The sequence below is a fragment of the Nucisporomicrobium flavum genome (assembly GCF_016464385.1).
GTDB classification, from domain to species: domain Bacteria; phylum Actinomycetota; class Actinomycetes; order Mycobacteriales; family Micromonosporaceae; genus Actinoplanes; species Actinoplanes flavus_A.
Genome location: NZ_JADMLH010000016.1, coordinates 1 through 57409 on the forward strand (window position 1 = coordinate 1; position 57409 = coordinate 57409).

Here is a 57409-nt window from a genome sequence, read left to right on the forward strand (position 1 = left end):
CCAGGCCATCGGCAACGGCAGGGCGGCCACTCCTCGGAAACCACCCAACGACAAGAAACCATCAGCCACACCCCACCGTCCCCGGGCATCCAGGGCATCACCCCAGACGATCAACAACCTTATGGAGACACCATGGCAGCACCGTCACTCAGCAGCCGGTTGAACGCCGTTTCGTACGTAGCGCCGCGGCTGGCCGGGCGTGCGGCGTTCAAGCTGTTCATCGAGCCGGTGCGGCGCGCCGAGGTCCGGCCCGCGCAGCAGCAGGTGATGGACGCTGCCGAGGTGTCCGATCTGGACCATGACGGCGTCACGGTGAAGACGTACCGGTGGGGCGACGGTCCCCGCCCGGTGCTGATGGTGCACGGGTTCCAGTCGCGGGCCGCTTCGTGGGCGGGTTTCGTCCCGGCGCTGCACGAGGCGGGGCTGCCGGTGCTGGCGTACGACGCCCCGGGGCACGGCGACTCCGGCGGGGTGTCCGCCACGATCGTCGACCAGGCCGCCCTGATCGCGCGCCTGCAGGAGAAGCACGGTCCCTTCCGGGCGATCGTGGCGCACTCGTTCGGGGTGCTGTGCGCGTACCACGCGATGCGGTCGGGCGTGCAGGCCGGCCGGATGGTGGCGATCAGCGCGATCAGCGACTTCGCGTACCTGGCGGACGCGTTCTGCACCCAGTTGTCGCTGCGTCCCTCGATCAGCCGCGAGCTGCGCCGGCGTACCGAGATCTACTTCCGGCCGGAGACCGACATCTGGGAGCGGTTCTCGCCCACGTACCGGCCCGAGCAGGTCACGGTGCCGACGCTGGTCATCCACGACGAGGACGACAAGGAGGTGCCGGTGCGGCACGGGCGGCGGCTCGCCGAGACGTACGCGACCTCCGCCGACCTGGTCCTCACGCAGGGGCTGGGACACCGGCGCATCCTCGGCGACCGCGCGGTGATCGAGACGGCCACCCGGTTCCTGACGAAGACGGACGAACAGTAGCGGAGATCATGAGCGATTCTGGGACGAGCACGCCCGTTGCGGTGATCGGCGTGGCCGCCCGGCTACCGGGTGCGCCGACGCCGGGCGACTTCTGGGAGCTGCTGATCGGCGGGGGCGCCGGCCTCGGCCCGGCCCCCGCCGGCCGGTTCGGTCCCGCCGACTTCTCCGCGCTGGGCCCGCAGCAGCGGCAGGCCGTCCGCACCGGCGGGTTCCTGCCGGACGCCGACCGCTTCGACGCCGCCCATTTCGGGATGTCCGCGCGGGAGGCGGCGGCGACGGATCCGCAGCAGCGCCTCGCGGTGGAGCTGGGCTGGGCAGCGCTGGAGGACGCGCGGCTGGCGCCCGGCCGGCTCGGCGACACCCGTACGGCGGTCTTCCTGGGCGCCATGTCCGACGACTACGCCGACCTCGTCCGGGCCGCCGGGCTGCTGGACGGCTACAGCTTCACCGGCCTCAACCGGGCGTTGCTCGCCAACCGCGTCTCGTACCTGCTCGGGCTGCGTGGCCCCAGTCTCGTGGTGGACTCCGGCCAGTCCGCCTCGCTGGTCTCGGTCCACCTGGCCTGCGTCGCGCTGCGGGGCGGCGAGTGCGACCTCGCCGTGGCCGGTGGTGTGCAGCTCAACCTGGCCCCGAACAGCTGGATCGCCGCGGCCCGGGCCGGTGTCCTGTCGCCCACCGGCGCCTGCCGCCCGTTCGGGGCCGGAGCCGACGGCTTCGTCCGCGGCGAGGGCGGCGCGATGCTCGTGCTCAAGCCGCTGGACCGTGCGGAGGCCGACGGGGACCGGATCTACTGCGTCATCCGCGGCAGCGCGGTCAACAACAACGGCCACACCGGGACGGTCACCGCGCCCGACGTCCGCGCCCAGGTCGACGTGATCCGCGAGGCGCAGCGCCGGGCCGGGGTGACCTCCGCCGACGTCGACTACGTCGAGCTGCACGGCACCGGCACGAGGCTGGGCGACCGGGTCGAGGCCGAGGCGCTGGGGCTGGCGTTCGGCGACCGGGAGCGCCCGCTGCTCGTCGGCTCGGCGAAAGCCGCCGTGGGCCACCTGGAAGCGGCGGCGGGCATCACCGGGCTCGTCAAGACGGCGCTCAGCCTGCGGCACGGGGTCATCCCGGCCCAGCACGGCGCCGGCCCGGTGGCGGAGCACGTGCCGGACTCGCTGCACGTCGTCGCCGAGAACGCCGGGTGGCCGTCGGCGGACCGGCCCGGCACGGCGGGCGTCAGCGCGTTCGGCATCGGCGGGACGAACTGCCACGTCGTGGTGTCGGCACACCGGGCCGAAGAACCACCGGCCCGCCTCGTGCCGGAGCGGGCGTGGCCGTTCCTGGTCAGCGCGCGTACGCCGGCGGCGCTGCGGGCGTACGCCGGGCGCCTCGCCGGCTGGATCGCCGCCCATCCGGAGGCCGAGCCGCTGGATGTGGCGTACTCCCTGGCGACGACGCGGGCCGTTCCCGGACACGAGCTCGTGGTGCGTGCCGCCCGCCTCGCCGACCTCGGGACCGTCCTGCGCGCCGTCGAGCGGGGCGGGACGGTGGAGACCGTCGACGCCCCGGCCGACTGGGACGCCGTTTTCGCCGGCCACGAGCCTCGCAGGTGCACCCTTCCCGGCTACCCCTTCGAACGGAAGCGGCACTGGTTCGGCGAGACCGCTCAGGCCCGGCCGGTGGCGGAGCCGGGTGCCGCTCCCGACGAGGCGCTGCTCGATCTCGTGCTGCGTACCGTTGCCGCGGTGCTCGGTGTCCCCGGCATCGAGCAGCTCGATCCGGCCGCCACCTTCAACGACCTCGGGCTCACCTCGCTCACGGCGGTGGAGCTGCGGGACCGCCTCCAGGAGGCCACCGGGCGGCACCTGCCCCCGGGGCTGATCTACGACCGGCCCACGCCCGTCGAGCTCGCCCGCCATCTCAGGGTCGCCGGCACTCCGGGACCCGTCGCGTCGGCCGCGCGCAGGACGGGTGACCCGATCGCCGTCGTCGCGATGGCATGCCGGTTCCCGGGCGACGCCGACTCCCCGGAGAAGCTGTGGCAGCTGCTCGCCGAGGGGCGCGACGTCATCTCGGCGTTCCCGGAGAACCGCGGCTGGGACGTCGGCGCGCTGTACGACCCGCACCCGGGACGGCCCGGACGCACGTACGTGCGCACCGGCGGCTTCCTGCACGACGCCGACCGGTTCGACCCGGCGTTCTTCGGGATCAGCCCGCGGGAGGCGCTCGCGATGGATCCCCAGCAGCGGCTCGTGCTGGAGGTGGCCTGGGAGGCGATCCAGAACGCCGGGATCGAGCCGTCGGCGCTGCGCGGCACCGACACCGGCGTCTTCGTCGGCGCGATGTCGAGCGGCTACGGCGCGCGCCTGCTCAACGCCCCGCCGGAGATCGAGGGGTACGCGCTGACCGGCTCCGCCGCGAGCGTGGTGTCCGGGCGGGTGGCGTACACCTTCGGGCTGACCGGCCCGGCCGTCACCGTGGACACGGCGTGCTCGTCGTCGCTGGTGGCGCTGCACCAGGCCGCCCGCGCGCTGCGGGACGGCGAGTGCTCGATGGCCGTCGCCGGCGGCGTCACGGTGATGTCCGAGCCCGGCATCTTCGTCGAGTTCAGCCGCCAGCGCGGCCTGTCTGCGGACGGCCGGTGCCGGGCGTTCAGCGCCGACGCCGACGGTACGGGCTGGGGCGAGGGCGTCGGCCTGCTGGTCCTCGAGCCGCTGTCCCGCGCCGTCGCCGCCGGCCGGCCGGTGCTCGGCCTGCTCGCCGGCACCGCGGTCAACCAGGACGGTGCGAGCAACGGGCTCACCGCCCCGCACGGCCCGTCCCAGGAGCTCGTCGTGCGGGCCGCGCTGGCGGACGCGGGCCTGCAGCCGTCGGACGTCGACGCGGTCGAGGCGCACGGCACCGGCACCCGGCTCGGCGATCCCATCGAGGCGCAGGCGCTGCTGAACGCGTACGGCAGCGAGCGGCCCGCGGAGCGCCCGCTGTGGCTCGGGTCGCTCAAGTCCAACATCGGGCACGCGCAGGCGGCGGCCGGCGTCGGCGGGGTGATCAAGGTCCTGCTGGCGATGCGGCACGGGCTCCTGCCCCGGACGCTGTACGCCGACAAGCCAACGCCGCTGGTCGACTGGTCGAGCGGCGCGATGCGGCTGCTGACCGAACCGGTTCCGTGGCACCGGGGTGAACGCGTCCGCCGAGCCGGCGTGTCGTCCTTCGGCATCAGCGGCACGAACGCGCACGTGATCATCGAGGAGGCCCCCGAGCTCACCGGTTCCGGCGAGGCCGGGTCCGCGCCCGCGCTGATGCCGTTCTCGGCGCACAGTGCCGAAGCCTTGCGCGCCCAGGCGGAGGATCTGCTGTCCCGTACGGCCGCACTGTCCGCCGAGGAGTTGACCGGCCTGCGGGCCTCGCTCGCGGCGGGACGGTCCGCGCTGCCGTTCCGTGCGGTGGTTCTCGGTGATCCCGAGCGCGGGCTCGAGGCGCTCGCCCGGGGTGCGGCGGACGACAGCCTCGTGACGGATCGCGCGCGCCCCGGCGGCACGGCGTTCCTCTTCAGCGGGCAGGGCAGCCAGACGCCCGGGGCCGGGCACGACCTGTACGTCGCGTACCCCGCCTTCGCCGCCGCGCTCGACGAGGTGTGCGCGCACTTCGACGCCGTCCTGGACCGCCCGCTGCAGGCGGTGATGTTCGCGCCGGCCGGCCACCCCGACGCCGCCCTGCTCGACGACACCGCGTACACCCAGGCGGCGCTGTTCGCCCTGGAGGTCGCCCAGCACCGGCTCGCCGAGAGCCTCGGGCTCGTGCCGGACGCGGTGCTCGGGCATTCGATCGGCGAGCTGGCCGCAGCGTACGTCGCCGGGGTGTGGTCGCTGGCGGACGCCTGCCGGCTCGTCGCCGCCCGGGGCGCGCTGATGCAGGCGTTGCCACGCGGCGGCGCGATGGTGGCGGTGACCGCCTCCGAGGCCGAGGTGTCGCCGGTGCCGGAGGGTGTGTCGATCGCCGCGGTCAACGGCCCGGACGCGGTGGTCCTGTCCGGCGCCGAGGAGCCGGTGCTCGCCCTCGCGCACCAGTGGCGCGAGCGCGGCCGCCGGGTGGACCGCCTGCGCGTCAGCCATGCCTTCCACTCGGCCCACCTGGATCCGATGCTGGAGGCCTTCGCCGAGGTGGCCGCCACGCTGGAGTACCACCCGCCGCGCCTGACCGTGGTGTCGAACCTGACCGGCCGGGCCGCGTCCGCGGAGGAGCTCTGCACGCCGGCCTACTGGGTCCGGCACGTGCGGGAGGCCGTACGGTTCGGCGACGGCGTCCGCCACCTCGCCGGTGCGGGCGTACGACGCTTCCTCGAGCTGGGCCCCCGCGGGGTGCTGACCGCGCTGGCCGCCCGCAACCTGGCCGACGTGGACGCCGTGCTCGTGCCGATCAGCCGGGGCGTGGAGCCGGCCCTGATGCGGCTGTACTGTGCCGGCGCGCGCCTCGACTGGTCTCGCACGCTGGCCGGCCCGGCCGTGCGACGCGGTGAGATGCCGCCGTATCCGTTCCAGCGCCGGCGGTACTGGCTGGACCCGGCCACCGCGGCCCCGAGCGCCTTCCTGCCCCCGGCGAGCCACCCGCTGCTGGGCGCCGTCCTGCAGGTGCCGGGCTCCGAGACGCTGCTCGGCGCCGTCCGGCTCTCCCTCGACGCCGAGCCCTGGCTGGCGGATCACGCCGTACGGGGCAGCGTGGTCGTGCCCGGCGCGCTCTTCGTCGAGTGGGCCGCCCACCTCGCCGCCCGGTTCGAGCGGGACGTCGCCGAGCTGGTGGTGCAGGCGCCGCTGCTGCTGACCGCGGGCACGCCGGTGGACGTACGCCTGGTCGCCGGACCCGACGAGATCACGATCTTCAGCGGGGACGACTCGGCCGGCTGGACCCAGCACGCCCGGGCCACGCTCGAGCGACGGGAGGTCCCGCCCGCCGAAGGGCCGGGGCGGAGCATCACCGTCCCGGCGTCCGCGGTGGACGTGGACGAGCACTACCGCCGGCTCGCCGGCCGAGGCTTCGAATACGGCCCCGCGTTCCGCGCGCTCACCGGCGCCTGGCGCGACGGCGGCGAGGTGTACGCCGAGGTCGAGCTCCCCGCCCCGGTCTCCGCCGAGGGCTTCGCGCTGCACCCGGTGCTGCTGGACGCCGCCCTGCACGCCGCGCTGCTGGTCGTCCCGGCGGGCGATGACGGGGTGCCGCTGCCGTTCGTGTGGTCCGGAGTCCGGCTGCGGCCGACCAGCGCCACCCGGCTCCTCGTGCGGGTCAGCGCGCGTGGCCCGTACGCCTTCTCCCTGGCGGTGACCGACGGCGACGGGACGCCGGTGCTGTCGGTGGATCGCCTGCTGCTCCGGGCGATCGACCCGGCCCGCCTGGAGCCCGGCGCGTCCGAGCGGGACGTGCTGCTCACCGTCGCCTGGCCGCGGGCCGAGGACGATGGTGAGCCGGGGGACCCGCTGCCCCGGTGCGGGATTCTGGGCACCGACCACCTGGGCCTCAGCGACGCGGTGAAGGGTGCTGACGCGTACCCCTCGCTGCGGGAAGTCGAGAGCGAGCTGCGGCGTGGCGCCACCGTGCCCGGCCTGATGCTGGTCTGCGGCGGTGAGGGGGCGGCCGAGGCGGACAGTGCCCTGCCGGGCGCGGTTCGCGCGGGCGTGGAACGGGCCCTCGCGCTGATCCAGCACTGGCTCGACGACGACACGTTCGACGATTCCACGGTGGTGTTCGTGACGCGCGGCGCGGTGGCCACCGAGCCCGGCGCCGATGTGCCGGACCCGGTCGCGTCCGCCGTGTGGGCCGTGGTGCGCAGCGCGCAGGCGGAGCATCCGGGACGGTTCCGCCTGATCGACGTCGACGGGCAGCCGGCCTCCGCCGACGGGCTGCGCCGCGCCCTGTACTCCGCGGAGCCGCAGCTCGCCGTACGCGACGGCCACCTGCACCGGCCCCGGTTCACCCCGGCGGCCGAGCCCGGACCGCAGCGGCCGTTCGACCGGGAGGGCACCGTCCTGATCACCGGGGGAACCGGCGCGCTCGGCGGGCTGATCGCCCGGCACCTGGTGCACCGGCTCGGGGTCCGCCACGTGCTGTTGCTGAGCCGGCAGGGCCCGGTGGCGCCCGGGGCGGCGGAGCTCGCGGCCGAGCTGGGCGCCGCGGCGACCGTCGTCGCGTGTGACGTGTCGGACCGGGCGGACCTGGAACGGGCGCTGCGGGCCGTGCCGGCGGACCGGCCGCTGACCGGGGTGGTGCACGCCGCGGGCGTCGTCCGGGACAGCACCGTCGGCCTGCTGACCCCGGCGCGCGTCGACGCGGTGCTGCGGCCCAAGGTGGACGCCGCCCTGCACCTGCACGAGCTCACCGCCGGTCGCGACCTGTCCGCGTTCGTGCTGTTCACCTCGGTGATCGGGGTGCTGGGCGGGGCGGGGCAGGCCAACTACGCCGCCGCGAACGCCGTCCTGGACGCGCTGGCGTACCGCCGCCGGGCGGCGGGGTCGCCCGCCCTGGCCGTCGCGTGGGGCCCGTGGGCCGGCGGCGGGATGGCCGGCGAGCTGACCGGCGCCGATCTGCGCCGGATGGAACGCACCGGGTTCGCGGCGCTGCCGCCGGAGCGTGGGCTGGCGCTGTTCGACGCCGCGCTGCGGCAGCCGGATCCCGCCGTGACGGCGTTGCGGCTGGCGGGGGAGGCCGGCCCGGCGACCTCGGCCATGCTGCGCCACCTCACGCCGGACCGTCCCGCGGCCGCGCCGGCGTCCCGGGCCGACTGGGCGTCGCTCGGCGGCACCGAGGTCCGCGAGCTGGTACGGGGGATAGCGGCGGGCGTTCTCGGGCACCGGACGGCCGAGGACGTGGACCCGGACCGCGAGCTGTGGGACAGCGGTCTCGACTCGCTGACGGCGCTCGAGTTCACCCAGCGGCTGGCGGAGGCCTCCGGCGTCCGGTTGCCGTCGTCCTTGGTGTTCGACTGTCCGACGCCGACGATGATCGCGGAGCGCCTGGTGGAGCTGGTGGCGGCCGCATGACGAGGGCCGGGCGCCCCGGCGCCCGGCCCGTCATCGTTCGTTCCGGCGTGGTCAGGGGCAGCGCACGACCTGGCCCGCGTACGCCAGCCCGCCGCCGAAGCCGAACAGCAGCACCGGCGCCCCGGACGGGATCTCGCGGCGCTGGACCAGCTTGGACAGGGCGAGCGGGATGCTGGCCGCCGACGTGTTGCCGGACTCGATCACGTCACGGGCGATGATCGCGTCGGTGGCACCGATGCGCCGGGCCAGGGGTTCGATGATCCGCAGGTTGGCCTGGTGCGGCACGATCGCGGCGAGGTCCTCGGGCCGGACGCCGGCCTTCTCGCACACCTGACGCGCGATGGCCGGCAGCGAGTGGGTGGCCCAGCGGAAGACGCTCTGCCCCTCCTGCTGGAAGGTGGCGTCGCGGCCCTCGATGCGGACGGCGTGCGACATCTGCGGGACGGAGCCCCACACGACCGGGCCGACGTGCTCCTCCTCGTCGGCGACCAGGACGGCCGCGCCGGCCCCGTCACCGATGAGCACGCAGGTGCTGCGGTCGGTCCAGTCGGTGAAGTCGGAGAGCCGCTCCACGCCGATGACGATCGCCTTGGTGGCGGAGCCGGTCTTGAGCGCCTGGTCGGCGGTGGCGAGGGCGTGGGTGAAGCCGGCGCAGGCGACGTTGAGGTCGAGGGCGGCCGGGGCCGGCAGGTCGAGCCGGCGCGCCACCCGGGCGGCGATGTTCGGCGAGCGGTCGAAGGCCGTGCAGGTGGCCACGATCACGTAGTCGATGTCGGCGGCCGCGACACCGCTCTCCGCGAGCGCCTTGCGGGCCGCGTGCGCCGCCATCTCGTCGAGGCTCTCGTCGGGGGCGGCGATGTGCCGGGTCTCGATGCCGACGCGGCTGCGGATCCACTCGTCGGTGGTGTCGACCATCGTGGTGAGCTCGTCGTTGGTCAGCACCCGTGCCGGTTGGTAATGGCCCAGCGAGACGATCCGTGATCCGGCCATGAACTACCCCTCGTGATATTCGGCAAACGGCACACTATTTCCTTTTTGGTGAACCTAGTGGGGCGTTCTCGCCGGTGCAACCGCCGTCCAGCTATGCGGACAGCTGTTCGGGGAGATCCTCGCCACGCCCGCCGGCCGGGCGGTATCACGTGACCATGAGGCGGCAACCGATATGGCCACACTCATTGATAAGCGTCTTTTTCTGACTACCGTTTTGGGCAGTCCCCCAACCGCTCTTCGGAGGTTCCGATGCTTCTCAAGAGGTTGTCCGCCGCGGTGCTCGCGGTGCTGGCCATGGCCGGTCTGCAGATCGCCACCGCCGGCCCCGCGGCCGCCGCGCCGCGGGTGCTGTACTACGACGCGAGCCAGGCCCAGGAATTCGTCGCGGCGGTCGACCAGGGCGCCCAGATCTGGAACAGCCGGGTCACCACCGTGCGCCTCGAACGGGTGCCGGCGGGCCGCACCCCCAACATCCGGGTGTACGCCGACAACGGCTGGCCGCGCACGTACACGACGTCGCTGGGCAACGGCCGGTGGTACATGGGCCGGGAAGCGGTGAACGACGGCTACTACGTCCCGCGGATCGCCGCCCACGAGTTCGGACACATCCTCGGACTGCCGGACCGGCGTACGGGCCTGTGCGCGGACCTGATGTCGGGCAGCAGCGCGCCGGTGTCGTGCACCAACGCGTACCCCAACGCGACGGAGGCGGCAACGGTGAACAGCAACTTCCGCACCTCGGCGGCGGTGCCCGCGCGTGAGTACGCCTGGGTCGGCTGACGCCGGCCCTCACAGCTCCAGGTCGACGACCTCCAGCACGCCGCTGAGCACCAGGATCTGGTGCACCCCGCGGGTCGGCCGGGCCAGCGAGAACGCGATCCCCTCGTCGCGGGCCCGCTGGAAGCCGAAGATGATCGCGCCCAGCCCCGTGGAGTCGATGAAGGACAGCTTCGACAGCTCCACCACCAACGCCCGGGGCCGGGTCTCGATCGCCTCCACCAGCGCCACCCGTACCTGGTCCACGTTGAGCACGTCGACCTCGCCGTGCAGGGCGACGGTCGCTACGTCGGCGTCGCGGTCGAGACTCGTGACGGGTTCGTCGGTCACCGGTGGCCCTTCCGAAGCAATCTTCCGCAGTGGCGATGATTCCACGTACGGTAATCGGCAGCATGACAGTAGAGTGCCGAGTCACCAGTGGGGAGGGGCGGCGTGCCGATCCGGGGTGGTCTGCCGCCGCGTAATCCACGCTTCGCGGGGCGCGAGGATCTTCTCGCCCGGATGCGTGGACTGCTCGGCAACGGACCGGTGGTGCTGTTGCCCGCCGCTGATCACCAGCTGGGTGGCACGGGACGTACCCAGTTGGCGGTGGAATACGCCTACCGGTACGCGGACACGTACGACCTGGTGTGGTGGATCCCCGCCGAGCAGACCGCCGGCATGCGCGCCGCGCTGGTCGGGCTCGCGCAGGAGCTGAAGCTGCCCGAGGCCCGCGACATCAACCGGACGCTGGGCGCCGTGCGCGACGCGCTGAGCCGCGGCGAGCCGTACCGGAACTGGCTGGTCGTCTTCGAGAACGCCAACCGGCCCGAGGACATCAAGCCGTACCTGCCCAGCGGCGCCGGGCACGTGCTCGTCACCTCGCGCAACCCGCGGTGGACCACGGAGGTCGCGCAGGCGGTGCCGGTCGCCGTCTTCGACCGTACGGACAGCGTGGACTTCCTGCGGCACCGCACCCCGGAGCTGTCCGCGGAGGACGCCGAGCGCCTGGCCGCGCACCTCGGTGACGTGCCGATGGCGCTCGACCAGGCGTCCGCACTGCGCTCGGCGACCGGCTGGAGCGTCGACGAGTACCTGAGCCGCTACGACGCCCGCGCCGCCGAGCTGGCGTTCCCCACCCCCATCCGGGTCGCGTGGGGGCTGGCCGCCGACGAACTCGCCGAGGCCTCGCCGGCCGCGTTCGAGCTGCTCGAGCTGAGCGCGTTCCTGGCCAGCGCGCCGATCTCCTGGGAGCTGTTCTGGGCGGCCCGCGGCCTGATGAGCGGCGAGCTTGCCCGGACCCTGCGGATCGAGCGCCGGCTCAAGGCCGCGGTCCGCCTGATCGGCCGGTACGGGCTGGCCGACCTCGACCCGCCCGGCGAGAGCCTGATCGTGCACCCGCTGGTCCGCGGCATGCTGGGTCAGCAGCTCACGTCGGAGCGGCACGCGGCCCTGCTGCGCTCGGTGCGGGCGATGCTCGCCGCGGCCGACCCCGGCGATCCCGACAACCCGACGCACTGGCCCCGGTACGCCGAGATCATCCCGCACCTCATCCACTCCGACGTGCTGGGCGGCGACTCCGAGGAGGTCCGTCAGCTGGCGGTCGGCTGCGTGCGCTACCTGTACGCCCGCGGCGACTACGACTCCAGCCGTGACCTGGCCGCGCAGGCGGTGGCCCGGTGGCGGGACAGCCTGGGCGAGACCGACGACCAGACGCTGCTCGCCTCGTTCCACCTGGCGAACGCGCTGCGCGCGGTGGGGCGTACGGCCGATGCCCGCGTCCTCAACGCGCAGACCCTGCGCTCGCAGCGCGAGGTCCTCGGCGGCGACGACGAGACCACCCTCGCGACGGCCAACAGCGTCGGCGCCGACCTGCGCATGCAGGGCCACTTCGAGCAGGCCCGGCAGCTGGACGCCGACAACCTGGTCCGCTACCGCCGGCTGTTCGGCGAGAGCTTCCCGACCGCGCTGCGCTGCGCCAACAACCTGGCCGTCGACCTGCGGCTGCTCGGCGACTTCCGGGGCGCCCGGGCGCTGGACGAGCAGGTGCTGCGGCACCGGCAGGTGATCTTCGTCGAGGGCCACCCGGAGACGCTGTCGTCGCGGGCCGGCCTGGCGTTCGACCTGTTCGGGCTCGGCGACTACGCGGGGGCGGCCGCCCTGCTCGCCGCCGCCGGGCACTTCGAGGCGCTCGGCGAGGACCACCCGATGGCGCTGTGGGCCGGGCGGTTCGCCGCGATGGCGGCCCGGCGCGGCGGCCGGCCGGACGCGCGGAAGCTGGCGGCCGCCAACGTCGAGCTCTTCCGGCACAAGTTCGGCGACCTCAACGTGGAGACGCTGGGTGCGATCGTGTCGCTGGCCAACTGCGCCCGCGAGGCCGGCGACCTCGACGAGGCGCATCACCTGCTCGAACGGGCGGTGGTGCGCTACCACGCCGTCCTCGGCGACGAGCACCCGTTCACGCTGGCCGCCGGCGCCGACCTGGCCGGCGTGGTCCGTGCCACCGGCCGGTACGCCGAGGCCCGCACGATCGACGAGGAGGCGCTCGGCGGCCTGCGGCGCAGCGTAGGCGCCGACCACCCGTTCACGCTCGCGTGCGCCAACGGGCTCGCGGCTGACCTGCTCGCCATCGGGGAGGCGCAGCAGGCGCGGGAGATCGCCCTGGACACGCTCACCCGGTCCCGTACGGTCCGCGGCGCCGACCACCCCGACACGCTGGCGTGCGCGTTCAACGTGGCCCTGGACGCGGGCGACGAGCAGTCGGCCGAGGTCGCGGTGCAGCGGCTGCAGAAGGCGTACGGCGACAGCCACCCGGTGCTGGCCCGGGCGCAGGCGGGCGTACGCCTGGAGACCGAGATCGAGCCGCCGCCGCTGTGACCGGGCCCGGGGGTCACGGGGTGTAGACGATGGCCATCCGGGTGAGCGTGCCGTCCGTGGTGGCGATTGCGACCATGCCGCCCTCGTTGAGCTTGAACCACCCGGCGAACTCCTTCGCCGTCATGGGGCAGGTGCCGCCCTTCTCGGGGGCGTCGAGGCACACGTTGCCGTCGGCGCCCTCCCAGGTGAAGTACTTCGCCGTCGCGGCGATGGGCACGGTGACCTTGGTGTGGCTCGCCTCGGTGACGTACTCGTGGTTGACGCACCGGCTGTCCGAGCGCTTGATCTTGAACGTCCGGCAGTACGCGTCGCCCGTCATGAAGATGATCGGCTCGACGACGGCGGACGCGTTCTTCCCGTCGTACGCGTGCAGCTTCACCACCGACGTGGTGCTGCCCTGGGTGAGATCCGCGAAGCGCGGCTGAGGCGCCGCCTTGGTGATGGACGGAAGACTCGACGTCGACGGCGACGGTGACGTCGACGTCGACGTCGATGAAGGGGACGCCGGGACGGGAGAGGCTTCCGGCTTGTCGGTGCCGCACCCGCCGGCCACGAGGACCAGCAGCACCACGGCGGGAAGGGCGCGCTTCACAGTTCCATGACCTCCGCACGGGCGAACGCCGCTCGGGCGTCGCCGCTGATGACATCGTCGATGACCCCGAAGGTCACCCGCCCGGCCGGCCGGGACGGCTCGCCGAGCCGGGTTCTCAGCGCGGCCGTACCGTCCACGGTGACGGTCGCCTCGTCCTGTTCCACGACGACGTCGACCCGGCGGGCCCGGCCCAGTTCGCCGCCGGTGACCGTGGCCCTCGTCTCGCCCGTGACGCCGTCGGCGGTGTCCGTACCGAGCCGGACCTCGGTTTCGCAGAGCGACACCAGGTAGCCGCCGCCGGCGCCGGCCGCGCGGAACCAGATCGCCGCGCACGTACCCGGGGTGAGGATCGTCGCGTCCACGCTGACGGCCTGGTCGCCGGCGATGGGCTCGGACGGACCCTGGCAGCGGTAGACGGGCGACATCCCGGTCCTGGCCTCGAGCCGGCCGTCCGCGAACACGCAGCGGCCCTCGGCGTCGCCCCGGGTGGCCTGCCACTGGCCGGGCCGGTCCAGGCGGTCGATGATCGCCGTGCCTCCGGCGGCCCGGCTGCGGGAGGGCGTCGGCGCGGTCGTGCCCTCGCCGCGCGACGCCGACGCTCCCGGTCCCGGTCCCGACAGCGCTTGAGTGGCCACGACACCGGCCGTCCCCAGCACCAGCACACCCATGCCGGCCAGGGCCAGTCTTCGGGTCCGGCCGGGCCGCATGCCTCCGGCGGTGAGCCGGCGCGCGGCCGTCGCGGCGCGGAGCAGCTCGGGGCGTACCGGCTCGGCCCGGTCCTGGGTGTCGAGCTCCAGCAGCAGCTCCAGCAACTCGTGTGCGGTGGGCCGGTCCGCCGGGTCCTTCGCGAGCGTGCGGGCGACCACCTGGCGCAGCGGGTCCGGCAGCCCGGACAGGTCCGGCGGCTGGGTCAGGATGCGCGCCGCGGTCGCCGCGGGGGAGTCCGCCTGGAAGGGGGTACGCCTGGTGCCGGCGTACGCGACGACCGCGCCCCACGCGAACACGTCGGCCGCCGGGCCGACCCTGCCGTGCCGGTCGGTCTCGAAGCGTTCCGGCGCCATGTACGCGACCGTGCCCACCATCTGATCGGTCTGCGTGTGCCGGCTCGTCGCCTCGAACGCGCGGGCGATGCCGAAGTCGATGACCTTCGGCGTGCCCAGCGCGAGGAGCACGTTGCCGGGCTTGAGGTCGCGGTGGATCACCCCGGCGCCGTGGATCGCGGCCAGCGCCGTCGCCACCCCCACGGCGACGCTGTGCAGGTTGCCGCCGCTCAGCGGGCCGTTACCGGCGATCACCTCGGACAGGGTGGGCCCGTCGACGTACTCGACCACCAGGTACGGCGTGGGATGCTCCGGGTCGGCGTCGAGCACCTCGGCCGTGCAGAACGGCGGCACCTGGCGGGCCCGGTTCACCTCGCTGCGGAACCGGCCGCGGAACTCGGGGTCGTACGCGTACTCCGGCCGGATCATCTTGACCGCGACCAGCCGGCCGCCGGCGTCCCGGCCGAGGTAGACGGCGCCCATGCCGCCCTGGCCCAGCCGCCCGAGCAGCTGATAGCCGCCCAGCTCGGTCGGATCCCCCGGCAGGAGCGGATCGGTCACCCGCAGGACGATACATCGATCTATCGAGCCAGCCGTTCGACGGCGTCCGCGGCCGCCCCAGCCCCGCCGGCGGCCCGGAACGACCCGGCCATCCCGGCGAGGTTCTTGCGGATCGTGTCGTCGCCGTCCACGTCGCGGACGGCCTCGCGCAGAGCCTCGGCTGTCTGGTCGGTCAGCGTCGTGCCCAGTCCCAGCTCACGGAGCCGGCGAGCGTTGGCGTGCTGTTCGGGCATCTGCGGGACGGCCACGGTGGGCACCCGGTGGAGCACCGCCTCCATGGTGGAGTTCATGCCGGCGTGGGTGACGAACACGCGCGCGTGCCGGAGGACCTCGAGCTGCGGGAAGGACGGGCGTACGTCGACGTTCGCGGGGACGGCGCCGAGCCGGGCCGGATCGATCCGGTCGCCGACGGCCATCGCCACCTGCCAGTCGGTGCCCGCGAACGCCTCGATGCAGAGGCGGAAGAACGCCGGATCCTCGTTCATCAGCGTGCCGAGCGAGACGAACAGCAGGCGGGTGCCGGGCGCCGGCGGTTCCCAGCTGCCCGTGTCCGTACGCGCGTGCTCCGAGGGCCCGACGAAGGCGTACCGGTCGCCGAAGGTGTCGCCGTCGTACTGGAATTCCCGTGGCACGAAGACCACGTCGAGGTCACCGGGGACCCGGCTGAGCACCGTGCCGAGCGTGCGCGTGATGCCGAACGGTGCCGTGTACGCCCGTACGCGCGACTCCGCGGCCGCCATCGACGCGGCGAGCCGTTCGGGATCGGGGACGAACTCCTGCAGCGGCGTGTAGTGCTTGTTCGCCGCGAATGTGGGTCGCAACTGGATGCCGGGCACCCCGAGGATGTCCGCCAGCATGGCCCCGGCGAGGGAGTTGGCGTCGTAGCAGACCACGTCCGGCGGGTCGGCGGCGAAGCCCTCGCGCAGCACCGGCAGCTCGTATTCGGTGGCCGCGAGCACCAGGTCGGCGATCATGGCGACCACGTCGGTGCTCGCGTCGCGCAGGGCGCTCTGGCCCGACCGGCCGCGGTGCCGGAACTCGCCGGCCGGCAGGTCGAGGAACGTGGCCCCGGCACGCCGGACGGCCGGGGCGAACGATGCCTCGAGGGCGTACGTGACCCGGTGCCCGCGCCGGACCAGCTCGGCCACGAGGGGCAGTGTCGGGTTGATGTGCCCGGCGCCGTTCCGGCCGACGAAGGCGAAGTGCCGTCGCATCTGACAGCTCCGATCGAGAGGAGATATGGAACTCAGTCCCACTTATGGAACCAAGTGTCAGATGAGCACCGTAGCGGGGCCGCGCCACCCGGTACCGTGACGCGGTGGCATCAGACCAGGTCCCGGGCGGTGCACGGGCGCGTGCCCGCCGGGCGATGCGCGACCAGGTGGCCGCGACGGCCGTGGCGCTCTTCCTCGAGCGGGGCTTCGACGGGACCACGGTGGACGACATCTGCGCCCGCGCCGACATCTCCCGCAGCACGTTCTTCCGCTACTTCCCGACGAAGGAGGAGGCGCTGTTCGGCCGGGCGACGGAGACCGGGCGCGCCTGGCTGGAGGCGCTGATCGCACGGCCGGCCGGCGAACCGCCGTGGGTCGCCCTGCGGCGCTCGCTCGACCCGCGGCTGCGGGAGCTCGCCGACGCCGGCGAGGCCATCAAGCCCCTCATGCGGCTGATCCTCGCGACGCCCGCGCTGGCCGCGCACCATCGCGAGAAGAACGCGTACTGGCAGGACCTGCTTCGGCCGGAGGTCGCCCGCCGGCTGGGCGCCGACCCGGACGACGCGGCGGATCCCCGGGCCGAGGCCATGGTCGCGGCGGCCCTCGGATGTCTGGACGCGGCGCTGCGAGCGTGGATGGCGGGCGGTCAAGAATTGCCCGAGCTCCTGGACCGAGCCATGGCCGTGATCGGTTAGGCGGAGAGCGCCGCCTGCCGGGTCAGCAGCTCGGTGAGCTGGCCGGCCGGCATGGGCCGGGCGAAGTGGTAGCCCTGCGCCTGCGCGCACTCCAGCTCCCGCAGCCGGGAGGCCTGGCCGGCGTCCTCGACGCCCTCGGCGACCGGCGCGAGGCCGAACGTACGGGCGATCTGCAGCACCGCCTCGGCGACCGACGCGCCGGTGGTCTCCTGCATCGCCTGCACGAACGACTTGTCGATCTTGACGACGTCGACCGGCAGCGTGCCGAGGTGGCTCAGCGACGAGAAGCCGGTGCCGAAGTCGTCGAGCGCGATGCGCACGCCGAGGGTCTTCAACGCGCCCAGTACCCGGGCGGACTCGACCAGGTCGACCAGCGCGACGGACTCGGTCAGCTCGAGCACCAGCAGCGACGGCGGCAGGCCGGTCCGCTCGAGGACGCCACGGACCTCGTCGACCAGGGCCGGGTTGCTCAGCTGGCTCGCCGACAGGTTGACGTTGAGCTCGAAGCCGGGCTGCTGCTCCTGCCAGGCGGCGGCCTGCCGGCACGCCTCCTCGAGGACCCAGCCGCCGAGGCGCGGCAGCAGGCCCAGCGACTCGGCCATGTCGAGGAAGGCGATCGGGGGTACGAGGCCGCGCTCGGGGTGGTTCCAGCGGACCAGCGCCTCCACGCCGACGGTGTGCTCGCCGGCCAGGTCGACGATCGGCTGGTAGTGCACCTCGAACTCGCCGTCGTCGAGGGCGCGGCGCAGGTCCGCCTCCTCGCGCCGGCGGGCCTCCACCGCGGCGAACTGCGCCGGGTCGAAGCGCCGGGCGACGCCCTTGCCCTCGCCCTTGGCCTGGTACAGGGCCAGGTCGGCCTCGCGCAGCACCTCGTCGACGAGCACGTCGCTGCCGCGGGTGATGGCGATGCCGGCGCTGGCGCGGATGCTCAGTACCGCCTCGCCGACGGTCAGCGGCTGGGCGAGGTCGCGCAGGATGCGGTTGGCCACGGTGTCGGCGATCTGGTCGTCGACCAGGCGCGGCAGCAGCACCACGAACTCGTCGCCGCCCAGGCGGGACACGGTGTCGTTGGTCCGTACGTTGGCGGTGAGCCGGTCCGCGGCGGTGCGCAGCAGCTCGTCGCCGACAGTGTGGCCGTACGTGTCGTTGACCTCCTTGAACCCGTCCAGGTCGAACAGGATCACGGCGGTCATCGTGTCGTCGGCGTCGGCCAGCGCGTCCCGCGCATGGTCCATGAACAGCTTGCGGTTGCCGAGCTCGGTCAGCGGATCCCGGAACGCCTGGCGGACCAGCTGGGCGCGCTGCCGGGTGAGGTCCCGGACGAGGCCCTCGTTCGCCCGCGCGCCGAGGAACTGCCGGACCAGGATGATCGCGGCCACGGTGAGCGTGAGCCAGGTCAGGCCGGGGCTGAGCTGCCCGTCGCGGCCGAACCGGACGCCGGCGAGCACCACGGCGGCGGCGACCGGGACGTACTGCACGAGGGGTCGGCGCCGGGCGAGCAGCAGAACTGCCGTGGCGGCCGCCCCGACGACGGCGGCGGCGGCGATCAGCCGGCCGGCACCCGCCGTACCGCGGACGACGTCCTCGACCGGCGCAGACCACGCCAGCAGAAGAAGCGACGTCAGGATCATGGCGTGGTCGACACAGCGACGCACCCGATCCATGGCACCCGTCCGGCTCATGCTCACCTCCAACAGGGGCCATGATCGGCTCGGTGGCGGGGAACTTTAGGAAAGCCAGTTCACGATGGCGAGCGGGTCCGGCCGGTCGGCTCCCAGCGCGGCGCCGGCCGCCGCGGCCACCTCCGGCGCCACCGGCACGCCACTGACCAGCAGCAACCCGGCCCAGTCGGTCCGGTCACCGCGGTTTTCCCGGTACGCCCTCAGCGCCGCCCCGTGGTCGCCGCGGACGTACGCGAGGTCGCCCGCCGAGCCCTCGAGCGGCAGCCCGCGCAGCAGCCGGTGCGCCAGATCCAGCCGGGCGCTCGCCTCCAGGGCCCGCCGCGGCGCCCGGTGCAGCCGCGCGGTCACCGGCGGCGGCCGCTCACCCCGTCGCCAGGCCCGCGCCAGCGCCGCCGCGTCGGCCGGGTCCACGCGCAGGTTGCGCAGCCGCCAGCGCAGGTGATGATCGCGGTTGGCGCCCTCGGCGAGGCGCAGCACGTCCCGGCCTACCGGTTCGGCGAGCCACGGCCGGACCTCGTCGAGCAGGGCGCCGACGAAGCGCTCGCCGGCCGGCGTCAGACCGGTGAGCCCTTCCGCGGCGGCGGCCACGGCGGCGCGCCACCGGGCGAACTCGAACCGGGCCAGCGGGTCCTCCGGCCGGGTGCGCCAGAAGCGGGTGACCGTCAGGTACGCGTACGCGCCGTGCAGGATGCCGGAGGCCGGCCGCGGATCGTCGCGCCACGGCGAGTAGCCCGGCGTGTCCGGCGCTTCCAGCAGGTCGAACAGGTACAGCACCGCGTTGAGGATGCTGTGGTTCGCCTCGTGCAGCAGCCCGACGGCGAGCGCGGCCGGATCCGCCGGCTCCGAGATGGCGACGGCACCGTACGCGTGCACCGAGGTGGCGCTGATGCCCCGGGCCGCCGGGTCGGTCTCGACGGGCACCACGCAGTCCAGGACGCGGGACAGAACCTCGGCGTCGGGGCGTACGCGGTCGACGAGCAGCCGCCACGCCTCGGTGAACGCGGCCTGCCAACGGGCGGCCCCAGCCTCGGAGAGCGGCGGGGTGGGGGTCAGCCCGAGCCGGGCGCGCAGCGGGTCGCTGTCCTCCAGGCGTACGGATATCGACAGCCCGTCATGTGCGGCCGTGAGCAGCCGCTCCGCCTGGCGTGGCCGGGGGATCCGGGCACGCGCCGCGAGCTCGGTCAGATGGCCGACGCCGGCCGCCTCCGGTGATGCGCCGTCCCGCAGGGCTGTGAGGCAGCCGGCGGCCCACACGCCGAAGAGCGGGCGGTCCAGCAGAGCGCGCGTGCGGGCCGGATGGGTCGTCTCGGCGGCCGACAGCTCACGGAGGCAGGCGGTGCCGGCGAGGGCCGCGATCTGGCGGAGCAGCAGCAGGTGGCGGCTCATCCGCACGCGGCGCAGCTCGTCCAGCACGCCGGGACCGGGCCGGCCCGCCCCGAGCGCGGCCAGCGCCGCGTCGCTGAGCCGATGCGGCCGGGCCGCGCCGATCCCGGTGACCGTCATGCGCCCGGCCCCTCCCGGCTGCTCCTCACCGGCCTGGCGCCTCACAGGGCCGAGTTGAACCCGGCGATCGGCTCGCCGGGGTGGGCCAGGTCGTCCGCCAGCCGGCGCAGGCAGTGCGCCAGCGGGCTGTCGTCGGCCCGGTCGGTCTCGGCGTCGGCCGCCAGCTCGGCCAGCGACAGGGCGGAGACGTCGATCATGGCGGACCGCCAGTCCGGCGTCGCACTCGTGGTGCTCGTGCCCCCGTCCACCTACGCCTACCTTCGTCGGAGGATGTCGGTTGTCGTCCTGCAACGATCAACCCGTTGCCGAGAAGATTACGGCGGTCGTCGGGTCGGGTGATGTCCGGGCGTGTCGGCGGGCGGGGTCGCCCGGCGCGCCGGGCCGTGATCTCATAGGCCGACACCGCGAAAGTCGGCAACGGAGGACAAACTGTGCTAAGGCGCCAGGCCGGGGAGACCGGGGAGCAGGTGCACGACCGCGCCGAGGACGAGGGGACCGACGATTCCGCCGAGAACCCGCCCGAGGCGCCGGTGATGCCGTCGCCGCCGTTCCCCACCTTCCGCAGCCGGCCCACGTTGCCGGCCCAGACGCCGGGCGTGGGCTTCGAGAGCGGGCGGGACAGCCGTGCCCGCTGAGGACCCCCGGCCGCCCCTGCCGCGCCGCGGGCCGGCGCCGGCCGTCGAGCGGATGGACAACGCCGAGCTGGCCCGGATGGTCGAGGCGGAGCACCCGTACCGGGGCAAGGCGCTCTTCGAGCTCTCCGACCGGATCGCGCACGACGACGACGCGGCGACCAAGGTGGCGATGCTGAGCCGGCTGTCGTCGCTGCGCCAGGCGCGCCTGTTCGACCGGGTCTCGCTGGCCTGGTCGGCGATCATCGCATTGCTCGCCGCGGAGACCCCGCACTCGCGGTCCGCGGCGTACGAGGCGTTCGGCGCGCTCGACGTGGCGGAGCAGCAGGACATGCTGGACTACCTCGAGGTGACCGCCATCGAGGACGCCCACCCGAGGATCGCCTGACGCCGCCGGGGCGCGGGCCCTGCACGCCCGCGCCGCGGCGGCCCGTCAGGCCTCGACCTTCACGTCCTTCCAGAACGCCACCCGGTCGCGTACGGCCTTGGCGTCGGGTTTCGGATCGGGGTAGTACCAGACGGCGTCCTGGCTGACGTGGCCCCCGGACTCGAGCGTGTAATAGGACGCCCGGCCCTTCCAGGGGCAGACGGTGTGCGTGTCGGACGGGCGCAGCACGTCCTCCCGCAGCGCGGAGCGCGGGAAGTAGACGTTGCCCTCGACAACCACGGTGTCGTCGCTCTCCGCGATGATCTCGTCGTTCCAGATGGCCTTCGGCATACCCCGAACGTAGCGCGCCCGTCGGCCCCAGTTCGATATGCGCGCTTTATTCGCCTCCCGGGGGTGAAACGCCGTCGGATAGCCAGACCGTTGCCCGGCGCCCGTACGAGGATCTAAGGTCGATCCGCCCACGACCCCCGAACGGAAGCGGCCGCCATGAGCACGAGCACCCTGAGCACGTTCCCGGTCGTCCGGGAGCAGGCCCGGCACGCGTTGCTGCTGCTCGGGGCGCCGGCCCCGGCCAAGCTCGTGGTGGACGTGCACACGGCCCTGTTCGACGGCGACCTGTCCATGTCCGGCCTGGCGACGGTCCTGCGCGACGAGGAACGGCAGTACGACCCCGACACGCTGCGGCCGTACCGGATCTGCCCGGCCCTGCACCACGACCTGACGGTGGCCCGCGGCCTGGTCGCGCTCTCCTGCTGGCCGGGGGAGCGGCGGCTGGTGTCGCCGGTGGCCGCCCGGGCCAACGCGCTCGCCGCGGTGGCGCGCGTCGCCGAGTTCGTGGCCATCCGCAACACCGCGGGCCCGGCCGTGCTCGACCTGCTGCGCCGCCTCGCCGAGACCGTCCCCGGCGGCCCCGAGGCGTTCCTCGTGCACGACCCGCGGGCGCTGGCCGACGCCGCCCGCGCCGCGCTGGCCGACCTGAGCGTCGAGGCCGTCCCCGACGCCGTCCTGCGCCGGTGGGAAGGGCTCGACGAGCGGCACCGGCTGTTCGGCGTCACGAGCCTGCCCCACCAGCGAGGGCGCGCGTGACGCCGGCGCTCGACCGGCTCCGCGGCGGCGCACCCGCCAAGCGGCACAACGCGCGCACGATCGCCGCGCTCACCGCCAACCCCGGCTGCACCCGCCGCGCCGTCCTCGACGCGGCCGGGATCGACAAGCCGAAGCTCGCCCAGCACATCGGCTTCCCCGGGAACTTCGGGCAGTCCCGCTTCGCGCTCGCCCGCGGCAACGGCTTCGAGGCCATGCTCAAGGCCGACGACTGCGCGCTGCTGCTGTCCGTGCTGCGCGACGCGCTCGGCCTCGACACCCCCGAGGTGTCGTACGACGATCTCGGCGAGGACGCCGACGACACGCTGCGCGCGCGGCACGGGCGGACCAGGAAGCTGCTCGCGGCCGCCGCCGGCGCCGCCCTGATCGACCACCCGCTGCTCACCCTGGACGTCGCCGGGCGGCAGGTCTTCCTGGAGCCCGACCTCATCGCGTTCCAGGTCGAGGGGCGGCTGCACGTCGTGGAGATCAAGTCCTTCGCGATCGTCGACGGGCAGGCCGACAGCGCGAAGGTGTCGGCCGCCGCGGTCCAGGCCGCCGTCTACGTGCTCGCGCTGCGCCGGCTGCTCGCCGAGCTGGGCCACGACCCGTCGCTGGTCAGCCACGACGCGGTGCTCGTCTGCCCCCGCGACTTCTCCCTGCAGCCCACGGCCGTCCTCGTCGACGTCCGCAAGCAGCTCTCCACCCTGACCCGCCAGCTCAAGCGGCTCGCCTCGGTCTCCGACGTGGCCGAAGCCCTCCCGCAGAGCGTCAGCTTCGACCTGTCGCTGCCGCCGGCCGACCTGATCGCCTCGCTGCGGCATGTCGAGGCCCGGTACGCGCCGGAATGCCTCTCCGCCTGCGAGCTGGCCGTGCACTGCCGCCACGAGGCCGCCGGGACCACGGCCGCGCTGGGCCGGCCGGTCCGGGACGCGCTCGGCGGCGTCGACACGGTCGAGGAGGCGCTGGCGCTGGCGGCGGGAGCGCGTACGCCCACCGAGGAGCAGGTCGAGGCGGCCGCGCTGCTCCAGGCCGCCGCCCGGCTGCGCGCCGAAGTGCTCGGTTCTTGAGCACGCTCACCGCGCTCGCCCGGGCGCAGGCCCGCGCCGAGGGGCGCGCGCAGCCGATCGCGACCGTACGCCACCTGCACCTGCACGCCCGGCCGTTCGTGTTCATCCCGTACGCGATGGCCGGCGAGGCGAACGCCCCCCTCGCGGCGCTCGCGGGCACCGGCCCGGACGACCCGCGGCTGCTCGTCGTGGCGCAGCCCCGCAACCGTGACGACCGCTTCGCCTTCGCCGCCGAGCTCGCCGGGCTGCTGCTGCCGTACGTCGACTCGTTCACCGCGGTGGCCGAGGCGGTCGCGGTGGACCGGGGCCGGGACGTGCGCTACCGGTACGTGGACGCGCCGCAGCTCTGGGTGCCGAACACCGGCGGCGTCGACTTCATCCGGCTCTTCGGGCGCTCCACCCGCTTCCGCACCACCGAGGGTGAGTACGCGGTGCCCGCGGGCGTACCGCTGCTCGGGCGCTGGCTGACCTTCTTCGCCGGGTCCGCCGAGGTGCCGGGGTCGTCGCTGCTGCTCAACGCCGTACAGGCGCTGTCGTCGCACTGGGCGACCGGGCAGAGCAGTGCCGAGGACGCCCAGCTCGCCGCCCTGATGGCCTGGTTGCGCCCGCCGCCGGGCCGGTCCGTGCTCGAGGCCGCGGCGGCGGCCGAGGACCCGGCGGTGACCCCACCGGCCGGACCGGCCACCGACCCGTCCTTCGACAACCACGTCCTCGCGCCCCTGCTGTCGGTGGCCGAGCCGGACGTCGCCGAGCTCTCCGAGGTGCTGCGCGCCCAGCTCCTGCCGACCTGGCGGCTCATGTGGCAGGCGCTCGACCTGCTCGGCACGCTGCCGCCGGGCGCCCGGGTCGCGAGCCGGTGGGACGGCGACCGCGACGCCTTCTCGGCGTTCGCCCAGCACGTGGCGGAGGGTGGCCCGCCGCAGCCCCGCCGCGACGGTGCGGTGGCCGCGGCCGCCCGCCTCAGCCGCCTCGAAGCCGCCGCGACCCGGTACGCGGTCCAGCGCGCCTTCGACGACCCCCTGGTCATGGCCGAGCACCGCCTCGCGGGCGCCGCGTTCGCCGCCGAGGTCACCCTCGCCAAGGCGGACCGCATCGACGACAGCGGCAAACGCCCGGTGCTGCGCCCCCGCATCATGGTGGTCACCTCGGAGCCGGTACGCGTCGAGCCCGGCGCCGCCCTCACCTCGCCGGCCCGGCCCGGCCAGAAGGCGACAGTCGTCTCGGTCACGCGCCTGGACGGGACCAAGACCGAGGTGCTGCTGGAGCTGTCCGGTGGCATGGGCCGCAAGCTGGTCGCCGAGCCCGGCAGCGTGCCCGAGGTGGGGGAGCGGATCCTGCTGACCACGCTCAGCGAGGCGTACCGGCCCGGCGGGGCGTTCCCGGAGCCGGACCAGACCCCGTGGACGCACGGCGGTCCGCCCGCTCCCGCTGCTCTCCCGGAGTAGCTTTGTCCGCATGTCCGTGATCAACAGTGGGACCATCGGGCTGGGCGGGCGTAGCGTCCACCGGCTCGGTTTCGGCGCGATGCGCATCACCGGCGACGGGATCTGGGGTCCGCCCCGCGACCACGACGAGGCGATCCGCGTCCTGCGCCGCGCGGTCGAGCTCGGCGTCGACTTCATCGACACGGCCGACTCGTACGGGCCGTACGTCTCCGAGGACCTGATCCGCGAGGCGCTGCACGACGGCACCGGGTACGGCGATGTCGTGATCGCCACCAAGGGCGGCCTGACCCGCAGCGGCCCCAACGTGTGGCCGCCGCTCGGCCGTCCCGAATACCTGCGCCAGTGCATCCTCATGTCGCTGCGCCGCCTCGGCGTCGACACCCTCGACCTGTGGCAGCTGCATCGCATCGACCCGAAGACCCCGCGCGACGAGCAGTTCGGCGAGATCAAGTCCTTCGTGGACGAGGGGCTCGCCCGGCAGATCGGCCTCTCCGAGGTTGGCGTCGACGAGATCCGGGCGGCGCTGGACTTCGGCATCCCGGTCGCCTCGGTGCAGAACCGCTACAACCTCGGCGACCGGCGGGCCGAGGACGTCCTCGACTTCTGCGAGGCGCGGGGGATCGCGTTCATCCCGTGGGCGCCCGTCAACGCCGGCACCCTGGCCCGGCCGGGTGGCCCGCTCGACAAGGTCGCCGCGGCGCACGGCGGGGCGTCGACGGCCCAGCTCGCCCTGGCCTGGCTGCTGCGCCGCTCACCGGTGATGGTGCCGATCCCCGGCACGTCGTCGGTCGCGCACCTCGAGGACAACCTGGGCGCGGCGGACGTACGCCTCACCGACGAGGAGTTCGCGCTCCTCGCGGGCGCGGCCTGAGCCTTTCCTCTCAGAGCAGCCGGATCAGCAGGAACGCGATGTCGTCGGCGCGGCGGGGGGCTGTCTCCACGAGGCAGCTGCACAGCTCCTCGCCGGGCCGGGCGCCGTCGCTGCGCAGCGTCTCCGCGACCCGGTCGATGCCCTCGTCGAGCAGGTGCCCCGGGTCCTCGACCAGCCCGTCGGTGTAGAGCAGCAGCGTCGCCCCGGCCGGCACCCGGCGCCGGTGGGTCGCCCGCTGCCCCCGGGGCGTCAGGCCCAGCAGCGGCTCCGGCGTCTCCCACCAGGCCTCCACCGTGCCGTCGGGATGCAGCAGCAGCGGCGGCGGATGGCCCGCGTTGGCGAACGTCACGTCGTACCCGTCCGCGTTCCGGCGGATCCGGGTCAGCACGGCCGTCGCCGCCGCGTTGACGTTGAGCCCGCGGATCGCCCGGTCCAGCTGGGTGAGCAGCCGGCCCGGCTCGTCGTCGCGCCCGTACGCGTCCCCGCGCACCAGGTTGCGCAGCTGACCCATCGCCGCGGCGGCTTCGATGTCGTGCCCCGAGACGTCACCCACGGCGAGCATCACGGAGCCGTCGGGCTGGGCGAACGCGTCGTACCAGTCGCCGCCGACCGCGGCGCCGTCCTGCGCCGGCAGGTACCGGGCGTGCAGCTCCATGCCCGGGATGCCGGGCAGCTCGGTGAGCATGCTGTGCTGCAGCACCTCGGCGACGTGCCGCTGGCGGCCGTACAGCCGGCTGTTGTCGATCGCCAGGCCGGCCCGCCGCGCGATGTCCAGCGCGGTGCGCTCGTCGGCCTCGGTGAACGGGGCCCGGCCCGGCCCGTTGACCAGCGTCACCGAGCCGAGCATCCGCTGGGTGACCGGCGCGGTCACGGGCGCGATGACGAACGACGCGTACCCCAGCCTATCGGCGATCTCCGCCAGCTCCGGGGTCGTGGTCCGCGCCAGGATCTTGTCGGCGGTCTCCCCGTCGCGGCGGATCGGCTGCCCGGACCGCTGCACCGCGAGGATGGCGGACCGCGCGCCCAGCCCGGTCATCATCAGCTGGGCGAACCGCTCGACGTCGACCGCGGCCTCGGCGTCCCGGTGCGCGGCGGCGACGTGCCGTACGGCGCCGTTCTGGTCGACGAGCGTGACCAGGCACCAGTCCGCCAGCCGCGGCGTCACGCCCTCGGCCAGCCGCCGCATGCCCTCCTCCATGTCGAGGGTGGTGGTGAAGGTCTCGGTCAGCTCGGCGAGCATCGCCAGCTGGTCATGGGCGCTCTCGGCGTGCCGCCGCGCCTCCTCGGCGAGGTCCCGGGCGATCCGCAGGCGCAGCTCCGACGCGCACGCCTCGGCGAGGTCCTCGAGGATCGCCAGCTCGTCCTTGGTCCAGGCGCGCGGCTTGGTGTCGATCGCGCAGAGCGACCCCAGCGTCAGGCCGTCGGAGTCCTTGAGCGGCATCCCGGCGTACGCCACCACCCCGAGCTCCGGGATCGCGAGGTTGTCACGGACCTGCGCGTAGATCCGCGCGTCCGGGTACACCTTCGGCGCACCCTCGGCGACGACGTGCTGACAGAACGAGTGCGACAGCGGGGTCTCCCGCTTCTGACTCCACGGCTCGGCCAGCCCGACCTGCCCGGGAAAGAACTGCCGCTCGGTGTCGACCAGCGAGACCAGGGCCACCGGCACGCCCAGGAGCCGCTTCACCAGACCGGCGAACCGATCGAAGGCGGCGTCGGACTCGGCGCTCAGGCAGACCCGCTGCAGCGACCGCAGACGCGCAGGATCGTGCAGCGCACTCTGAGCCGGTGCGTCGATGTCACCGTGCTCGGCCATGCCCCTCCAACCGTCGCCCCCCGGCGGCTCGATCAGCCAGGCTACCCGCCGGAAAGCGAAACCATGCATTCCCGCGGCCCCGCCCCGCAGCGGCCCTTTGTCGACCTCGGCGGTGCAGATTCGCCTGCTACGGGGCCGGGGTGTCGGCGGTCGTCACGCGGGTGTCCCGCGCCACCCGGCACCAGCGTTCCGTCCACCGCTTGCGCACAAGGTCGAACGCCGAGTCGTCCAGCCCGTACGTCGACACGGTCACCTCGACCGGCCCGGTTTCCGGGCTGTCCAGCGGCTCCTGCCCGGCGACCACCACGAGGTGCCCGTCCGCGTCGACGCGCCACGCCACCCGCCTGCCCACCGGGGTGCCGTCGCCACCGGCCGCCTTCAACGCCCGGCGCCCGGTGGTCGTGCCGGTCAGGTACAGCGTGCGGCGCTGCCCGGCCGGCCGCTCGTCGAGGTAGTACCGGAGCTGGACCAGGAAGGACCGCCAGCCCTCCTCGATCGCGTCGTAGCGGTCGGGGTCGCCGGCCTGCCGCCCCTCGCGGGCGACCCGCACCGTGGCGCGCGTGTCGTCGCCGGTGACGGCCAGGCACGAGCCGTCGGCCCAGCCCATCCGCTCGGGCGCCTGCACCGTCGCCTCGTTCACGAAGATGTGCTGGATCTCCACGTCGAGCTCGTCGTAGTCCCAGCCGAACCACTGCCGCAGCAACTCCGGCCGCGTCACGGCCGCCCAGGCCCGGTCGCGGCCGGCGGCGACGGTCACTTCCACGGCATAGGGCTTTGATGTGTGTTGATCGGTCACGCCCACATCTTTGCGTAATCCAGGGCTCACGCGACGCGATGGTCGTCGATTTCCGACCGCGACATTCCGGAACTTCCGCCGCCCACTCGCCGGCCCGCCGAAAGTCCCGAGCGGATGGTCCGCACCGTCTCGGCCCGCCCGAGCCCCGCCCACGCCGCGGCGGCGACGAGCTCCCGCGTCACGGCCGCCGAGTCCAGCAGCCCGGCCGCGACAAGCCGGCCCAGCGCGAAGGCCGCCCGGTTGAGGGTGTCGTTGCGTGTACCGACGGGGGCGCGCGCCACCCGGTCGGCCTCCGCTTCGAGGGCCACCGCCGCATACCGGTCGGGATGGACGATCTCGGAACGGCCGGGCTCCCAGCCCCCGGCGGCCGGCGGAGGGCCGGGGCCGGCGATCAGCCCGCACAACGCCTCGGGTGCCGGCGGGCACGCGACGTCCGGCCGCACCACCCAGTAGTAAGAGGTGCCGTTGGCGTGCCGGGACGGGGGCGCGAGCACGTACCCGCCCGCCCCGCGCCAGTCCACACCGGGCAGAAGGTGGACCCGGTTGCCGTACCCGGTGGGGGTGAACCAGAAATGCCACCCGCCGCCGCCCGTGCGGACCTGGGGTCCCGCCGGCATCGCGCCGCCGAGGAGGTGGCGCAGGCCGTGCCAGCCGGCGGTGGAGTCGACGTCGGCGACGTCCATGGCGATGCCGGTGCGCAGCCCGATGTTCGCGTCGGGCCAGCGTGACCACCACATCTCGATGCGGCGCGGGTCGGTGCCGGCGTCGGTGAGCCCGTGCCGCAGCCGCGGGTGCTTGCCCGGGCGGGCGCAGTCCGGCCGCCCGCACGAGCAGGATCCGTCCGGCTCAGGGTGGTGCACCGGCAGGACCGGGATCCCGTGCCGGGCATACGCGAGAGCGGCGTCGAGCATCATTCGAACAAGTGTACGAGCGCAGCCGCCGTCCCGCCCGCCGTCCGGGGACAACGCTCGCGACCGCACCCGTTTATGCTGCGCTCGCATAGATCGGCATCGCCGTGCCCGGAGGGCGGCCCGGCGTGTAGTCCCCGAGGAGCCACCGCCGTGACGAAGGAGCCGCCGGCCGATCCCGTGCCCCCGGACGTGCCGCCGATCGAGAGTGTCGAGCCCCCGCCCGCCGACCCGCTGCCCAGCTCGACGGACGCCGTCACCGTGCCGGTGGCGAGGGCCTCTCGTTCCGGGAGCCTCTCCAAAGGGCTGATCACCGCGTACTTCGCCGGCGGCCTGGCCCTGCTGCTCGCCGGTGCGGTCGCCGTCGTCTACCTGGGCGCCAAGGTGTACGCCCGCAGCCTGCCCCGTACCACCGTCACGGTCACGCGCGAGTACCCGTCGGCGAAGCCCAGCGCGCCCCGCCCCGCCGCGGTCGAGCCGTCGTCGTCGCTGCGTGCGCGGTTCGGGCCGCAACGGCTCACCAACGGCAAGTCCTTCACGATGCGCGGAGAGGGCGACGCGCGGTTCAAGGTCACCGTCAAGGCGGGCAAGTTCCGCAAGCGGGCCTGCGACGAGCTCGCCGTGCAGCCCAAGGAGGGCGGCTACCTGCCGGTGAAGCTGTCGGTGAAGGTGCTGGAGGGCGAGCCGGACATCAGCGAGTACGCCTTCCGTTTCCAGAAGCCGGACGGCGACTGGCTCCCGTCGGTGGGCGGCACCGCCTGCGAGGGCAACGACTTCGGCGGCTTCGTCCGGCGGTTGTCGGCGGGCCGTACGTATTCGACGACGGTGGTGTTCGACATCCCGAGCACGAAGGGCGACATCGTCTTCGTGTACCCGCTTCTCGACGTCGCTGCGTCGTGGCGGATCGGTTAGCTAGGCGATCAGCGTGTGCAGGACGTACGCGATGTGATGCGACGTGCTCCAGGCCATCCATCCCGACGGGCTGCCGCCGCCGCGGGCGCTGCGGGCGTTCTGGGCGATCTGCGCGTCGCCCCAGGAGAAGCGGGCGCCCGTGGACGGCCAGTGCGGGGAGGTGACGAGCGTACGGCAGAGGTCGTGGCACCGGTCGTCGCTGCGGCCGCCGCGCCGGGCCCAGCGGTAGATCCACCAGTCCCGTTCGGCGGTGTAACGCAGCGTGGGCAGCTGGCGGTGGTTGATGCCGAAGCGGCGTACGGGAGAAGTGACGCCGTAGTCCGCGTAGCCGACGCCGGGTTCCCGCAGCCGGGCCCACACCCGGGCATCGTGGCGGCCCACCGTGACCGGTTCGTCCGTCGGCAGGTCGTCCAGATTGGGCGGCATCGCGCCCGCCGCGACGGTGACCGACCGCCAGGGTGTCGCGCGGGCCCAGCGCAGCACGTGCCGGGCGCGTTCCTCGAACCGGTCGGCGTGGGCGGCGCAGGCCGTCTCTGCGAGGTCGATGACCAGGTCGACGCGTTCCGGCTCGAGGCCCGCGCCGGTCAGCAGGCGGGTGGTCGTCGAGGTGGCCTCGGCCGGGTTGCGGGCGTCGGTGTGCGGCTGGAGCCGCAGGACCGCGCGCATCAGGTGCATGCGCGCGGCCAGGCCGTGCTCCACCAGGCGGCGGCGACTGTCGTACGCCCGCAGCACCGGCAGCATCGCCACCCCGAGGTCGGCCAGCTCCTCGGCGAGGTCGAGTGGCGGTGACGTGAGCGGGCCGGCGGGATCGGGCACGGCACCCAGGTCAACGGCCATGGCTCCTGTACGCGGCGGCATCTGGCGCACCAGCTGGGGCAGCCGGTCGGTGGGGGAGACCTCGATGATCGGGGTGACCCGGCGCGCGGCGGCGGCATCGAGGTGGTGCAGGGCGGCCAGTTCGCCGCGCCGGGGTCGCAGGATCGGGCGGTAGACACCGTCCTCTCCGGCCTCGGGCGCCGTGAATACGGTCATTCACTCAAAGTAGCGAAGTATTCACGCTACGGGCGGATGCAGGTTCCATTCCTCAGATCGGGCGAAGGTTCGGGTCCGGTGTTCCGCCCGCCGCACAGTGTCGGGGGTGGCCGCTACGGTGGTCGCCGTGACAGTGGAGACACCTTCCGTCGAGGCCGGCCGGGTCGTCGACGCCGTCCTGCGCGACCTGGCCTCGTCGCCGCACCGCGGGGTGGTGGTCGACTCGCCTCCGGGCGCCGGCAAGAGCACGCTGGTGGTGCGCGCGGCCGGGGTGCTCGCCGCCACCGGTGCCCCGCTGATGATCGTCGCGCAGACCAACGAGCAGGTCGACGACCTCATCGCCCGCCTCGGTGCCGCCTCGCCGGAGCTCGGCGTCGGGCGGCTGTCCGCCGTGGACTACGCCGCCAGCGAGCGGGTCCGCAACCACCCGTCGTGTCGCGTCGGCGCCAAGGTGGCCGATCTGGGCGAGCCGCCCGTGACGATCGGCACCGCCGCGAAGTGGGCCACGGTCACCGACGGCACCTGGCCGTGGGCGATCGTCGACGAGGCGTACCAGATGCGCTCCGACGCGTTGCTGCGGGTCGCGGCCCGCTTCGACCGGGCGCTGTTCGTCGGCGACCCCGGCCAGCTCGACCCGTTCTCCACCGTGGAGGTCGACCGCTGGACCGGCCTGTCCTGGGACCCGATGCAGAGCGCGGTGGCGGTGCTCCTGCGCCACAACCCGGAGCTGCCCGTGCACCGGCTTCCCGTCTCCTGGCGGCTGCCCGCGTCCGCGGCGCCCGTGGTGGCCGAGGCCTTCTATCCGTTCACCGGCTTCCGCTCCGGCACCGGCCCGGGCGACCGCACGCTGAGCTTCGCCACCCCGGCCGCCTCCCGCCTCGACGAGGTCCTGGACGCGGCGGCCGACTCCGGCTGGGGCCTGCACGAGCTGCCGTCGCGCTTCACCGTGCGCACCGACGCGGAGGCCGCGGCGGCCTGTGCGGGCCTGGCTGCCGCCGCGCTCTCCCGCGACGGCACGACGTCGTCGGAGTCGGGCACGGCCCGGCTGACCGCCGACCGCATCGCGATCGGCGCCGCCCACCGCGACCAGGTCGCCGCGATCCGCTCCTGCCTGCCGCCCGAGGCGCGCGATGTCACCGTGGACACCGCCAACCGCCTCCAGGGCCGGGAGTACGACCTCACGGTGGTCCTCCACCCCCTGTCGGGCCGCCAGGACGCGACGGCGTTCCACCTCGAGTCGGGGCGCCTGTGCGTGCTCACCTCCCGCCACCGGCACGCGTGCGTGGTGGTGGCCCGGGCCGGCATCGCGGAGCTGCTCGACGCGCATCCCTCGACGGAACCGGTGCATCTCGGCGTGCCGGTGAAGTTCCCGGACGGATGGGAGGCCAACCAGGCGATGCTCGCCCACCTCGCCGCCCAGCACTGAGCGGGGCTCACGCCAGCCAGGCGCGGATCTTCGGCTCGCAGGCGTCCTGCACCCGGTCCCACGGCACGCCGAACACCGGTGCCGCCAGGTCCGGGGTCCGTCCCTCGTGGACCAGGAGGGTGAAGAAGGCGGCGAGCTTCCGGTCGCCGTATGTCGCTCCCAGGCAGCGCACCGCCAGGTAGGCCATGGCGTAGAGGCCGGACCGGTCCGCGGCTTCCGCGGACCATGGCAGGTCGAGGCGGCCGGTCCAGGCCGTACGGGCGACGTGCCGGCGGGCGTCCGCGAGCCGGGGGTACGCCGCGACCGGGATGCCGCCGTACGCGATGTACTCGGCCATGCCCTCGATGGCCCACGTGTCGTGCCCGCCCAGCGTGCCCAGCAGGGTGGCGATGTGGCCGAGCTCGTGGGCGAGCAGCCGCTCGTCCGGCGCGCCCGACGCGTCCATCACGGCGAAGGCGGTCTGCTCGCTGGTCCGGTCGACGAAGCCGGCCGCCTCGTGGTCACCGCCGATCGCCGCGTCCCAGTCGTCCGGGTCCGCCAGGTAGATGAGGTACCGGCCGGGCCGGTGGGCGGCGGTGGCGAACCGGTCCGCGGCCCGGGCCGCGTTCTCCGCCGCGGGGAGCCAGGCCGCCGGCTGGGTGCCGTCGTGCGGTGCGGCGACGACCGTACGGGTCCCGCCGGCGAACCTCAGCGCGTCCTGTTTCCACGGCACCGCCCCGGCCGGGCCGACCTGGTCGAAGCCGGTCAGCACCGCCCGGCCCCCGGCGAGCCGCCAGCGCGTCCGGGCGGTGATCACCTCGTCGTGCGGCACGTACGAGTCGGCCGTACGACGGCACGCGGTGCGGGCGAAGCAGACGCGCACCTGGACCTCGGCGGACCACGACTGTCCGCCACCGGTCGGCGGCGCGGTACGCGGCAGCCACGCCGAGACCTCGAAGCCGTGCAGGTTGGCGTACAGCCGTCGCAACTGCGGGACGAGCGACGGGTCCGCGGCGCGCAACCACCCGGCCTCGTCGCCGCGCAGCAGCGCGGCGCCCTGCTCCTCCAGCGTGGCGCGGATCGTGCGTTGCACGGCCTGGGCCCGGGCCGCCGCGGCGCGGGTCCGGCTGAGCGCGACGATCGACACGCCGCCGACCAGCACCGTCAGGACCGCGATCGCGGCCAGCCAGCGTTTCCGCCGGTGGGGCGGGGCGTCGACGGGAGCCGGGCCGGTCACAGTGGCGGACCCTACCAAGCAGGGCGCGTCCTCACACTGGACCGGCACCGGCCCGCTGGTCTGGGCTTATGCGACCGCTTTGCGGTCCGTTCCGGCCCGGTCGCGGTCCCGGAGGCGCAGGGCCGGCCGGGCGAGCAGCGCGGCCACGGCGATCAGCGCGAAGCCCCAGATCGGCAGTTGCTGGAGATCGCTGGGCGTGAGGTACCAGCCTTCGCCCAGGTCGAGGCTGCGCAACAGGTCGATCGTGGGCCCGAAGGCGAACCCGTGGGAGTGGACGAGCTCCCCGGTGCCGAGCGGCTCGGCCAGGGTCAGGTAGCGCAGCAGCGAGGCCACGAAGCCGGCGGCGGACGGGATGATCAGCACCAGGCCGGTGGCCGCGAGGACCGCGCTGCGGCGGGGCCGGCTCGCCATCCGGATCCGGTGGCCCAGCGCCACGCCGGTGAGCCAGCCGACGACCAGTCCGAGCACGGTGCCGGCGATGGTCAGCGGCAGGTACGAGCCGGGTCGCTTCGGCCAGCCGGCGAGGTCGAGGAGCTGCCCGCCGTTGGCGTCGGGGTACGCGTACACGTCGAGCCGGGTGTCCGCGGTCTCCGCGGCGAAGTGGACGTTGGCGAGGACGCCGTCCGTTCCGTCGCCGGCCTTGATCGGCCCGGTCCGCCAACCGGCGGCGGCCAGCTTGTCGCGGGTCTGTTCCGCGGCCTGCCGGGCGTCTGCCCCGGCGGGGAAGGGCCCGTCGGCCTGGAGATAGAACTCGCCGGTCCGGCCGGTGCCCGGCGACGGCAGGACCTGGTGGGCGATGGCCTCGGCGTCCGGCAGGTCGGCGTAGCCGAAGGTGCCCAGCCAGGAGCCGGCCGCAGCGCCGAGCGCGCCGCCGATGAGCAGCGCGAGGACGGCCGCCACCAGGGCCAGCGGGCGGCGCGCCGGCGGGCGGAACCGTTCGCGCAGGCCGTCCAGCACGAGCCGCCCGCGGTCGGCGCGGGTCGGTCGGCCGCCCGGGCCGGCCATCTCGAGCATGGTCTGGATCAGCTCGGTGCCGTGCTTGCGGCGCAGCCGGGCGGGGTACGCCGCCAGCAACGCCCGGTGGCCGGGGGCGCTCATGCGGCACCTCCGGCGGTGCCGGGGCGCAGGGCGAGCTGCCGGCCGGCCGCGGCGGCGTGGCGGCGCAGCCGGTCGGCCTGCTCGGCGAGGGCGGCGGCGCCGCTGTCGCTGAGCCGGTAGTAGCGGCGCAGCCGGCCGTCGACGGACTCCTCGCGGTCGACGGCGATCAGCCCCTGCTGGTCGAGCCGGTCGAGGGCGCCGTACAGGGTGCCGGGGCGCAGGTTCACCTCGCCGTCGGAGAGGCGGGCGACGGACTGGACGATCCCGTACCCGTGCAGCGGCTGGGCCGCGAGCGCGGTCAGGATGAAGAAGGTAGGTGCTTGCACGGCGAGGACAGTACGGTCGCCGATGTATATCGTCAACCGTTGCATTGCGACCACGGGCTCACCGTCCGTTGATGTTCGCAGCGCTGTCACCCGCTCGAAATATCGGACGGATTCACTATGAATAGAGGACTGACTCGCGAGCTGACATGCAACTTGCACGTGCGGTTCGCCGTGCAAGTTGCATGTTCGCGGGTCTCGGACCTGCTGCTCCAACGTCGCCGCAACGGTTTGATCGTCCCGCCGGCTTTCATTCATGACCGTTTCTGAGATCTCACCGGAATTCTCTTCCAGTCGATCTCCGGAGATGGAACTCTTCTAGCCAGACCGTAGCGCCAGCGACACGGACGGTGGTGGTACCGAATGCGTCCAGACGTTCTCGTCGGTCCGAGCGAGTGGGTGGTCGAGCAGTTCGGCGACAAGGTCGCCGCCGAGCTGTGGACCCGGGTCCCCGAGGCATTGAGCACGGCGATCGACCGTGAAGTCAACGCCCGCCCCTCGACGACACAGACCGCGGAACGGATCCTCGCCAACCCCCGGTGGCCCCTCCCGTACGAGGAACTCGTGCTGTTCCTCGGCACGCTGCCGGGAGCCGAGATCATCAGTGTGCCCCGGTCGGTCTACCAGCTCGTGGTCATCAACGGGCACGTGGTCGTCCCGTGGTGCTACGGCCAGTCGGCCGGCGACTCCATGCGCGACGCCCCGGTGGGCCGCTCGTTCGGGCGCCTCGCCCGGGAGCTGCTGCGCCGGTTCGGCCCGCCGTGGCGGCGATCGCAGGTCGAGACGCCGCTGCCGCTCGACGCCGTCGACGAGCGGGAGGTCGCGAAGATCTGCGCCGCGATCGCCCGGATCGAGCCCACCCCGGAGGTCGTCATCGCCGGGTACGCGGGCGCGCCGAACCTCGGCCTGCTCCGGGCCTGCCTCGGCGAGATCAAGTCGACGGACAACGGCTCGCTCAACTGGAGCCACATCGACGACCTGCCCCTGCCGCCCCCGGTCATCCCGCGCCCGCGCCGCATGCAGTTCCCCTGACCCCGGCTCACGTGGGGAAGGCGCACATCCTCCACTCGTCGTCCACCTCGTCGAGGACATAGACCTCGCCGGCCGTGGAGCCGTCCGCGCGGCGGATCTCGGCGCCGACCGTCGCCCGCCGGCGGTCGTAGTCGACATTCGTCGACGTGATGCGGTAACCCGTGATGGCGTTCTCCACCGGCTTGGCGAGATCCTCGCGGGCGAACACCTCCTTGGCCTCGGCGCAGAGGCCGTCGTACCCCGCCGGGCTGAGCCCGTCGCGGTAGTCGTCGATGAAGGTGGACGTCGCCTTCTCGGCCGCCTTGTCCAGGTCCGTCACGTGCTTGAGCCGGAAGGAGAGCCGGCCGATACCGAGGGCGCACGCGAGGAACACGAGCACGAGCACCGTACCGAGCACGAACGGCCACTTCTTGCGCTTGGTCACGGCGCCACGATAAGGGCTGTCGATCTTTTCCGTGGTCCCGTACGGGCCCGGGGCTGCGAGAATGGCCGCATGTCGCTGGATGACTTCGAGCGGTTCCCGCTGCTCTTCGGCCCCTCGCCCGTACACCGCCTGAACCGGCTCACCCGCGAGCTCGGCGGCGCGCAGCTGTGGGCCAAACGGGAGGACTGCAACTCCGGGATCGCGTACGGCGGCAACAAGACGCGCAAACTGGAGTACCTGGTGGCCGACGCGCTCGCGCAGGGCTGCGACACGCTCGTCTCCATCGGCGGCGTGCAGTCCAACCACACGCGGCAGGTCGCGGCCGTCGCGGCGTACGCGGGGCTCAAGTGCGTCCTCGTGCAGGAGAGCTGGGTCGACTGGCCGGACAGCGTCTACGACAAGGTCGGCAACATCCTCGTCAGCCGCCTCGCCGGTGCGGACGTGCGCCTCGTGCGGGCCGGGTTCGGCATCGGGTTCAAGGAGAGCTGGGAGCAGGCCCTCGCCGAGGTCGTCGAGCGGGGCGGGAAGCCGTACGCGATCCCGGCCGGCGCCTCCGACCACCGCCTCGGCGGTCTGGGCTTCGCGGGCTGGGCACGCGAGGTCGCCGATCAGGAGGCGCAGCTCGGCGTCTTCTTCGACACGATCGTGGTGTGCTCGGTGACCGGCAGCACCCAGGCGGGGATGGTCGCCGGCTTCGCCGCGCTGGGCGACGACCGGCCGCGGCGGGTGCTCGGCATCGACGGCTCGGCGAAACCGGCCGAGACGTGGGCGCAGGTCGCCCGCATCGCTCGGGACACGGCAGCGCTCATCGGCGTCGGCCGCGAGCTGCGCGACGACGAGATCCTGCTGGACGACCGTTACCACGCGGGCACGTACGGCATCCCCGACGAGGCGACGGTGGCCGCGATGCGCCTGGCGGCGCGGACCGAGGGCATGGTCACGGACCCGGTGTACGAGGGCAAGTCGATGGCCGCGATGATCGATCTGGTGCCCCGGGGTGAGATCCCGGCAACGTCCACGGTGCTGTACGCGCACCTCGGCGGGCAGCCGGCGCTGAACGCGTACAGCGCGATCGTATGACGTCCTTCGTGGTCACCGGCGGCGGGCGCGGCGTCGGGCGCGCGATCGTGGAACGGCTGGCCCGCGACGGCGCGACCGTGGCCGTGCTCGAGGTCGACGCCGCCGCGCTGGACTGGGCCGCCGACCGGCCGGAGATCGTGCCGGTCATCGGCGACGCGGCGGACACGGAGGTGGCGGCGCGGGCCGCGGCAGCGGCGCCCGGCCCGCTCACCGGTTGGGTCAACAACGCGGCGGTGTTCCGCGACGCCTGGCTGCACGAGGACCCGGCCACGGTCGCCGACGTCATCGGCCGCAACCTGCACCCGGTGCTCGCCGGAACAGCCGCGGCGCTGCGAGCCGGCTGCACGGCCATCGTCAACGTGTCGTCGCACCAGGCGCAGCGGGCGGTCCGGGGCGCCCTCCCGTACGCGACGGCGAAGGCGGCGATCGAGGGCCTGACCCGGGCGGCGGCCGTGGACTACGGTCCGCGAGGCGTACGCGTCAACGCGGTGGCCCTCGGCTCGATCGCCACGGAACGCTCGGACACCCACCTGGACGGTCTCACTCCGGCGGCCGCCGAGCACTTCACCCGCGAGATCGCGGCGCTGCAACCGCTGGGGCGGATGGGGCGCACGAGCGAGGTCGCGGAGGTGGTGGCCTTCCTGCTGTCGGACGCGGCGAGCTTCCTCAACGGCGCGATCATCCCGGTGGACGGCGGCCGCTCGGCCCAGGGAAGAGATCCGGAGGAGGTCTGAACACTCCCCGCCACTCTTAACGTATATCGCACCCGGGGGCTTGCCGCAAGACCCGGGTGAACGCGCAAAATCGCTGGTCAGAGCCCTGTTTCCGGCGAAAGTGAGATGCCGCGTGAAGCCGCTGACCGCCAGCGCGTTCGACCTGCCCGACCGTCTCGCCGCCAAGGCGGATCCCGCCCTCGTCGCCGCGGATGAGCGGCACTTCGCGGCCATCGCCACCAGCCTCGAGCGGTCGATCGCCGATCTCTCCGAGCGGCTGGAGGCCGAGCGGCGGGCGCCCGCGGGGAAGGGCCGGCAGGCGGTGGACCGGGACACCGAGGTGCGCCGGCTCGAGGCCCGGCTGCGGACGTTGCGGCGCTTCGGGCTGGACCTGTGTCTCGGGCGGATGGTCGGGGAGGACGGCGGCGGGCCGGTGTACGTGGGCCGGCTCGGGCTCACCGACGGTTCGGGGCGGCGGTTGCTGCTCGACTGGCGTTCCCCGGCGGCGGAGCCGTTCTTCGGTGCCACCCATGCGAACCCGATGGGGCTGGCGAGCCGGCGCCGGTACCGCTGGTCCCGGGGGCGGATCACCGACTACTGGGACGAGGTTTTCGCCGCGGACGGGGTGGAGGGGCACGCCGCCCTGGACGACCAGTCGGCGTTCATCGCGAGCTTGGGCAGCAACCGGTCCGCGCGGATGCGTGACGTGCTGGGCACGATTCAGGCCGACCAGGACGCCATCATCCGCGCCGGGTCGCGCGGCGCGCTCGTCGTCGACGGCGGACCGGGCACGGGCAAGACCGTCGTCGCGCTGCACCGCACCGCGTACCTGCTCTATTCCGATCCGCGGCTGGGGCATCGCCGGGGCGGGGTGCTGTTCGTCGGTCCGCACCAGCCGTACCTGGCGTACGTCGAGGACGTGCTGCCCAGCCTCGGCGAGGAGGGCGTGCAGTCGTGCACCCTGCGGGACCTCGTCGCGGAGGGCGCCACGGCGACCGCCGAGACGGACCCGGAGGTGGCCCGGCTCAAGGCCGACGCGCGGCTGGTCGGGGCGATCGACGCGGCCGTGCGGTTCTACGAGGAGCCGCCGACGCGGACGATGACGGGTCCGTCCGGCGACGCCGACGTCCGGCTGACCGCGGACGACTGGGCCGAGGCGTTCGAGGCGCCGGGACCGGGGATCCCGCACAACGAGGCGCGGGACGAGATCTGGGAGGCGCTGCTGACGATCCTGCTGCGCAAGGACGACGGGAACGGGCCGGACGAGATGATCCGCCGGGAGCTGCGCACCGCATTCAACCGGGCGTGGCCGGTGCTCGAGGCCACCGACATCGTCGGGGACCTGTGGTCGGTGCCCGCGTACCTGCGCAAGTGTGCGCCTTGGCTGAGCGTCGAGGAGATCCGTACGCTCCAACGCAGCGACCCGCGGGCCTGGACGGTCTCCGACCTGCCTTTTCTCGATGCGGCCCGGCGGCGGCTCGGCGACCCGGAGGCCTCCCGGCGCCACCGGCGGCACGAGGCCGTCCTCGCCACCGAACGGGCCCGGATGGCCACGGTGGTCGACGAGCTGATCGCGGCGCACACGTACGACGACGGTGAGGGCGTACTGGCCAGCCTGCGGCAGCTGGACCTGCAGGACGCCCTGGTCGACGAGGCCGTCGTGCCCGCCGCGGACCCGGACCTGCTGGCCGGCCCGTTCGCGCACGTCGTCGTGGACGAGGCCCAGGAGCTGACCGACGCGGAGTGGCAGATGCTGCTGCAGCGCTGCCCGTCCCACAGCTTCACGATCGTCGGGGACCGCGCCCAGGCCCGGCACGGGTTCACGGAGTCCTGGCAGGAACGGCTCGAGCGGGTCGGGTTCGACCGGATCGCCCTGGCGTCGCTGAGCATCAACTACCGCACGCCACGGGAGATCATGGCGGAGGCCGAGCCGGTCATCCGGGCCGCGCTGCCCGACGCGAACGTGCCCACCTCCATCCGCGGCACCGGCGTTCCCGTTCTCCACGGTTCCGTGTCCGACCTGCACTCGATCGTCGACGGCTGGCTCGCCACGCACGCCGAGGGCATCGCCTGCGTGATCGGCGACCCCACGTTCCCGGGTACGGCCCGCGTCCGCTCGCTCGCCCCGGAGCTGTCGAAGGGCCTCGAGTTCGACCTCGTGGTGCTCGTCGACCCGCAGACGTACGGCACGGGCATCGAGGGCGCGGTCGACCGGTACGTCGCGATGACCAGGGCGACCCAGCGGCTGGTGCTGCTCACGAGCCGGTGACGGGGGCGCACATCGGATAACCTGCGAAGAATGCCCGAGCCGCAGCCCGAGTCGCCGACCGTCATCCGGGACCGGGCCGTCTCGGTCGCCGACTACCTGCTGGCCGTACGCGCACAGATGGAACGCCCCGCGCGCGTCGTGCCGGCCGAGGCGCACTGGCTCGACGCCCTGCCCGCGCATCCCGCGTGCGAGGCCGGGCCGGGCGTCGACGGCACGAGCTGGCTGCGCGTGGGCCTGCCGGAGCTGCCCGGGTCGCCGCCGGTCCCCGCGGACCTGCGGCGCCGGTTGAGCGAGGTGAGCCCGGCGGCCGAGCCGGTGCTGGTCGACGAGCCCGCCGACGACGGCTTCGCGGCGTGGCGCGACGAGGTGTGGCGGCCGTGGTCGCTGCTGAGCCGGTCCGCCGAGCAGACCCGGGTGCTGCACCGGCAGCTGTTCGACCTGATGCACCAGGTCGACATGGCGGCGGCCACCACCGAGCTGGTGTGGGGGCACGGCATCCTGGAGACCGTCGTCGACGGCCAGCGGGTGCGCTACCCGCTCGTCGCGACGCCGGTCCTCGTCGAGTACGAGCCGGACCGCTCGCTGATCACGGTGTCGCCGCAGGGCCCGTCCCGGCTGCAGACCGACGCGCTGGCCGGCCTGGACGAACGCTACCTCGGCCAGCTGCTCGCGCTGGCTGGACCGGCCGGCACGCTCGAGGTGGACCTGTGGAGCGATCTCGACCGTCGTGAGCTCTTCGAACGCGCGCTGGGCCGGCTCGGGTACGACCGAGTCGTGACGGCGCCGGGCGAGGCGGCCTCCGGTCCGCACATCGTGGACACCGGTGTGCTGTTCGCCCGCCCCAAGCAGCGCCTGCTCCGCGGGTTCCTCGAGAGGCTGCGCGACCGGCTGCTCGCCGGTGACACCGAGGCGGTCGGCGCCCTCGCCGCGATCGTCGCGCACGAGCCCAGCCGGCTGCGGATGCCCGGCGACCGGCCGGAGGACTGGCAGCGGGTGGGGGAGCGGCTGCTCATGCCGTTGCCCACCAACGAGGCCCAGGAGTCCATCGCGCGGCGGCTCGCCGAGCACCGCAACGTGGCCGTGCAGGGGCCCCCGGGCACCGGCAAGACCCACACGATCCGCAACCTCATCTGCCACCTGATGGCGAACGGCAAGCGGGTGCTGGTCGTCGCGCAGAAGGAGGACCCGCTGCGCGTGCTCCGCGACGGCCTGCCGGAGGAGGTGCAGGCGCTCTGCCTGGCGGTGCTGGGGCGTACGACGGACCAGCTCGTGCAGTTGCAGCTGGCGGCCCGCGAGCTGTCCGACCGGGCGGCCACTCTGGACCGCCCCGCCGAGGCGCTGCGGGTGCAGCGGCTCACCCGCAAGCTCGAGGAGGCCGAGCGGGAGCTGGCGCAGGCGCTCGGCGGCCTGCGCGCGGTGGCGGAGAACGAGGACGCGACGTTCCGCATCGACGGCGTGGACCTCTCGCCGGCCGACGTCGGCGCCTGGCTGCGGGAGCGCGCCGCGGCCCACGGCGGCATCCCGGACCCGGTCGCGCCCTCCGACGAGCCGCCGCTGAGCGGCGACGAGTTCGCCGACCTGCTGGACCTCGCCGCCCGGCTCGCCCCAGCCGACCGCGCCGCGGCGCTGCGGCAGCTCCCGGACCTCGCCGCCCTGCCGGGCGCGGCGCAGGCCAAGCAGGACCGGTCCGATCGGCACGCGGCCGCCGAGCGGGTGTCGCGCCTGGAGGCGGCCGGGGTCGACCCCGATGCGGTACGCGCCCAGGGCGCCGGAACCCTCGCGGAGCTGCTGGAAGGCCTGCGCGACGCGGTGGCCTGGCTGCGCCGCCGTGAGGGTACGTGGACCGACCGGCTCGGACGTCTCGTCGCCGACCCGCACTGGGCCACGGTATGGGGCGACCACGTGCTGGCCACCGAGGAGCTGCAGCGTTCGCTGGCCGACCTGACCCGCCGGCTCGCCGGGCACCGCGTCGCCGCACCGCCGGCGCTGACCTCCGCGCCCAAGCGGCTGCTGGCCTCCCTCGCCGAGCTGCGCGAACGGTTCGCCGCCGGCAGGGGCGTCAACCGGCTGCTGCAGGCGGCTCTGTGGAAGCTCGCCGAGGACGTCCGGGTCGACGGCGAGCCGCTGCGTTCGGCCGACGACACCGACCTCGCGATCGCCTGGGTACGCCGCCACCAGGAGCAACGCCGGCTGGGCGAGCACTGGGCGGAATGGATCCAGCGCCTGGGCATCCCGCCGCGCGAGGGCGATCCGGAGGTGTGGGCGGGGAGCCTGCTCGCCGAGGCGGCACAGTCGCTCGCCTGGGACTCGCAGCGGTGGCCCGAGCTGTCCGTACGGCTGGCTCAGCTCGTACCCCAGGAAGAGCTGGACCTCGACGCGGCCCGGCTGGCGGAAGTCTCGGCGCTGCTCGACGACAGCCCGGTCGTGCTGGAGCTCGACCGGCTGGACGCGGCCGACCGGGCCGTGGCCGACCACCTGGCCCGATGGCCGCGGCTCGCCGCGGCGTGGCGCACCCTCGACGGCTGGGACGAAGCCCTGGCCGAGACGCAGCGGCTCCTCGCGCTGCGTCCCGACGTCACCCGGTACGGGCAGCTGCGCGACCGGCTGGCGGCCGTGGCCCCGGAATGGGCGGCGCAGATCGAGGCGGGAACCGTCCCGGCGGTCTCCGGCACGGCGTGCCTGCAGGCGTGGCGGTGGCGCCAGGCGCAGACCTGGTTCGACCTGGTCGTCGGCAGCGTCGACCCGGCCGTGCTGAGCCGCCGCGCCGAGCAGGGCCGGGAGCGCATCCGGCGGCTCACCGGCGACCTCGTCGTCGCGTCGGCGTGGCTGGAGGTCGCGAAGGCGCTCGACGACCGGCGCCGGGCCGCGCTCGCCGACTGGACCACCGCCCTGCGCAAGATCGGCAAGGGCACGGGACGCAGCGCCGCCGCCTGGCAGGCGCACGCCCAGCGGGCCATGGCCGCCGCGGTCGAGGCCGTGCCGGTCTGGGTCATGTCGGTGGACCGCGCGATCGAGCAGTTCGCCGGCGGCGCCCACTTCGACGTGGTGATCGTCGACGAGGCGTCCCAGGCCGACCTGTTCGCGCTGCCGGTGCTGTCGCTGGCCGAGCGGGCCGTCGTCGTCGGTGACGACCAGCAGATCGGTCCGCAGCTCGGCTTCGTCGGGCCGGTCACCGGACTCATCCACAACCACCTCGGCGACGTGCCGTCCGCGGAACACTTCGACCCCGAGTCGTCCCTGTACGACCACGCCGTGCGGCGCTCACCGGAGCGCATCCTGCTCACCGAGCACTTCCGCTGCGTTCCGCAGATCATCGAGTTCTCGTCCCGTCACTACTACGACGGCAAGATCCAGCCGTTGCGCGCGGACCGTCCGGCTTTCGCGCCGGTGCGCGCGGTCTTCGTGCCCGAGGGCGTACGCCAGCACCTCGCCGCGTACGGGGACGTCAACGTGGCCGAGGCGGACGCGCTGGTGGACCGGGTCGCGGCGATCGTGGCGGATCCGGCGTACCGCGGGCGGTCCCTGGGCGTGATCAGCCTGCTCAGCACCAGCGGGCAGGCGACGTACCTGCTGGCCCGGCTGCGCGAGACCATCGGCGAGGACGAGATCCAGGCGCGGCGGTTGCGGGTCGGGGACGCGTACACGTTCCAGGGCGACGAACGCGACGTCGTGCTGGTGTCCACGGTGGTCTCCGACAACGACGAACGCGTCGCGGCGTTCACCAAACGCGAGTACCACCGCCGCGTCAACGTCGCCGCGTCCCGCGCCCGCGACCAGCTCTGGATCTTCCACTCGGTGCAGCCGTCGTCCCTGCGCCCCGACGACGCCCGCGCGCTGCTGCTGACGTACGCGTTGAACCTCACCGCCCCCGGCCCTCAGCCGGACGCCGAGCTGCTGTGCGAGAGCGACTTCGAACGGGAGGTGCTGCGCCGCCTGCACGCCCGCGGCTACCGTCCCATCCCGCAGTTCCGCATCGGCGGCTACCGCATCGACTTCGTGCTCAACGCGCCGGACGGCCGCCGGCTGGCCATCGAATGCGACGGGGACGCGTACCACGGGCCGGAGCAGTGGGAGAGCGACATGCGCCGGCAGGCCGTGCTGGAACGGGTGGGCAACTGCGTGTTCGTCCGCATCCGGGGCAGCATTTTCGCCCGAGAGCCGGAAGCGGCGCTGCGTCCACTGTGGCAGCGCATCGACGACCTGGGAATCGCCTCGGCAGTCCCAGCCGTCCCAGCCGTCTCAGCCGGCGACCAGCCGCAAGGGTGAAATCCGGCGCAGCGCGTCGGCGCTGGCCTCGTCGGCCGGGAGCTGGACGACGAGGCGCAGCCACTGCTCGCCGGGCAGCACCATGACCTCGTAGGACAGCCGCAGCGGACCCGCCTCCGGATGCCGCAGGCGCAGCAACCCGTGCGGCCGGAGCAGGCCGGGCACGCGCTCGGCCCGCCGGGTGAACTCTTCGCCGGCCAGTGCGGTCAGCTCGCCGGCAATGTCCGGCCGCGGCGGGCCGTCCTTCAGCGCCGCCACCTGCTCGTCGGCCACCTGCGCCCAGTCCGGGAAGGCTTCCCGGGCGCGCGGGTCGGCGAAGACGTACCGGTTCAGGTTCGGCGGATCGCCGTCCAGCATCCCGATCGGCCCGGCCAGGCGGCGCAGGCCCGACGTGTACGCCAGCACGTCGCCGACCTGGTTGACCAGCATCGCCGCGGCCGGCTCCAGCTGCTCCAGCACCGCCCGCAGGCCCGGGCGTACCGTCCGTTCGGGGTCCTTGGCGAACTGGCCGCACCTCAGATCGGACGTCCGGGTCAGCCGCCAGAGGTGCGCCCGCTCGGCCGCGGTCAGCCGCAACGGGCCGGCGAGCGCGGCCAGGATCTGCGGCGACGGGTGCCGGTCGCGGCCCTGCTCGAGCCGGATCAGGTATTCCACGCTCACCCCGGCGAGCATCGCCACCTCGGCGCGGCGCAGGCCCGGCGTGCGCCGCCGCGTCCCCGGTGGCAGCCCGACCTCCGCCGGCGTCACCTCGGCCCGGCGGGTGCGCAGGAACGTGCCCAGCTCGTTGTCGCCCACCGGCCGAATGTAACAACGCACCGGCCCGCGAAGGTGGCCCCGCGGCTACCACCCTGAGCGCGGTCTCCCCGCCGGCCGGCCGCCGCCGCAGAGTCGGGACGACCCGACGAAAGGTGACTCTGCAATGGCTTCAAGAGTGGTGGTCGTGGGCGGCGGCTACGCCGGCATCGTGGTGGCCAGGACGCTCGACGACGTCGCGGACGTGACGCTCGTGGAACCGAAGGAGACGTTCGTGCACTACGTCGCCCAGCTGCGGGCGGCCGTCGACCCGGCCTGGGCCGAAAAGATCTTCATTCCGTACGACGGCCTGCTGTCCCGGGGCCGGGTGGTCCGCGACGCCGCGACGCGGGTACGGCCCGGCTCGGTCGAGCTCGCTTCGGGCGTACGGCTGGACGCCGACTACGTGGTGCTGGCCACCGGCTCGGCCGGCCCGTTCCCCACCCGCCTCGACGGCACCGGCCGGGGCGCGGCGGTGCAGCGGCTGCGGGAGCTGCGCGCCTCGCTCGACCGGTCCACCGGGGTGCTGTTGCTCGGCGCCGGCGCGATCGGCCTCGAGTTCGCCGGCGAGATCGCGGCCGCCTGGCCGGGGAAGCCGGTGACGCTCGTGGACCCGGCGACCGAGCTTCTCGGCGGCCGCTTCCCCGATCAGCTCGGCACCGAGCTGGCCCGGCAACTCGACAAGCTGGGCGTACGGCTGCTGCTCGGCACCCGGCTCGAGAGCCCGCCGTCCACCCCGGCCGGCACGGTGCACCCGTTCACGGTCACCACGGCCGACGGCGAGACGCTCGGCGCCGACCTGTGGTTCGCCTGCTACGGCGGTACGGTCCCGAGCGCCCACCTCGGCCCGGAGCTGTCGGCGGCCCGGCAACCCGACGGCCGGCTCGCGGTCGATGAGCACCTGCGTGTGCGTGGGCACGACCGGGTCCTCGCCGTCGGCGACGTGAACGACACCCCGGAACTCAAGACCGGCCGTGCCGCGGGACGCCAGGCCGAGGTGGCCGCCGCGAACGTCCGCGCGCTCATCGAGGGTGGGCCGCTGACCGCGTACGAGCCGTTTGCGGACGGCATGATTCTCACGCTGGGCCCCTCGGGCGGCGCCGGGTACGCCCCCGAGTTCGGCTTCCTCGACGCCGAGGCGACCACGCAGTTCAAGGGCACGTTCCTCCTGGACCACTTCCGCGGCCTGATCACCGGGGGCCGAAACGGCGGCGGTACTCCGTCGGGGTCAGGCCCGTCTCGCGGCGCATGAGCGTGCGCAGGTTCGTGCCCGTGCCGAGGCCGGCGCGGCGGGCCACCACGTCGGGGCGGGTCTCGCCGCGCTCGATCAGGCGGCAGGCGAGGGCCACGCGTTCGCCGGTCAGCCAGGCCAGCGGGGTGGTGCCCAGTTCCGCGCGGAAGCGGCGGTGCAGGGTGGCCTGGCTGACGGCGGCGCGGGCGGCCAGGTCCGCGACCGTCAGGGGCCGGTCCAGGCGTTCCTGGGCCCAGGCGAGCAGCGGCGCCAGCGAGTCGTCGGGGATCGGGGGGACGGGCCGTTCGACGAACTGGCGCTGGCCGCCGTCGCGGTGCCCGGCGAAGACGAGGCGCCGGCTGACCGCGTTGGCCACCTCGGCGCCGTGGTCGCGGCGGACGACGTGCAGGCCGAGGTCGAGGGCCGCCGCGCTGCCGGCCGCCGTCAGGATGTCGCCGTCGTCGACGTACAGGACGTCGCTCTCCAGCTTCACCTGGGGGAACCTGGCTCGGAAGGCGTCGGCCCACTGCCAGTGCGCGGTGGCGCGGCGGCCGTCGAGCACGCCGGCCTCGGCGAGGGTGAACGCGCCGCTGCAGAAGCCGAGGAGCCGGGCGCCGCGGTCGTGGGCGCGCCGGATCGCGGCCAGCACTGCCGGAGGCCGGGGGGTCTCGGTGTCGGGCCGGTTGGGCACGATCACCGTGTCGGCCTCGTCGACGGCCTCGAGCGGGGCGACGCCGGTCAGGGTGAAGAAGCCGTCGCGCATGCGGGTGGCCGGGGCTGCCGCGCACAGCCGGAAGTCGTACAGGTCGCGGCCGAGTTCGGGGCGGCGGAGTCCGAAGACCTCCGTGGCGCAGCCGAGCTCGAACGGGTTCGAGTTCTCGTCCACCACCACGACGACTCGGTGCAAGGATTCTTTCGCCACGTGCGATTCATAGCAGTTCCGGCGTACGCGGGGAAAGGTCGAGGATCAAGGCATGACCGAACCGATCTCCCTGGCCACCGCCCTCGCGAGTTTCGACGAGCTGTGGAGCCCGCGCATCGTGACCAGCGTCAACGACTACGACGTGCGCGTCGCGAAGGTGCACGGCGAGCACGTCTGGCACACCCACGACCACACCGACGAGTTCTTCCTGGTGCTCGAGGGTGAGCTGCGCATCGCCCTGCGTGACCGGGAGGTGGTGCTGGCGAAGGGCGACGTGTTCACCGTGCCGCGCGGCACCGAGCACAAGCCGTCCTCCGTCGACGGCGCGGCGATCCTGATGTTCGAGCCGACCGGCACGCTGACCGTGGGGGACCGGCACGAGGAGGTGCCCGGTCACGTCGACGCGACGACCGGGCACGCCCTCTGACGCCGGTCAGGCGCCCTCCGGCTCGATCCGGGCCTTGACCCCGAGGTGCTCGGCCAGGAGGTTGAGCAGCGCCGGCCCGTCGAGCAGCTCCAGCGGACGTCCGGCGCCCGCCTCGTGCGCGTCCGCCTCGTAACCGTCCAGGGCGATGAGGACGCCCTTGGTCGCGCCCGCCGCTGCCACCGCGTCGGCGAGCGCGCGGGTCGTCGCCGCGTCGACCGGGCGGCCGCGGACGGCGTGCACCACCACCGGGCCGCCGAACAACGGGCGCGGGTCGGTGGCCTGCCAGCGGCCGTCCGTCGCGGCGCCCATCGCGAGGCCGATGGTGCCGAACAGGTCGGCGATGGTCTGCTCCCACTCCGCCGGGTCCATCGTCGCGAGGTTCGGACGCTCGTCGATGTCGCGCAGGACGTTGAACTCCTGGGTCGAGTCGATGGCGTCCCGGTCCAGGTCGACCGCCGGGGTCACGCCCTCCAGCTCCGCCGGGCTCGGCGACAGGCCGGCGTGCAGGTGCTTGAGGCAGGCCACCGGGTCGACCCGGCGCAGCTTGATCGCGGCGAACGTGTCCCGGTCCGTGCGCAGCGACACCAGGCACGGCCGGACGAAACGACCGGTACGGCGGTCGATGGTGTCCACGATCCCGTTGAACAGCACCTCCGCCACCAGGCCGCCGCGGTCCGCCTCGATGATCTCGTGCACCGTCCGGAGCGCCACCATCGAGATGATCTCGGTGTAGCGGCGGCGGATCTCGGCCTCGTCGCGCGGTACGGCCATCAGGTCGTCGCGGACCCGGTCGTAGCGGTACTCCTTCACGACCGGGATGACCTCGACCGGCGGAAGGTGGTACTCGACGAGCAGGTGCCGCTTCTTCGGCAGGTACGCGAGCCGGAAGTGCTGAGGGAAGTCGTCCGGGTACACCGAATTGCCGAGCACCATGGCGAAGTACTCGACCACCGCGGCGGGATCGGCGTTCGCCACGGCCGCCGCGAACCGGTCCACTTCCGCGTTGTACGCGAGCAGCTTCGCTTCGTAGCGCTTGCGGTTCTCCTCGTACTGCCGGCGACGGGCGGCCAGCTGTCGCGTACGCGCCGCCTCACGCTCCGCCCACTGCGCCTTGGCCTGCGCGAACGCCCGTTCCGCCTGGGCCATCTGCTGCTGGTGCAGCCGCTCCCCGCCGAGGATCTTGCCGACGCCGCGGGGCTCCTGCGGGGCGTAGCTCTGCCACGACGGCTCCGGCGCCGGGCGGCCCAGCGGCCCCGGGTCGAACGGCGGCACCTCGATCGGTTTCTTGAAGCGGTCCAGGTCGATGTGGTCGTCGACGTCCAGCGTGGACAGCAGCAACGAGTCCAGGTCAGCCAGCCGGGCGCGCACGTCTGCGTTGGCTGCCGCGGCGTCGGCCGTGCGCGCCTCCGCGTACAGCCGGCGGTGCTCGCGCTGCCGTTCCGCGTCGCCGGCCGCCTGTTGCGCCGCCGCGATCGCCAGGTCGGCGTTGCGCCGGATCAGCTGCCGCTGCTGGGCGGCAGCCGTACGCGCCCGTTGCTCGGCAGCCGCCTGCGTCGCGTGCGTGCGCTGCATGTCCCGAATGATGCCCATGCGTCGTCGTCCTCGCTCACGTGTCCGAACGGCCACCATATCCACCGCCTCGTGATCTCATTACGGGCAGCACCGCCGCGAGCGCTCAGCGTGCATATTGACCGGGACCGCGGGGTAGGAGTCGCACATGGTTCCACAGTCGGCACTCCCCGTAACTGTCCGTCATGGAAGGTCGCGCTCTCCGGCCACGTAGCGGCGCGGCCCGGGCGTCAACCGATCGGCTGGATTCGCTCTCTGATCGGGCTAGAACTGCCTGTTCGCCGATCTGCCCGGCGACGTGCGAAAACATTGTCGCGGCTGCCCCCTGTTACCGGCGGCGGTGACGGGTTGTAGTAGGTCAGGGGTATCGGTTCACTCGGAGAGGGGAGGTGGGGCGGCGCATGACGGCACCCGATGAGCGTTTTCCCCGCCCGCGCGCCCTCCGCGACCGGCTCTCCCGGCGTCCCCGGCTGGCCCCCAACGCCGGGCCCCAGCAGCCGCGGCTGCCCGAGTCGCGCAGCCCCGTCGAGGACGAGGCCTGGTTCACGTACCTCGCCGACGGCGACCGGATCGTCTGGTCCGACGGGCTCGCCTCGCTGCTCGGCCGCCCGCCCCGGGACACCCAGGTGAGCCGGCAGATCCTCGCCCGCCACGTGCACCGCGACGACCACGCCAAGGCGCTCGGCTCGATCACCCGCGCCTGGACGGCCCGCGAGGCGGTGCGCACGACCGTACGGCTGATGCGTGCCGACGGCGGCTGGTTCGACGTCGACTGCCGCCTCGAGCCGATCGCCGGCGACGACGGCGCGGTCAGCGGCATCCGCGGCGCCCTGCGCGACGTGTCGGCCCGCGAGCGCGCCCGCCGTGAGGTCGCCCGGCTCACCCGCCGCGGCGAGACCGTGCAGGCCTCGGTGATCGAGCCCGACCCGGCGACCGGCCTGCTCACCCGCGCCCGTTTCGCCGATGAGATCGACCGCGCCCAGCGCCGTGGCGGGGGAGCGCTCCTGGTGGTCCGCGTGGAACCGGACCGGGAGGACGGCGAGCGCTTCGACCGGAACACTGATTTGTTGCACCGTGCTGCGCGCGTACTCGAAGGGATCGTCAGACCGGACGACCTCCTGGGCCGCGCCGGCCCGCACGAGATCGCCGTGCTCCTGCCCGGCGCCTCCTGGGTGATGGCCCGGCGGCAGGCCGACCTGTTCGTCGAAGCGCTGCGAACGCAGCCGTTCGTGCTGCCCGACGCCTGGGTGCACGCCCGCGCCTGGGCCGGGCTCGTCCGGTTCCGGCCGGACGGCGAGGCCGGCAGCCACGACCTGCTGATCGACGCCGAGCAGGCCTGGCGCCAGGCCCGCGAGGCGGACCGTCCGGTGACCCTGGTCTCCGACCCGGTGCCGGCGCGGGCCCGGCAGGGCACCTACCGCAACCGGGTGGCCGACGCGCTCGGCACCGACCGGTTCACGCTGTTCGCGCAGCCCATCCTGGAACTGCAGACCAACCTGGTGCTGCGCCACGAGGTGCTGCTGCGGGTGCTCGACGAGACCGGCGGCCCGCAGTCGCCGATCCAGGTCCTGGACACCGCCGAGCGGCTCGACGCGATCTACGACATCGACCTGTGGGTGGTCGAGCGGGCGATGGAGGTCGCGGCCTCGCTGCCGGGTCACTTCTTCCAGATCAACCTCTCCGGGCGTACGGTCGGCGACCCGCGCCTGACCGGCGAGGTGGAGGCCCTGATCGACCGGTACGGCGTGAACCCCGAGCAGCTCACGTTCGAGATCACCGAGACGGCGCTGATCGGCAACCTCAGCGAGGCCCGCCACTTCGCCGACCGCATCCGTGATCTGGGCTGCCAGCTGGCGCTGGACGACTTCGGCTCCGGGTACGCGTCGTTCCGCTACCTCCGGCTGTTCCCCATCGACCTGGTCAAGATCGATGGGGAGTACGTGCGCAATCTGGTGCACAGCCCGGAGGACCAGGTGCTGGTGCGGGCGCTGGTGCAGGTGTGCCAGGCGTACGGGATCCACACGGTGGCCGAGTTCGTCCAGGACGAGCCGACGCTGCGGATGTTGCGTGAGTTCGGGGTCGACTACGTGCAGGGCTACCTGATCGGGCGGCCCGAGCCGGTCGCGGCGCTCGGCCCGCCGGCGCAGCGCCTCCGCCCGTCCTGACCGATATGCGCTGCCGCGTCCCGGGTGATTGCCGGACGCCCGGCCGGGGTAACGGGGCAGCATGGAGCACTACACGATCGCGACGATCGCCGAGAAGAGTCCTGACTTCCGCCGGGTGCTGTGGACGGGCAAGCACACCCAGCTTGTGATCATGACGATCCCGCCGGGCGGCGAGATCGGCGAGGAGGTCCACGAGGTGGACCAGATCCTGACGTTCGTGAGCGGCACCGGCGAGGCCAAGGTGAGCGGCCAGACCCGCAAGGTGAACCAGGGCGACCTGGTCGTCGTGCCGGCCGGCCACAAGCACAACTTCGTCAACGAGGGCCCGAACCCGCTGGTGCTGTACACGGTCTACGGCCCGCCGGAGCATGCCGAGGGCGCGGTGCACAAGACCAAGGAAGAGGCCGACAAGCTCGAAGAGGCCGGCAAGGACGAGCCGCCGCAGTCCTGAGCTTGGGCGCTCCCCGGCCCGGCGGATGCGCCGTCCTGGTACGTCGGCCCGAACGGCTCGGCGCTGGTCGTTGTCCGGACGGCACAGCGCCGGGACCGGCCGAGGCCCCCCAGCCAGCCGGTCCCGACGCCGCGCCCGGGGTGGAAAGTCCGAGCGGAACCATACTCTTGAGGCTTCAAGGAAGTCGATCGGACGTGCCCGATCGTTCGATTCCCGTTACCCGAAGGGGGCGTGCGTTCGTGCAGGTCGTGGGCCCTGTGGTCGCCCCGGACGCATTCCGAATCGGACGGACGCCTCCGTACTCACCGCGACAGGGCGCCGTCGTCGGGTTAGGAACCCTCGTCAGCGGGGGTGTCGCCCGCGCGGTCGGCCACCCGGGCGCTGAGCGGTCCCGGACAGGTCATTAACCTCAGGCCATGGACGAGCCGAGGTGGTTGACGGAGGAACAGCAGCAGACCTGGCGCCGCTTCATCGAGGTGCTCGTCAAGCTGCCGGCCGGGCTCGAGGGCCAGCTGCAACGGGACGCGGGCGTCACCCACATGGGATACCTCGTCCTCGCGACCCTCTCCGAGCGTCCGGACCGGCGCCTGCCGATGAGCCGCCTCGCGAAGAAGGCCAGCGCTTCCCTGTCCCGCCTCTCCCACGTGGTGGCCCGCCTCGAATCCCAGGGCTGGGTACGCCGCGAACGCGACCCCGAGGACGGCCGGGTCCAGATCGCCGTGCTGACCGACGCCGGCTACAGCAAGATCGTCGAGACGGCACCGGGGCATGCGGACATGGTCCAGCAGCTCGTCTTCGACCGGCTGACTCCCGCCCAGGTACGCCAGCTCGCCAAGCTCTGCGACGCGCTCCTGGAAAACCCCGCCGACCAGCCCTGACCCATCCGCGCGACCAGCGCCGACCCACCCGCGCGACCAGCCCTGACCTGTGCGCGGGCCGGCCTGACCGGCCCGCGAGGTCCCTCCGAGAGCCCTCGGATCAGAAGCGGCCGCCGCCGCCCGTGCGCCGTCCCCGGCTCGCGCTGCCCCCGAAGCCGCTGCCGGACCAGCCGCCCCTGCCGCCGAATCCGCCGCCGGACCACCCGCCGCGCGACCGCCCGCCACCGGCCAGGATCCCGCCGAGCACCGCCCCCGCGAACGCTCCCGGGTCGAAACCGGCGGGCCCGTAGCCGCCCGATCCGTAGCCACCCGAGCCGTACCCGCCCGAGCCGTAACCGCCCCAGCTCTGGACGTCCGCGTGTGCCGCCTGGCTGGCCGCGGCCGCGTGCTGCTGGGCCTGCTGTGCTTCGGCGACGGCCGTGGCCGGGTCCGAATGGGCGAGGCTCTCCGCGAGGGCGAGGTGCCGCTGTGCCGCGCTCAGCGCCGCCCGTGCGTCCGCGTCGATGACACCCCGGCGGGTGCTGATGAAGTCGGTCGCCGCGGCGACCTCGGCCCGGGCGACCGGGAGCGCCTGGGCCAGCACGCTACGCGCCCGCGCGGCGCGTTCGGCGGCGTCACGGGCCTCGGCGAGCGCCCGGTCGAGGGCCGTGTCGGCGGCCTGCAGGACGGCCACGGTCGCGATCGGGTCGGGCTTGGCGGCGGTCAGCCGGGTGCGGGCCTCGGCGACGGCCTGCTCCGCCCCGGCCACCGCCGCACCAAGACCAGCCGCCCCACCAGGACCAGCCGCCCCACCAGGACCAGCCGCCGCACTAGGACCAGCCGCCGCAGCAGGACCAGCCGCCGCACCAGGACCGGCCGGGCCGCCGCCGCCCGCCGCCCCGCCGGGACCGGCCGAACCATCGGTGTCCCGGCCGGTGAGCCCGCCGCCACCCGAGGCGATCGCCGCCCGGCCCGCGGCGATCTCCACCTCCAGCTCGGCGATCAGCGCGTCGGCGGCGCTGCGGGCCGCGACGAGGTCGGTCGCCGCCCGGTGGACCGCCGCGACGAGCTGCTCGGCCTGTCCGACCGCCTGCTCCGCCGCCCGGACGGCAAGGGCCGCCTCGGCCCGCGCACCACCCGGCACCTCGCTCCCAGCGGCCGGCCCGCCCCCAGCCGGCACCCCGCTCCCCGCGGCCGACCCGCCAGCGGCCGACCCGCCAGCGGCCGACCCGCCAGCGGCCGGCCCTCCAGCGGCCGGCCCGCCGGGTCCGACGGCCACACCCGGGCCGCCACCGGATCCGTCGTCCGTGGCGGTCCCGGCTCCCGAAGCCGCAGCGGACGCCAGCGCAGCCCGCGCCCGTCCGAGTGCGTCCGCGACGAACTGCAGCCGTTCCCGCGCCTGGTCCACGTTGCCCGAGATGCCGGTCACCGTCTGGCCTTCGTACCGGTCAAGGAGCTGTTGCCGGACCGCCGCGGCCTCCGGCAGGGTGGCCTCGGCCGCGAGCCGGCGCTGGTCGATCTGCGCCGCGACCTCGGCCGCGCGGCCCTCCAAGTCGCGGAGCCGGTCGAACGCCTCGGACTCGGCGTCGAGCCGTTCGTCGGCGGCCCGGCAGCGCGCGATGATCTCCGCGAGGGTGCGGCGGCGGGTCTCCTCGTCGGGTGCCGGCTCCTCCTCGAGGGTCATCCGGAGCCGGAACGCCTCCGCCACGTCCTGGCGGGACGCCTCCAGCGCCGCGCGGAAGCGGGCCGTCTCGGCCTCGCCGTACTGCGCCGTGGCCAGTCCCAGCTCGCTCTCGCTGGCGCGCAGGTCGTCGTCGAGCTCGATGAGGAGCGCGTTGGCCTGGGCGGTCAGGTCCGCCGTCGGCGGCCCCTCCGGCTGAGCGGGTGCCGCCGGGCGGGTGCGCCGCCGGCGCAGGAGGACCCAGAGGAGGCCGCCGGCGATGACCACCGCGAGGATGACGAAAATCCACACGTACGAGGCTGAGCTGCCGCCCGCCGCCTTCTCGTAGCCGGCCGCTGCGGCCACCACGGCACCCGCCCAGTCGTTGCGGCTCAAAGCGGGCTCGATGTCGTTCTGCTCGACCCTGCGCAGCTCGGCGTCGGAGAGCCGCGTGTCCTGCGGCGGCGACGTCCAGTACGCCCGGTCGCCGGTGGCCACGGCCAGCAGCGCGTCACGGTCGCCGAGGTCGCTCAGGCGCGCCGTCTGCTCCGTCCACTGCTGGGCCGGGGTGCCGTCGAACGAGTCGACGTACACGACGAAGAGCTGGATGCCCGTCTTCTGCTGCAACGAGCTCAGGGCCGCGTCCACCCGCGCGCGGTCGCCGCCGAGCGCGCCGGCCCGGTCGGTGACCTGGGTGGCCAGGCGCGATGGCGGATCCGCCCTGGCCGGGGCGGGTACGAGCAGCAGGGCCAGGGTGATCAGCAGGATCCGGCGGGCGAACGTCACCCGCTCACCGTAGATCCTGGGACCGACACTTCGCGCTGCCGGGCGCAGGTGGCAAGGTGGTCATCATGAGCCAGCGAGTCAACGGAGTCATCGCCCGGGCCAAGGGTGCACCCGTCGAGGTCACCACCGTCGTCGTGCCGGATCCCGGCCCCGGCGAGGCGGTCGTCAGGATCCAGGCGTGCGGGGTGTGCCACACCGACCTGCACTACCGCGAGGGCGGCATCAACGACGACTTCCCGTTCCTGCTGGGTCATGAGGCGGCGGGGATCGTGGAGACGGTCGGCGAGGGGGTCACCGACGTCGCGCCGGGCGACTTCGTCGTGCTGAACTGGCGGGCCGTGTGCGGCCAGTGCCGCGCCTGCCGCAAGGGCAAGCCGTGGTACTGCTTCAACACCCACAACGCGGCCCAGAAGATGACGCTGGAGGACGGCACCGAGCTGTCGCCCGCGCTGGGCATCGGCGCGTTCGTCGAGAAGACGCTGGTGCACGCCGGGCAATGCACGAAGGTGGACCCGGCCGCCCGGCCCGCCGCGGTCGGCCTGCTCGGCTGCGGGGTCATGGCCGGCATCGGCGCGGCCATCAACACCGGCGGCGTGACCCGCGGTGACTCGGTCGCCGTGATCGGCTGCGGCGGGGTCGGCGACGGTGCCGTGGTCGGCGCCGCGCTGGCCGGCGCCTCCCGGATCATCGCGATCGACACGGACGACCAGAAACTCGAGTGGGCCCGCAAGTTCGGTGCCACCCACACGATCAACGCGCGTGGCACGGACGTCGTGGCCGCGGTCCAGGCGCTCACCGACGGCAACGGCGCGGACGTCGTCGTGGAGGCCGTCGGCCGCCCGGAGACGTACAAGCAGGCGTTCTACGCGCGTGACCTGGCCGGCACGGTGGTGCTGGTCGGCGTGCCGACGCCGGAGATGACGATCGAGCTGCCGCTGCTGGACGTCTTCGGCCGCGGCGGTGCGCTCAAGAGCAGCTGGTACGGCGACTGCCTGCCGAGCCGTGACTTCCCGATGCTCACCGACCTCTACCTGCAGGGCCGGCTCGACCTCGACGCGTTCGTGACCGAGGAGATCCGGCTCGACCAGGTCGAGGAGGCGTTCGGGAAGATGCACACCGGCGGCGTGCTGCGTTCGGTGGTGCTGTTCTGATGGGCGTACGCGTCGATCACGCGGTCACCAGCGGCACCTTCTCGCTCGACGGGGAGACGTTCGACGTCGACAACAACGTGTGGGTGGTCGGCGACGACAGCGAATGTGTGGTGATCGACGCGCCGCACTCCGTACCCGCGATCCTCGAGGTGGTGGACGGCCGGAAGGTCGTCGCGATCGTCCTCACCCACGCGCATGACGATCATGTACGTGTCGCCCCGGAGCTCGCGGAACGCACGGCTGCGCCGCTGCTGCTGCACCCGGCGGAGGACGTGCTGTGGAAGCTGACGCATCCCGGCGTGCCGATGCCCGCGCCGCTCGCCGACGGCCAGGAGATCACGGTGGCCGGCACGACGCTGCGCGTGCTGCACACGCCGGGCCACAGCCCGGGTGCCGTCTGCCTGTACGCGCCGGAGCTGGGCTGCGTCTTCACCGGCGACACGCTGTTCCAGGGCGGTCCGGGGGCGACCGGCCGCTCCCACAGTGACCGCCCGACGATCGAACGGTCGATCCGGGAACGGCTGCTCACCCTGCCCGGCGGGACGGTCGTGCACACCGGCCACGGCTCCGACACCACCGTCGACGCGGAGGCGGAAAACCTCTAGGCCGCGTGGGCGTAGGCGGGCACCGAGCGGTCCGCGAGCAGGTCGAGCGTGAGCGCTGCGGTCCAGCTGAAGGCCGGCGCGCCGAT

The 57409-nt window shown here is 73.9% G+C and carries 47 protein-coding genes (1 of these 47 cut by a window edge); 25 read left to right on the plus strand and 22 right to left on the minus strand.

Annotation, left to right across the window (positions count from 1 at the left end):
- Nucleotides 1-132 precede the first annotated feature (132 nt).
- Complete coding sequence (locus IT780_RS30425; RefSeq protein WP_199515258.1) at nt 133-981, plus strand: alpha/beta hydrolase; 849 nt, start codon at nt 133-135, stop codon at nt 979-981.
- An 8-nt stretch (nt 982-989) separates the two neighbouring features.
- On the plus strand, nt 990-7997 hold the full coding sequence (locus IT780_RS30430) for a type I polyketide synthase (RefSeq protein WP_199515259.1): 7008 nt from the start codon (nt 990-992) through the stop codon (nt 7995-7997).
- Between the two features lie 51 nt (nt 7998-8048).
- Here the strand turns inward: IT780_RS30430 and IT780_RS30435 are convergent, their stop codons facing one another.
- The gene (locus IT780_RS30435) at nt 8049-8987 is read right to left on the minus strand and encodes a beta-ketoacyl-ACP synthase III (RefSeq protein ID WP_199515260.1); all 939 of its coding nucleotides are present in this window, start codon (nt 8985-8987) and stop codon (nt 8049-8051) included.
- 249 nt (nt 8988-9236) lie between these two features.
- Here IT780_RS30435 and IT780_RS30440 point away from each other — a divergent pair, with 249 nt between their 5' ends.
- Complete coding sequence (locus tag IT780_RS30440; RefSeq protein WP_199515261.1) at nt 9237-9767, plus strand: snapalysin family zinc-dependent metalloprotease; 531 nt, start codon at nt 9237-9239, stop codon at nt 9765-9767.
- A 9-nt stretch (nt 9768-9776) separates the two neighbouring features.
- On the opposite strand, the gene IT780_RS30445 is transcribed toward IT780_RS30440, so the two are convergent.
- Complete coding sequence (locus IT780_RS30445) at nt 9777-10094, minus strand: STAS domain-containing protein (RefSeq protein WP_199515262.1); 318 nt, start codon at nt 10092-10094, stop codon at nt 9777-9779.
- A gap of 102 nt (nt 10095-10196) precedes the next feature.
- Here IT780_RS30445 and fxsT point away from each other — a divergent pair, with 102 nt between their 5' ends.
- Nucleotides 10197-12620: an FxSxx-COOH system tetratricopeptide repeat protein gene (fxsT, locus tag IT780_RS30450; RefSeq protein WP_199515263.1), complete on the plus strand. Its 2424-nt coding sequence runs from the start codon at nt 10197-10199 to the stop codon at nt 12618-12620.
- 13 nt (nt 12621-12633) lie between these two features.
- Here fxsT and IT780_RS30455 read toward each other — a convergent pair whose 3' ends face one another.
- From IT780_RS30455 to IT780_RS30465, 3 genes are read right to left on the minus strand one after another with little or no spacing between them, the layout of a single operon-like run.
- The gene (locus tag IT780_RS30455) at nt 12634-13212 is read right to left on the minus strand and encodes a hypothetical protein (protein ID WP_199515264.1); all 579 of its coding nucleotides are present in this window, start codon (nt 13210-13212) and stop codon (nt 12634-12636) included.
- Nucleotides 13209-14813, minus strand: coding sequence for a serine/threonine-protein kinase (locus IT780_RS30460; RefSeq protein ID WP_199515265.1), 1605 nt, complete (start codon nt 14811-14813; stop codon nt 13209-13211). The genes IT780_RS30455 and IT780_RS30460 overlap by 4 nt, the downstream gene beginning before the upstream one ends.
- Nucleotides 14814-14833: 20 nt before the next feature.
- A complete protein-coding gene (locus tag IT780_RS30465; RefSeq protein ID WP_199515266.1) occupies nt 14834-16027 on the minus strand; it encodes a macrolide family glycosyltransferase in 1194 nt (397 codons plus the stop codon).
- A gap of 104 nt (nt 16028-16131) precedes the next feature.
- On the opposite strand from IT780_RS30465, the gene IT780_RS30470 reads away from it, so the two are divergent.
- Nucleotides 16132-16722 (plus strand): TetR family transcriptional regulator, encoded by a 591-nt coding sequence (locus IT780_RS30470; protein ID WP_199515267.1) that lies wholly within the window; start codon nt 16132-16134, stop codon nt 16720-16722.
- Here IT780_RS30470 and IT780_RS30475 read toward each other — a convergent pair.
- Genes IT780_RS30475 through fxsA form a run of 3 tightly spaced genes read right to left on the minus strand, consistent with a single transcriptional unit; the run spans nt 16719 to nt 20155 of the window.
- Nucleotides 16719-18404 (minus strand): putative bifunctional diguanylate cyclase/phosphodiesterase, encoded by a 1686-nt coding sequence (locus IT780_RS30475; RefSeq protein ID WP_199515268.1) that lies wholly within the window; start codon nt 18402-18404, stop codon nt 16719-16721. The genes IT780_RS30470 and IT780_RS30475 overlap by 4 nt on opposite strands.
- Before the next feature lie 45 nt (nt 18405-18449).
- The gene (locus IT780_RS30480; protein WP_199515269.1) at nt 18450-19907 is read right to left on the minus strand and encodes an aKG-HExxH-type peptide beta-hydroxylase; all 1458 of its coding nucleotides are present in this window, start codon (nt 19905-19907) and stop codon (nt 18450-18452) included.
- Nucleotides 19908-19948: 41 nt separating this feature from the next.
- Entirely contained in the window at nt 19949-20155 is a 207-nt protein-coding gene (fxsA, locus tag IT780_RS30485; protein WP_307831465.1) for an FxSxx-COOH cyclophane-containing RiPP peptide, read from the minus strand.
- Nucleotides 20156-20338: 183 nt separating this feature from the next.
- Here fxsA and IT780_RS30490 point away from each other — a divergent pair, with 183 nt between their 5' ends.
- Both IT780_RS30490 and IT780_RS30495 read left to right on the plus strand, forming a co-directional pair.
- Nucleotides 20339-20542, plus strand: coding sequence for a hypothetical protein (locus tag IT780_RS30490; protein ID WP_199515270.1), 204 nt, complete (start codon nt 20339-20341; stop codon nt 20540-20542).
- Nucleotides 20532-20927, plus strand: coding sequence for a hypothetical protein (locus tag IT780_RS30495; RefSeq protein WP_307831466.1), 396 nt, complete (start codon nt 20532-20534; stop codon nt 20925-20927). Before IT780_RS30490 ends, IT780_RS30495 begins: the two co-directional genes overlap by 11 nt.
- Nucleotides 20928-20972: 45 nt before the next feature.
- Here the strand turns inward: IT780_RS30495 and IT780_RS30500 are convergent, their stop codons facing one another.
- On the minus strand, nt 20973-21257 hold the full coding sequence (locus tag IT780_RS30500; RefSeq protein WP_199515271.1) for a DUF427 domain-containing protein: 285 nt from the start codon (nt 21255-21257) through the stop codon (nt 20973-20975).
- A gap of 156 nt (nt 21258-21413) precedes the next feature.
- Between IT780_RS30500 and IT780_RS30505 the strand changes: the two genes are divergently transcribed.
- The 4 genes from IT780_RS30505 to IT780_RS30520 are packed head-to-tail and all read left to right on the plus strand — an operon-like array spanning nt 21414 to nt 25396.
- Nucleotides 21414-22013 carry a hypothetical protein gene (locus tag IT780_RS30505; protein WP_199515272.1) on the plus strand — a complete coding sequence of 200 codons (600 nt, stop codon included), beginning with the start codon at nt 21414-21416 and terminating at the stop codon, nt 22011-22013.
- Entirely contained in the window at nt 22010-23080 is a 1071-nt protein-coding gene (locus IT780_RS30510; protein ID WP_199515273.1) for a hypothetical protein, read from the plus strand. The genes IT780_RS30505 and IT780_RS30510 overlap by 4 nt, the downstream gene beginning before the upstream one ends.
- Nucleotides 23077-24525, plus strand: a complete 1449-nt coding sequence (locus tag IT780_RS30515; RefSeq protein WP_199515274.1) for a hypothetical protein — start codon at nt 23077-23079, stop codon at nt 24523-24525. The genes IT780_RS30510 and IT780_RS30515 overlap by 4 nt, the downstream gene beginning before the upstream one ends.
- Nucleotides 24526-24535: 10 nt before the next feature.
- A complete protein-coding gene (locus IT780_RS30520; protein WP_199515275.1) occupies nt 24536-25396 on the plus strand; it encodes an aldo/keto reductase in 861 nt (286 codons plus the stop codon).
- 10 nt (nt 25397-25406) lie between these two features.
- Here the strand turns inward: IT780_RS30520 and IT780_RS30525 are convergent, their stop codons facing one another.
- From IT780_RS30525 to IT780_RS30535, 3 genes are all read right to left on the minus strand, one after another.
- Nucleotides 25407-27212 carry a SpoIIE family protein phosphatase gene (locus IT780_RS30525; RefSeq protein WP_199515276.1) on the minus strand — a complete coding sequence of 602 codons (1806 nt, stop codon included), beginning with the start codon at nt 27210-27212 and terminating at the stop codon, nt 25407-25409.
- Between the two features lie 127 nt (nt 27213-27339).
- Entirely contained in the window at nt 27340-27969 is a 630-nt protein-coding gene (locus IT780_RS30530) for an SRPBCC family protein (RefSeq protein WP_307831467.1), read from the minus strand.
- 65 nt (nt 27970-28034) lie between these two features.
- Nucleotides 28035-28922 carry a bifunctional DNA primase/polymerase gene (locus IT780_RS30535; RefSeq protein WP_199515278.1) on the minus strand — a complete coding sequence of 296 codons (888 nt, stop codon included), beginning with the start codon at nt 28920-28922 and terminating at the stop codon, nt 28035-28037.
- A 147-nt stretch (nt 28923-29069) separates the two neighbouring features.
- Here IT780_RS30535 and IT780_RS30540 point away from each other — a divergent pair, with 147 nt between their 5' ends.
- Nucleotides 29070-29828 carry a hypothetical protein gene (locus tag IT780_RS30540; RefSeq protein WP_199515279.1) on the plus strand — a complete coding sequence of 253 codons (759 nt, stop codon included), beginning with the start codon at nt 29070-29072 and terminating at the stop codon, nt 29826-29828.
- Here the strand turns inward: IT780_RS30540 and IT780_RS30545 are convergent, their stop codons facing one another.
- A complete protein-coding gene (locus IT780_RS30545) occupies nt 29829-30860 on the minus strand; it encodes a beta family protein (RefSeq protein ID WP_199515280.1) in 1032 nt (343 codons plus the stop codon).
- Nucleotides 30861-30978: 118 nt separating this feature from the next.
- On the opposite strand from IT780_RS30545, the gene IT780_RS30550 reads away from it, so the two are divergent.
- Nucleotides 30979-32286: an AAA family ATPase gene (locus tag IT780_RS30550; protein WP_199515439.1), complete on the plus strand. Its 1308-nt coding sequence runs from the start codon at nt 30979-30981 to the stop codon at nt 32284-32286.
- Nucleotides 32287-32293: 7 nt separating this feature from the next.
- Here the strand turns inward: IT780_RS30550 and IT780_RS30555 are convergent, their stop codons facing one another.
- The 3 genes from IT780_RS30555 to IT780_RS30565 all read right to left on the minus strand — a co-directional run bounded on the left by IT780_RS30555 (nt 32294) and on the right by IT780_RS30565 (nt 34926).
- Nucleotides 32294-33502, minus strand: coding sequence for a hypothetical protein (locus IT780_RS30555; RefSeq protein WP_199515281.1), 1209 nt, complete (start codon nt 33500-33502; stop codon nt 32294-32296).
- Nucleotides 33503-33568: 66 nt separating this feature from the next.
- A complete protein-coding gene (locus IT780_RS30560) occupies nt 33569-34600 on the minus strand; it encodes a hypothetical protein (RefSeq protein WP_199515282.1) in 1032 nt (343 codons plus the stop codon).
- The gene (locus tag IT780_RS30565; protein ID WP_199515283.1) at nt 34597-34926 is read right to left on the minus strand and encodes a PadR family transcriptional regulator; all 330 of its coding nucleotides are present in this window, start codon (nt 34924-34926) and stop codon (nt 34597-34599) included. The genes IT780_RS30560 and IT780_RS30565 overlap by 4 nt, the downstream gene beginning before the upstream one ends.
- Before the next feature lie 360 nt (nt 34927-35286).
- Between IT780_RS30565 and IT780_RS30570 the strand changes: the two genes are divergently transcribed.
- Nucleotides 35287-35955 carry a hypothetical protein gene (locus tag IT780_RS30570; protein ID WP_199515284.1) on the plus strand — a complete coding sequence of 223 codons (669 nt, stop codon included), beginning with the start codon at nt 35287-35289 and terminating at the stop codon, nt 35953-35955.
- 7 nt (nt 35956-35962) lie between these two features.
- Here the strand turns inward: IT780_RS30570 and IT780_RS30575 are convergent, their stop codons facing one another.
- Nucleotides 35963-36379, minus strand: a complete 417-nt coding sequence (locus IT780_RS30575; RefSeq protein ID WP_199515285.1) for a hypothetical protein — start codon at nt 36377-36379, stop codon at nt 35963-35965.
- A 69-nt stretch (nt 36380-36448) separates the two neighbouring features.
- Here IT780_RS30575 and IT780_RS30580 point away from each other — a divergent pair, with 69 nt between their 5' ends.
- The 4 genes from IT780_RS30580 (at nt 36449) to IT780_RS30595 (ending at nt 44707) form a co-directional block, all read left to right on the plus strand.
- A complete protein-coding gene (locus IT780_RS30580; protein WP_199515286.1) occupies nt 36449-37459 on the plus strand; it encodes a 1-aminocyclopropane-1-carboxylate deaminase in 1011 nt (336 codons plus the stop codon).
- Nucleotides 37456-38193, plus strand: a complete 738-nt coding sequence (locus IT780_RS30585) for an SDR family NAD(P)-dependent oxidoreductase (RefSeq protein WP_199515287.1) — start codon at nt 37456-37458, stop codon at nt 38191-38193. The genes IT780_RS30580 and IT780_RS30585 overlap by 4 nt, the downstream gene beginning before the upstream one ends.
- Before the next feature lie 112 nt (nt 38194-38305).
- The gene (helR, locus tag IT780_RS30590) at nt 38306-40441 is read left to right on the plus strand and encodes an RNA polymerase recycling motor ATPase HelR (RefSeq protein ID WP_372443830.1); all 2136 of its coding nucleotides are present in this window, start codon (nt 38306-38308) and stop codon (nt 40439-40441) included.
- Nucleotides 40442-40471: 30 nt separating this feature from the next.
- Complete coding sequence (locus tag IT780_RS30595) at nt 40472-44707, plus strand: PDDEXK-like endonuclease domain-containing protein (protein WP_199515288.1); 4236 nt, start codon at nt 40472-40474, stop codon at nt 44705-44707.
- Here the strand turns inward: IT780_RS30595 and IT780_RS30600 are convergent.
- Nucleotides 44681-45502: a helix-turn-helix transcriptional regulator gene (locus IT780_RS30600; RefSeq protein ID WP_199515289.1), complete on the minus strand. Its 822-nt coding sequence runs from the start codon at nt 45500-45502 to the stop codon at nt 44681-44683. The genes IT780_RS30595 and IT780_RS30600 overlap by 27 nt on opposite strands.
- A 124-nt stretch (nt 45503-45626) precedes the next feature.
- Between IT780_RS30600 and IT780_RS30605 the strand changes: the two genes are divergently transcribed.
- Complete coding sequence (locus IT780_RS30605; protein WP_199515290.1) at nt 45627-46751, plus strand: NAD(P)/FAD-dependent oxidoreductase; 1125 nt, start codon at nt 45627-45629, stop codon at nt 46749-46751.
- Here IT780_RS30605 and IT780_RS30610 read toward each other — a convergent pair.
- Nucleotides 46690-47652 (minus strand): GlxA family transcriptional regulator, encoded by a 963-nt coding sequence (locus tag IT780_RS30610; RefSeq protein WP_307831469.1) that lies wholly within the window; start codon nt 47650-47652, stop codon nt 46690-46692. The two genes, IT780_RS30605 and IT780_RS30610, sit on opposite strands and share 62 nt — an antisense overlap.
- A gap of 52 nt (nt 47653-47704) precedes the next feature.
- Here IT780_RS30610 and IT780_RS30615 point away from each other — a divergent pair, with 52 nt between their 5' ends.
- The gene (locus tag IT780_RS30615) at nt 47705-48079 is read left to right on the plus strand and encodes a cupin domain-containing protein (RefSeq protein WP_199515291.1); all 375 of its coding nucleotides are present in this window, start codon (nt 47705-47707) and stop codon (nt 48077-48079) included.
- Nucleotides 48080-48085: 6 nt separating this feature from the next.
- On the opposite strand, the gene IT780_RS30620 is transcribed toward IT780_RS30615, so the two are convergent.
- On the minus strand, nt 48086-49651 hold the full coding sequence (locus IT780_RS30620) for a restriction endonuclease (protein ID WP_233413774.1): 1566 nt from the start codon (nt 49649-49651) through the stop codon (nt 48086-48088).
- Nucleotides 49652-50049: 398 nt separating this feature from the next.
- On the opposite strand from IT780_RS30620, the gene IT780_RS30625 reads away from it, so the two are divergent.
- From IT780_RS30625 to IT780_RS30635, 3 genes are all read left to right on the plus strand, one after another.
- Nucleotides 50050-51813, plus strand: a complete 1764-nt coding sequence (locus IT780_RS30625; protein ID WP_199515293.1) for an EAL domain-containing protein — start codon at nt 50050-50052, stop codon at nt 51811-51813.
- Nucleotides 51814-51874: 61 nt separating this feature from the next.
- Nucleotides 51875-52264, plus strand: coding sequence for a cupin domain-containing protein (locus IT780_RS30630; RefSeq protein WP_199515294.1), 390 nt, complete (start codon nt 51875-51877; stop codon nt 52262-52264).
- Nucleotides 52265-52680: 416 nt separating this feature from the next.
- Nucleotides 52681-53142: a MarR family winged helix-turn-helix transcriptional regulator gene (locus tag IT780_RS30635; protein WP_199515295.1), complete on the plus strand. Its 462-nt coding sequence runs from the start codon at nt 52681-52683 to the stop codon at nt 53140-53142.
- 100 nt (nt 53143-53242) lie between these two features.
- Here IT780_RS30635 and IT780_RS42860 read toward each other — a convergent pair whose 3' ends face one another.
- Nucleotides 53243-55567, minus strand: a complete 2325-nt coding sequence (locus tag IT780_RS42860; RefSeq protein WP_199515296.1) for a TPM domain-containing protein — start codon at nt 55565-55567, stop codon at nt 53243-53245.
- Between the two features lie 65 nt (nt 55568-55632).
- Here IT780_RS42860 and IT780_RS30645 point away from each other — a divergent pair, with 65 nt between their 5' ends.
- Together IT780_RS30645 and IT780_RS30650 are read left to right on the plus strand one after the other, a co-directional pair.
- Nucleotides 55633-56718 (plus strand): S-(hydroxymethyl)mycothiol dehydrogenase, encoded by a 1086-nt coding sequence (locus IT780_RS30645; RefSeq protein ID WP_199515297.1) that lies wholly within the window; start codon nt 55633-55635, stop codon nt 56716-56718.
- Nucleotides 56718-57323 (plus strand): MBL fold metallo-hydrolase, encoded by a 606-nt coding sequence (locus IT780_RS30650; protein WP_199515298.1) that lies wholly within the window; start codon nt 56718-56720, stop codon nt 57321-57323. The genes IT780_RS30645 and IT780_RS30650 overlap by 1 nt, the downstream gene beginning before the upstream one ends.
- Here the strand turns inward: IT780_RS30650 and IT780_RS30655 are convergent.
- A protein-coding gene (locus tag IT780_RS30655; RefSeq protein ID WP_199515299.1) for an MGH1-like glycoside hydrolase domain-containing protein crosses the window boundary here: on the minus strand, nt 57320-57409 show its 3' portion. Its footprint extends 1257 nt past the window's final position; only the last 90 of its 1347 coding nucleotides appear in the window; its start codon lies beyond the right edge, outside the window — the gene reads right to left on this strand; the stop codon is at nt 57320-57322. The genes IT780_RS30650 and IT780_RS30655 overlap by 4 nt on opposite strands.

What these genes read in the sequence shown, in the direction of transcription:
- IT780_RS30440 (WP_199515261.1), top strand. Translation starts at nt 9,237, where the DNA reads ATGCTTCTCAAGAGGTTGTCCGCCGCGGTGCTCGCGGTGCTGGCCATG.
- IT780_RS30475 (WP_199515268.1), bottom strand. Translation starts at nt 18,404, where the DNA reads ATGAGCCGGACGGGTGCCATGGATCGGGTGCGTCGCTGTGTCGACCAC.
- IT780_RS30570 (WP_199515284.1), top strand. Translation starts at nt 35,287, where the DNA reads ATGCGTCCAGACGTTCTCGTCGGTCCGAGCGAGTGGGTGGTCGAGCAG.
- IT780_RS30645 (WP_199515297.1), top strand. Translation starts at nt 55,633, where the DNA reads ATGAGCCAGCGAGTCAACGGAGTCATCGCCCGGGCCAAGGGTGCACCC.
- IT780_RS30630 (WP_199515294.1), top strand. Translation starts at nt 51,875, where the DNA reads ATGGAGCACTACACGATCGCGACGATCGCCGAGAAGAGTCCTGACTTC.
- IT780_RS30465 (WP_199515266.1), bottom strand. Translation starts at nt 16,027, where the DNA reads ATGCGACGGCACTTCGCCTTCGTCGGCCGGAACGGCGCCGGGCACATC.
- IT780_RS30520 (WP_199515275.1), top strand. Translation starts at nt 24,536, where the DNA reads ATGTCCGTGATCAACAGTGGGACCATCGGGCTGGGCGGGCGTAGCGTC.
- IT780_RS30525 (WP_199515276.1), bottom strand. Translation starts at nt 27,212, where the DNA reads ATGGCCGAGCACGGTGACATCGACGCACCGGCTCAGAGTGCGCTGCAC.
- IT780_RS30425 (WP_199515258.1), top strand. Translation starts at nt 133, where the DNA reads ATGGCAGCACCGTCACTCAGCAGCCGGTTGAACGCCGTTTCGTACGTA.
- IT780_RS30605 (WP_199515290.1), top strand. Translation starts at nt 45,627, where the DNA reads ATGGCTTCAAGAGTGGTGGTCGTGGGCGGCGGCTACGCCGGCATCGTG.
- IT780_RS30580 (WP_199515286.1), top strand. Translation starts at nt 36,449, where the DNA reads ATGTCGCTGGATGACTTCGAGCGGTTCCCGCTGCTCTTCGGCCCCTCG.
- IT780_RS30535 (WP_199515278.1), bottom strand. Translation starts at nt 28,922, where the DNA reads ATGATGCTCGACGCCGCTCTCGCGTATGCCCGGCACGGGATCCCGGTC.
- IT780_RS30615 (WP_199515291.1), top strand. Translation starts at nt 47,705, where the DNA reads ATGACCGAACCGATCTCCCTGGCCACCGCCCTCGCGAGTTTCGACGAG.
- IT780_RS30650 (WP_199515298.1), top strand. Translation starts at nt 56,718, where the DNA reads ATGGGCGTACGCGTCGATCACGCGGTCACCAGCGGCACCTTCTCGCTC.
- IT780_RS30430 (WP_199515259.1), top strand. Translation starts at nt 990, where the DNA reads ATGAGCGATTCTGGGACGAGCACGCCCGTTGCGGTGATCGGCGTGGCC.
- IT780_RS30585 (WP_199515287.1), top strand. Translation starts at nt 37,456, where the DNA reads ATGACGTCCTTCGTGGTCACCGGCGGCGGGCGCGGCGTCGGGCGCGCG.
- IT780_RS30505 (WP_199515272.1), top strand. Translation starts at nt 21,414, where the DNA reads ATGAGCACGAGCACCCTGAGCACGTTCCCGGTCGTCCGGGAGCAGGCC.
- IT780_RS30635 (WP_199515295.1), top strand. Translation starts at nt 52,681, where the DNA reads ATGGACGAGCCGAGGTGGTTGACGGAGGAACAGCAGCAGACCTGGCGC.
- IT780_RS30560 (WP_199515282.1), bottom strand. Translation starts at nt 34,600, where the DNA reads ATGAGCGCCCCCGGCCACCGGGCGTTGCTGGCGGCGTACCCCGCCCGG.
- IT780_RS30480 (WP_199515269.1), bottom strand. Translation starts at nt 19,907, where the DNA reads ATGACGGTCACCGGGATCGGCGCGGCCCGGCCGCATCGGCTCAGCGAC.
- IT780_RS30435 (WP_199515260.1), bottom strand. Translation starts at nt 8,987, where the DNA reads ATGGCCGGATCACGGATCGTCTCGCTGGGCCATTACCAACCGGCACGG.
- IT780_RS30545 (WP_199515280.1), bottom strand. Translation starts at nt 30,860, where the DNA reads ATGACCGTATTCACGGCGCCCGAGGCCGGAGAGGACGGTGTCTACCGC.
- IT780_RS30595 (WP_199515288.1), top strand. Translation starts at nt 40,472, where the DNA reads ATGCCCGAGCCGCAGCCCGAGTCGCCGACCGTCATCCGGGACCGGGCC.
- IT780_RS30620 (WP_233413774.1), bottom strand. Translation starts at nt 49,651, where the DNA reads ATGCAGCGCACGCACGCGACGCAGGCGGCTGCCGAGCAACGGGCGCGT.
- IT780_RS30500 (WP_199515271.1), bottom strand. Translation starts at nt 21,257, where the DNA reads ATGCCGAAGGCCATCTGGAACGACGAGATCATCGCGGAGAGCGACGAC.
- IT780_RS30625 (WP_199515293.1), top strand. Translation starts at nt 50,050, where the DNA reads ATGACGGCACCCGATGAGCGTTTTCCCCGCCCGCGCGCCCTCCGCGAC.